We start from the raw sequence: 57,671 nt of genomic DNA, 5'->3' as shown, positions 1-57,671 counted from the left end.
GCCCTGCCGTTCATGGCGGAGACGAAGGACGCGGCGCTGGTCTGGGATGGCACGGTCATGGCCGGCTCCATTCTCCTCTCTCTGGTGGTGGGGATGCTCGCGAGCCTCTACCCCGCGCTCCATGCGAGCAGAATGGACCCGACCGAAGCGTTGAGAGCACTGTAAGGAGAGACCATGGCACTCATTACGATCGAGAATCTGAAGAAGCATTACCGCAGCGGCGACGACATCGTGGCGGCCCTGCGGGGAGTCTCCCTGACCATCGAGCAGGGAGAGTTCGTCACCATCATGGGACAGTCGGGATCGGGGAAGAGCACGCTTCTTTCGGTCCTCGGCGGGATGAACCATCCGACGGAAGGTGAGGTGGAGATGGCTGGAGTGAAGCTCTATCGGCTTCCCGGCGAACGGCTGGCGGACTTCCGGGCGGAAAAGCTCGGCTTCGTCTTCCAGTCGTTCCACCTGATTCCGTATCTCACCGCCCGGGAGAACGTCATGCTCCCCCTGGCGATCACGAAGATGAAAAAAGCGGAAAAGGTGAAGGCTGCCGACCAGGCGCTGGAACGGGTAGGTCTTGCCGGCAAGGCGGCCCGGTTGCCGAACCAGCTCTCCGGCGGCGAGCAGGAGCGGGTCGCCATCGCCCGTGCCATCGTCAACAATCCGCCGATACTTCTGGCCGACGAGCCCACCGGCAACCTCGATTCCGCAACGAGTGAAGAAGTGATGAACCTTTTCCGCCGCCTCAACGAAGAAGGCCAGACGGTGGTCATGGTCACCCACAACCCGGAAAACTGCGCCTACGCCGACCGGACCATCTCCCTGCGGGACGGGGTGATCGTAGAAGAGCGCCGTGGAGCGACCCCCGCGCGAAGTGCCGCCTGAAGGGAGCCGGACGAAAAAAGTGTTGACTCCCCCCGCGTCCCTTTGCTATATAACGGGAACCTGTTTCGCGGGAATAACTCAGTGGTAGAGTGCAACCTTGCCAAGGTTGAAGTCGCGGGTTCGAATCCCGTTTCCCGCTCCAAAGAAATTAAAGGGTTAGGCCGTTTGCCTAACCCTTTTTTCTTTTTCGTGTAACCTCTCGTGTAACCTCTTGTCGGACTGCGCTTTATAGGATGGGTTATGACAAAAAAGATCTGCAAAACTCTTTATTCAGCGGTTCAAATCCGCTCGCTCCTCCAACAAAAATAAGGGGTTAGCCAAAACAGGCTAACCCCTTTTGTTTTGCGTGGGAACATTTCTGGGACATCTTGTCTATAATCCAAAGCACTTATGCCATGATCTGAACAGGTTGTGAAACAACCTGTGCGGCCCAGCCGACGCGGGTCAAAGCGCGAACGCCATCTTCGTAGACTGGATCGGCTCCATCTAGCCCTCTCAAGGTGACGAGCACAACAGCGCGTTGCGGAATGTCGGGAGGTGCTTCCCCCGCTCGCCTAAGAACATTAAGCTTAAGCCTCCAGTCACTCCCGGCAACTCCTTTGGGAAAACGAGCGCGGTAAACTTTGACTGGCGACCACTTAAAGCCGTGCTCGATCAGTTTTGCTTCATATAACAACTTTTTCTCTCCCGGTTCCAGCGGTACGACTCCATGTTGATGGCGTTTTCCGTCAGCCTTAAGGTCGTAGGTGCCAAATGATAGGTCAATATTTGCGCGACAGTATTCAACGCCATGTTGTCCGTCAAGGGGAGGCGAATAGCAGAGGGTGACAATAATCTCACCACGAAATTTTCCATCTACGGTTCGTAGGCAATCAGGAATTGGATAAGGGAATTTCTCGAAATCCATTCCATCTTTAATGTCGGCTTCAAATAGCAGCGTGAAGGCATTTGGATCACAGTAGAGAGTTTCAACGACCTCTCCGGGCTGGCCAAAGCCGGCGACCTGGTAGAAGTGTTCGATGCTTGTGCCCTCCAGGGGCGCGTAGCTCCCCCCTCCCCAGTGGGAAAGGATCAGCACGGCGGTGTGAGGACGGTGAGCGCCCCGTAGAGCCGGTACGTGCCGGCAAAGCCGTTCTGCCGGTGCCAGGGGAGCAGCGACGCGGCAGCCATGACCGTCCCGGCGAGGATGAAGTTCTCCGGCCGCTCCCCGAAGGAGAGCCAGTAGACGCCGCACCAGGTTCCGATTGTGGCGGCGAGATAGCCGAGCAGGCAGGTCTGCCCTGCCACGAGGAGGAGGTGCAGGCGATAGCCGTACGCGAGAGGATCAGGGCAAAGGCCCCCAGACGAGGAAGGCGTTCTGGCTCGGCGTTATGGAAAAGATCTGGCCGATCATGGTGAGGTCGAGAACGAAGGCGGAAAAAGGCCACCTGGCCCATGAGCGAGGCGAAGTAGAGGGTCTTTTCCCGGCGGGCGGCAAACTCCACCCCGCCGAGAAGCATTAGGGGGGCGGTAATCAGGATGGCGACCTGGACCGGCGTGTCGAAGTATCCCCAGAAGTGGTAGAAAAAGAAGAAAACGGCGCTGGACAAGGCAAGGGCCCCGAGGAAGGAGACCACTCGCATCCCGAGCGACATCTGTTTTGCCGCCGGGGTTACGTCGATATCGAACTGCCGGGCCAGTCGCTTCAAGGTTTCAGCGTGGTACCCGCCGATCCGCTCCCGCTGTTCGGGGGTCAGGAGCAGGATCTTATCGCGTTCCAGTTCCTCGAGTTCGTGCCCGAAGGCCTTTATCTGGTCCGCCCGCCGCTGGGCCGTCTCCTTGGTCCCGGTGATGGCGGGGGTCATCTGCGATCCATGGAGAGGCGTTTTCATGGCACGTCTCCTTGAGAACATCCTGCCACGGGGAGGGGAAAGGAGGAGGGTGTACCGATCGCGGCGGCGAGGGCTGCATGGTTTCGGCCGACGATCCCTTCCTGGATGTTGTCGTAGCGGTAGGTCATGTTGAGCCGGAATGAGAGGAGGGCTATCTTCCTCCGCGGGACGGCCGGCTGGTCAGGGGTTACTCTCAGGGTTGCATTTGCAGGAAGCACGAAAAGTATCTTCATGGTTTCCTCCGATCCGGAGCAAGGATGGTTCAACGCAGCATGATCCCGGTGGAACAGGCGTAAAGCATACCCCTGCGGATTCGCCGTCCCCGGGATGTTGCAAGCAGCCGGTCGCGGCAGCGACGGTTGGCTGCAATGGCGCCGGTCAATGCGGTGAGAAGGAAGGTAGCTTCCGCCAGTGTGATGATGAACGCTTCCATGATGTGCCTCCTTGTCGGTACGATCTCTTTGATATGTGCATATCAGGGAGCGTGCCACGTTGTGCCGCTTTTGTAAGTGACTGGAATGTTTCGAGAATTGGCCTTCGCAGCGAAGGGGAAGCCCGCGTTCTTAATATTTAATGTACATTTTATGTATGCCTTGCTGGCATGATATACTTCACGAAAAATGCCCTGCCAGTAATCCGGCAGGGCGTCCCTTGGGCGAAATCCAAGGGATCGGGCTTCCTATCCGCAGGCAAGCTGCGCGATCTCCTTCAATCCTTTCAGGTCGAGCTTCCCGGTCCCGAGCATCGGCAGGCTTTCCACACCAATGTAGGACTCCTTGGCAGGTTTCCAGAGGTTCGGGAGCTCGCTCGCTGCCAGGAGCCCGTGGAGCGCTGCGGCATCGGTTGTGCCTTTGGTGTAGACAACAACCAGTCTTTCCCCTTTCTTCTCGTCCGGGAGTGCAGTGACCGCCAGGACCGCGGTCTGGCCGAGACGGGCATGCAGTTCATCCTCGACTACGCCGTGGGGCACCATCTCTCCGCCGATCTTGCTGAACCTGCTCAAACGGTCGGTGATCCGGATGAAGCCGTCATCGTCCATCACGCCGATGTCGCCGGTCACGTACCAGTCGTCACGGATCACCTCCGCCGTCTTGTCGGGCTGGCCGAGATACCCGAGCATCACGTTCGGCCCCTTGACCATGATCAGTCCCGCCTCGCCCGGCTTTCTCCTCTCGTGGGTGTCGGGATCCACCACCTTGATTGCCACGCCGGGGATCGGGTGGCCGACGCTCCCCTCCTTGGCGCCATACTGGCGCACGCCGTCGATCTCCACGTCCGGGAGGCTTAATGTTATGACGGGCGACAGTTCGGTGGCGCCGTACCCTTCCATCGGCCGGACGCCGAACTTTTCCTCGAAGGCGTCGGCGACCTTCGTCTTTAACTTTTCCGCTCCGGTGACCACCAGGCGCAGCGAGGCGAAGTCCTCCCGTTTGGCCCGCCTGAGATAGGCCAGCAGGAAGGTCGGGGTGGCAAGGAGAAGGGTGGATCGGTGTTCCCGCACCACCTGGGCGATCTTCTCGCCGTCCATTGGATTCGCGTGGTAGGCGGCGGAGAAACCGCTGACCAGCGGGAACCAGAGGGTGGCGGTGAAGCCGAGGGAGTGGAAGAAGGGGAGGGCCGAGCAGATGTTGTCGTTCAGGTTGACACGAAAGACCATCCGCAGCGCCTCGATGTTCGAGGCGATATTGTGGTGGGTCAGCATCACCCCTTTCGGTTCGCCGGTGCTGCCGGAGGAGAAGATGACCGTGGCGGGCCTGTCGGGGGCGAACCCGTTACGGCTGCAGATCATTCGGGCGGGGAGAAGCCTCCCCTTCAGCCAGGCGCACAGCTTGGCCGGCTTGCCGATCGTCGGGACCATCTCCTCCATCAGGAGCATCGCTGCGTCCGTCGTGGGGACGGCGACTTTATCCAGGAAGGCCCGGGAGGTGATGATGGTCCGGATACCGCACTGGCCGACCGCCGAGCGAAATGACGCTTCTGCCGCCGTGTAGTTCAGGTTCACGGGAATCTTCCCGAGAAACGAGAGGGCGAGATTGGTCAGCACTCCGCCAACCGATGGGGGGAGCAGGAGCCCCACGTGTTCTTCCTTTCCTACCAGCGGCTTCAGGGCGTTGGCGAGGGCGATGGCGCCGGTCAGCGCGTCACCGTACGAGAGCTCCTTGCCGGAGGTGTCGGCGATCGCCTTTCTGGACCGGTTCCGGCGGGCGGTCTCGATGAACCGTTCTGCGAGGGGCCTGCGCTGCGGTTTTCTCGATTCGTAGTAATCGCAGGAGAGCTCCATGACCGCCTGGCGGACCTCGCTGGCAGTGCTGGTGGCTGCCATCGGTTTGCCGAAAAGAATCGTGACCGGATACGGTGCAAGGGCGGGCGGTCGGGAGAGGAGCCTCCCGTGGGCATAGGAGAGGATCGACCCCCAGGCCCCGCCGATGTAGACCGGGATGACCGGATAGCCGCTGTTTCGGACGATTCGCTCGAAACCGCCGCGGAACTCGCGGAGCATCCCGGAGCGGGTGATCTCTCCCTCGGCGAAAATGCAGACCATGAACCCCTCGTCCATCGCCGCCCGGGCCGTCTTGATGAACTCCAGAATTTCCTTTCTCCCGTCCGCGGAGGAAACCGGGATGACCTTCATCAGCCGGAAGAGCCAGTTCAGGCCCGGCGTGTTGTAGATGCTGCGCTCCATAACGAAGCGGATCCGCCGCTGGTTGGTGGCGGTAAGGAGGAGAGCGTCAACCCAGGAGACATGGTTCGGGATGAGAAGGGCCGGTCCCTCTACCGGGACATGTTCGCCGCCGATGATGCGGATGCGGTAGAAGAGGCGGATGGTCACCAGGGCGATGAACCGGAGCAGGAAGTCGGGGAGCTTCCAGAGCGTGACGAGGGACAGGGCGAGGGTCAGCCCCCCGATGGCACTGAACCCTTGGGCGGCGGTCAGCCCGAGCCTGCTGAAGAGGAAGGTGAGTCCCGAGGCGATGAGGATGCCAACCCAGTTGATGAAGCTCGACGCGGCCAGCACCTCTCCCCTCGTGGCGGGGTCGGCCTTGAATTGGATGGAGGTCTGGAGGGGAAGCGAGAAGAGCCCCGCGCTTACCCCGAACAGGAGGATGATGCCGACACTCGACTGGAGGTTTGCCGGGGTCAGGTGAAGAAGGACCGGAGCGAGGGCGAGGCCGATGGCGCCGATCGGGACGATGCCGAACTCAACGTTTCGCCCGGAGAGCCTGGCAGCCAGCAGGGAGCCTCCGCCGATCCCGAACGCGGCGGCCAGGAAGAGGTAGCCGCTTTGCTCCTGCGAGAGGTGCAGACGCTCCATGCCATAGCCGATGAGGTTCAACTGGGCGAAGGCCCCGACGAGCATGAAATAGGCAAGGCCGATGATCGCCAGCATCAGGTCACTGTCGCTCCTGATCTGGCCGATGGTCTTGAAGATCTCGACCGGCAGGAAGGCGATCCTGCGGGATCCGTCGGCGGGGACGGTCTTTCCGATCCTGAGAGACGCAAGCAGACCGGCAACGGCAACAGCAAGACAGCAAAGGGCCGCCAGCCAGAACTTCCCGCCGACCGCCTGGGCCAGCACCGAGGCCAGGGCCGTGCCGACGATGATCGCCAGGAAGGTGAACGACTCCATGAGGCCGTTGGCCCTGGAAAGTTGTTCCTTGCCGGCCAGCTCGGGAATGCTCCCGTACTTGGCGGGTGCGAAGAAGGCGCTGTGGGTGGCCATGAGAAAGACCACCACATAGAGCCCGGCATGGAGCTCCAGGGCGAACGAGACGACTGCCAGGGCGGTAACCGCCACTTCGATCCCCTTGATGGCGACGATGGAGCGGGACTTGCTGAACCGGTCGGCCAGGCACCCGGCCGGGGCGGAGAAGAGCAGGAAGGGAAGAACGAAGGCTCCCCCGACCAGTGCCGTGATGATGCCCGCCTGTGCCGGCCCCTGGGCGCCGATCAGGCAGAAGACAATGAGGAGCTTGAGGATGTTGTCGTTCATCGCCCCGAGGAACTGGGTGATGTTCAGCCAGTGGAATCCGCCCGGCAGGCTGGTGCCGTTATCTTTGTTCATAATGCGCCTCTCTCGACCGTAGAAGTGGTGTTCGTAAGGATAGAAGCACGGAGCATGCCACATTGGTCAAATTTATTAAAGTCAAAAAAATTAGCATGATACGGGTGCGAGCGCAGGTGAAGTGAAAACTGTTTGACATGTCGTGTACATGCGGCATACATTTTATGTATGAATATTAACGACATTGCAAAATCCGACTGGGAGTTTTTCGGCGCGGTCGCCCGGGCCGCTTTCACCAACCCCTTCGGCGAGCGCCGCGACGAGCTCGATTTCCTGATCGCCGGTGTCCCGAAGCAGACCCCTTCCGAGAAGCTGCTCGAAGCGGTGATTCTCAAGGTAGGGGAGAAGGTGGAGGCCCTGCGCCAAACGGGGGGAAGCGACTTGCGAAAGTGGAGCGGCGAAGAGCGAGAGACCCTGCAGGCGGTCTTACTCTTCCACGTCTTTCACCGCTTCGTTGACGACTTCGACCGGCTGATCCGGGAGCAGGAAAAGCAGGGGGATTCACCATGCCCGGTCCAGTTCGCCAGGGAGTGCCTCCATGTCATGGAAGGGTTCGGGTTGAGCGGAAAGGAGGCGGAGCGGTTCTTCGCCGTCTTCTACCAGATGCGGCGGGCCTATTACTTCATTCGGAACGGCCTGGTCGGCGGCTCTGCTTTGATGAAGACGCTGCGCAAGCACCTCTGGAACTGCGTGTTCACCCACGACATCCGCTGGTTCGAAAGCCGCCTCTGGAACCGGATGGAAGACTTCTCGGTCCTCCTCCTGGGTGAAACCGGTACCGGCAAGGGAGCGGCCGCCGCGGCCATCGGCCGCTCGGGCTTCATCCCGTACGACGGCAGACGGAACTGCTTCTCCGAGAGCTTCACCCGCAACTTTCTCTCCATCAACCTTTCCCAGTACTCGGAGGGGGTCCTCGAGTCGGAACTCTTCGGCCACAAGAAAGGAGCCTTTACCGGGGCGGTGGAGAACCACGAGGGGGTCTTCAGCCGCTGCGCCCCCCACGGGGTTATTTTCCTCGATGAAGTGGGGGATGTGAGCGTCCCTGTGCAGATCAAGCTTCTCCAGGTGCTGCAGGAGAGGGTCTTTTACCCCGTCGGCAGTCACGAGGCCAGACGTTTCAGCGGCCGGGTTATCGCCGCCACCAACCGCCCGCTCAATCTCCTGCGCCGTGAGGGGAAGTTCCGGGACGATTTCTACTACCGCCTTTGTTCGGACGTGCTCGTGATGCCCACTTTGCGGCAGCGTCTATCCGAGAACGCGAAGGAACTGGACGGGCTGTTGGCCAGCATCCTTTCCCGGATTGCCGGCGATTTCTCTCCGAAAGAGCGGCAGGTGGTACGAAAGGTTCTTGAACGCGACCTCGGGACTGATTATCCTTGGCCTGGCAACGTGCGCGAGCTCGAGCAGGCGGTAAAGCGGGTGATCCTCACCGGCCATTATTACGGCGAGGCCCCAACTGCCGAGGGCAACGACGGGATGACAGCATTTGTCGAGAAGATACGGAGTGGGAATCTGGAGGCCGAGGAGATGCTGTCGACCTATTGCGCGCTCCTGTACAAGGAGGTCGGAACCTATGGGGAAGTGGCCCGGCGGACCAATCTCGATCGCCGGACGGTCAAGAAATACGTTGATCGTAGCTCCGGCTAAGTTGCCCACGAGTCCAAGCGCTTCTAGTCTCGTCAAGGATCAACAGGTGCTCGCTCTCTGGTCGCACGACTTCCTCCGAGATGTTGCGAGGCGAATTCAGGCTGAGGGTTAACAACTTGTGGAGGTTTCTGTAATGTTCTCACGGCCTGTTCTGGCCCTGAGCCTGGGAGCGGTTCGTCATGCTCCACGCCCTGCGTAACGCCGCCAACGTGCTCGCATGCATTCCTACGAAAGATTTTCCTTTCTTTTCCCATTGCGAAATGCTGGCAGCGGTGACACCGATTCGTGAGGCAAATACAGTCTGGGTTTCGCCGAGTGCCAGCCGCCATGAGCGGATGGCATTCCCGGTGAGTGGTTCGGGGAAGGGGGGCGATTCGTTCGCGGAATTCCCTTTCAAATCAGCCTTGACGGAACGGGTACTCTTTGCAGCGGGTTTCGTCTTCTCGGCTGTCGCCTCTGCTCTGATCTTGCGGGCGGCTGCAAGCCTTTTCTGTGTTCTTGTAAGGTGTTTGTCAGGTTTTTCCTCCTCGGGTTGTTTCGTCAGGTGATGAGGCATTTCGACAGGTGAATCAGCCGCCGTTTCGGCAATTTCGATCCCGAAGACATCGGCGATTCCGGACGCGGCGATCCTGCGGCGGGAGGTTCCTCCCTTCGCTGCATCGGGGATTGCGGCGGTCATATCGACCAGTTCCTCGTGGTTTACCCCGCGCAGCAGGAAGAGCATCTCGGGCGATTTGTCCAGCCGCGCGCCCACCCCGTAAAGTACCGCCGCAACATGCTTGCACATGCCAGCCCAGTCCGGGCAGTCACAGTCGAATTTCATCTCGCCGGGAAGCGGGAAAAGCCCCTCTTTGCGGTGCGTGACCACTTCCATGACCCCGTGGTCGAGTTTCCCCTTCAAAAGGTCGATCAGCGAACCGAGAATTGGCTTATGAACATGGCTACACTTCCGCTGTTTGATTTGGAGGCAAGGATAGGTGTCGCCATCGTTGAAACATCTCCATGTCACCTGCGCCATCATCGAGCGTGACGGCCTCGTCCTTGCCGCCCAGCGAAGCGCCGCCATGAGCCTGCCGCTCAAGTGGGAGTTTCCCGGCGGCAAGATCGATCCCGGCGAATCGCCCGAAGAATGTCTCCGACGGGAGCTGGTGGAAGAGATGGGTATTCACGTGCGCGTGGGGCAAAGCCTTCCCGCCAGCACACATCAGTATCCGACGTTCACGGTCACGCTCCATCCGTTTGTCTGCACCATCGAAACGGGCGAGATCGTCCTTCACGAACACGCTGCCATCGCGTGGCTACCCCCGAATGAACTCCACACCCTCGACTGGGCCGAGGCCGATGTGCCGGTGATTGAGTCGTATCGCGCCGAACGGGGCGAGGGCTTTTGATGAAATACCTACCTGAACGCGGCCATCGAAGGGGGGACCGGGAGGTTTTTCTTCTGGCCCTGCGCAACGTGGCCGAGGCCAATGCGGCGTCGGGTCATGGGGCGTCGGGCCCGATCTCAGGTATGCGGGGCAGGTGAGCTCCTGCGACTCTTCGGGAGACGGAGGTAGACAGGCGGCCTTAATCCCTGGCCATCCAGGATCTGCTTCCCACCGGCACTGACAGTTAACGCTTCTATGTCGAGCATTTACCTCCCTGCAGAGAGCTGTCCGCGCCCTTACTTTCCATCGAAAGGAATCTCCTACCCATCCTCGAACTTCGTCCCTTTCCTGCACCAGCGACCGCCGCTGATGATTGATGTCCACCTCGGTATCCGCGTCATCGGCGAGATAGTCGTAGATGTCCGGGGCGTCGATGTCGACGGCGTTGCCGTAGTTTGCCGCGCGGGAAACCCCCGTTCCCTTCTCCGCCAGCGCCTCGAGCAGGGTGACGAGGATCGCGCCGCTCTGGGAGACCACTGCCGACTTTCCTCAAGTCTTCATCTCCTTGAACTTTCGGGCAGTTGAAGGCACCGCTAAAGAATTCATGAATCTGCACGATGAGAAGAAGTATGGTGAACAACCACATGAATGCGGCCCGCTAAAATCCCCCAGAGGTATCTCAGAAATGAAAAAGCTTTCCAACTTCATTGTGGTTTGCACGTGCGGCATCACGGTACTCATGGTCCTGCTCATGTACCTGCTGGTTTCGCTGGGTTACGAGCAGATCGTGGAGCGGCGGGTGGAAAAAAATGCCAAGACCGTGGCGGACATGACCTTTAATGCTCTGTATCATGTCATGAGGAAGGGGTGGTCGCAGAAGGAGGTCTCTGAATTCCTCGACAGCAACAGGCGACTTTTCAGCGGTACCAACGTGAGTGTCGTCGTCTATCAGAACGAGGCTGCCGCTGCACGTCAGGGGCGCAGCTTCGACGTGATGCCCGACCAAAATGTCCGGGACGTGTTCAGAAACGGCATGCAGAGAAGCTTTCGGACCGGCTCCGTCATCAGGCATGTCTATCCCCTCATAGCCTCCGCCGAATGCCTTGGCTGCCATACAAAGGCCCGCAGCGGCGAGGTCCTCGGCGTAATAGACTCACGCATCGACATTGCCGAAGAACTGAACGACGCCCGTCGCAAGATCTTCGTGTTACTGGCGATAATTGCGCTCTTGCCCCTGTCAGCGGTCTTTCTTCTGGCAAATGCCTTCAGCCGAAGGGTTCGCAGCTCGGTGGCCGATCTTCACAGCCGGATCACGGGGGTTAACAGGATAAGCGACCTGAGAACGCTTGAGTTTCAGGATCTCAAGCTGGGCTTTACCGAATTCTCCGACCTGTTCGCCGAGATGAAGATGATCATCGGCAAACTCCGGGACGTGGCCATAGACAAGGATGTTCTGGAGTTCGAGGTCAAACTCCTCGAACGCTTCATCATCACGTCCGAGGTCGTCAGGGATTGGAAAGCCCATGTGAACCATATCCTCATCGAGATCAACGCGATCATGGAGACCTACTTCTTTTTCTCGCTCTTCATGGTAGACGAAGAGTCCTACGATCTGGAGGTATTCTGGCGCAACACCCCCAGCGAACATATAAAGGAGACCCTGGAGGCGCTCCTCCGGGACAGGCTTGCCAAGAGCCCCCGCTTCCAGCATATCGAACCGCAACAGCTGCACATTATCCACAACGTGGCACTTCCCCTGGCAACTCTCCCCGAACTCCGGGAGGAAGAGCTGGAATTGCAGACCAAGGCCCTGTTCCTCGAAGCTCCGCGCATAGGCGGGATCGTCGGGATCGGCGTCGTTTCGGAACTGGCGCAGTATCCGGCACGGGCGCTGGTGATCGAGAGCATACTCGCCACCCTGCTCAATGTGGTCGGTTCGGTGAAAGCCATTTACCGGTACACCAAAGAGCTTGAATTCTACGCGACGAGGGACCCTCTTACCAACCTCTGCAACCAGCGCGTCTTCTGGGAACTGCTCGGCCACGAGCTCGACAGGGCATCCAGATACGACTACAGCTTTGCGCTGCTTCTCATCGATATCGACAACTTCAAGATCGTCAACGACTCCTATGGCCACACCTTCGGCGACCGGATGCTGCAGGAGATCAGCGAAATCATGAGGTCTGCGCTCAGACGAGGGGATATCCCGGCCCGCTACGGCGGGGATGAATTTGCCGTGATCCTTCCCGAAACCGACGGGCAGCAGGCGTACCTTGTGGCGAAACGGATAATAGACAATTTGAATGAGCTCTCAATCCAGGCCCCCGACGGCGAGAGCCTGAAAGCCACTGTCTCCATCGGCATCTCCCTGTTCCCCACCCATGGGAAAACTTCGAAGGAACTCTTCATGATGGCCGACAACATGCGGTACAGGGCCAAGGCATCGGGGAAGAACCAGGTCTCTATTCCCACGGACGAGGATCTTGCCGAGGTCTACCGGATGATCGGCGAAAAAAACATCCTGATCATGAAAGCCATCGAGGGGCGGCGCATCGTCCCCCACTTCCAGCCGATCGTTAATGTACAAACCGGCGTGGTTGAGGCCCACGAGGTCCTCATGCGGATAAATCTCCCCGAAAAGGTCATGCGCGCCGATGAGTTCGTCCACATTGCCGAGGCAATGGGGGTCATCAGCAAGATGGACTACATCCTCATGGAGAAGGTATTCGAAAAGGTCAGTGAAACCGCATACAGCGGCTATATTTTCATCAACATCTCGCCCAAGGCCCTGATACTGAACGAATACATCCCGACATTGCGCAGACTGACGAAAGAATACGGGATCGATCCCTCCAGGATCGTCTTTGAAATCACCGAACGGGAAACGGTGAAGAATCTGACGCTTCTGGAGCGCTTTGTCCTTGACCTCAAATTCGAGAACTACAAGTTTGCCATAGACGACTTCGGCTCCGGCTTTTCGTCATACCAGTATCTGAAGCGCTTTCCAGTGGATTTCATCAAGGTCGAGGGTGACTTCGTCAGGGGGATGGCCGGCGGAGGCGTTATGGACATCTCCATTGTCAGGAGCATCGCGACCCTTGCCAATGGACTCGGCATTAAGACGGTGGGGGAGTACGTGGAGAGCGAGGAAATTCTTAACGCCGTCGGCGAGGTCGGCCTCTCCTACGCCCAGGGATTCCACGTCGGCGTGCCGTCTCCCGATCTTGTCATCGATGGACGGGTACCCAGCCGCGATTAAAGTAGCGGACAACCTCAGACGAACTGTTGAGAGCCCTGGCTCTCATCCCGACCTCCCCCCATTCTGTGAGCGCCACCATCGAGGTGGCCCATTCTCGATCATTCGCCTGTCAGCCCCCTCATCCGTTTTTCCTTCGCCCGACCTTCGGCCTCTCTCTCGCTCGGTGAGGGGAGAAAGGTGCCTCATGATCTGCCTGCCGAAAACCGGCCAGCGCGTTTGCGCGTGACGAGATCCGTTCCCTTCGATGGACAGCGGGAAATTTTGTGCGAGACTTCTCTTACGGGCCGGGGCGACGCTGCTGCGGCAGATTGGGAGGGATTTCTCATGGCGGGAACGACGATCTGGAAAGGAACTATCCGTTTCGGCGAGACGAGCGTGCCGGTGAAGCTGCATGCGGCGGTGAAGGAGGAGCGGATCCAGTTCCATCTCCTGCACCGGGGGGATCTGGTGCGGCTGCACCAGCTGATGATCTGTGCCTACGAAAAGAAGCCGGTGCCGGTGGAGGCGCAGACCAGGGGGTTCGAGGTGGAGGAGGGGAAATATCTCCTCGTCGACCCGGAGGAGCTGGAACAGACCGCCCCCGAAGGGAGCCGGCAGATCGAGGTCCACGAATTCGTCCCGACCGGCCAGCTTCTCCCCGTCTTCCTCGACCGCGTCTACTACCTGGAGCCGGACACGATCCTGGGCGGCTACAACGAGCTGGCGGAGGTGCTGACCGAGCTGGATGTGGCGGGGATCTGCAGCTGGACCATGAGAAAACGCTCCTACCTCGGGGCCCTGCAGGCGAGGGACAGGGTCCTGCGCCTCACCACCCTGCGTTATGCCGACGAACTGGTTTCGGTGACCGCGCTCGGGCTGCAGGAGATTCCGGTCACCGACCGGGAGCTGGAGATCGGCAGCGAGCTGATCAACCGGCTGACCGCCCCGTTTCAGCCGGAGAAATTCGTCAATGAGCATCAGCAGAAGCTGCAAGCGCTGATCGAGAAAAAGGCCCGCGGTGAAAAGATTGCGCTTCTGCGCCCCCGGCTCCTGGAGCCGACCGCGTCGGAGCAGCTGCTGGAGGCGCTGGAGGCGAGCCTGAAGAAGGTCGCCTGAAGGGGGACGTCACATGGCCCTGCAAGGCATCTGGAGTGGGACGATCAGTTTCAGTCTGGTGGCGATTCCGGTCCAGCTGGTCCGGGCCGTCTCTCCCGGCCGGATCTCGTTTCGCCTGCTCCACGAGACGGATTACTCGCCCTTGGCGCGGCGGATGTTCTGCCCGGCGCAGGAAGCGCTGGTGCCGCCGGAGGAGATCGTGCGGGGGTACGAGATCGCTCCCGACCGCTACATCCCGATAACCGACGAGGAGCTGGAGTCGGTGTCGCCCGAGCGGAGCCGGACCATCGAGATCGTCGAGTTCATCGACCGGAACGAAGTGGACCCGGTCTATTTCGAGCACCCCTATTACCTCGTCCCTTTGAAAGGGGGGGAGAAATCCTACCGGCTGCTGGCCGAGGTGCTGCGCCGGACCAACCGGGCCGGGCTCGCCAAATTCGTGCTGGCCGAGCGCGAGTATCTGGTGGCGGTCACCGGCACGGAAGGGGCGCTGACCGTGACCACCCTCCATTACCGCGAGGAGGTCCTCGCCGCCGAAGAGCTTGCGCCGAAGGAGGCGAAGAGCGCGGCCGCAGTGAAAAGCCGGCTGAAACAAAGCATCGCCCGGCTTACCGCCGACTTCGCCCCCGGAAAATATGCGGACGCGCGGCGGGAGAAGATCCTGGCGCTCCTGAAGCGGAAGGCGGAGGAAACTGCTCCGGTGGCAGCTCCAGTAGCGGAGGAGGAAGAGGGAGCGGGGCCGCCCGACCTGGTCGCCGCGCTGGAGGAGGCGATGCGCGACGTGAAGAAGAACCGGTGAGCCGGCAGTTTGTCGACATCGCCGGACGCCGGCTCTCGCTCTCCAACCTGGAGAAGGAGCTCTATCCCGCCGCCGGATTCACCAAGGCCCACGTCCTGGAATACTACCGCCGGATGGCGCCGTTCATCCTCCCCCACTTGAAAGAGCGGGCCTTGACCCTGAAGCGCTATCCGGACGGGGTGGAAAAGGGGTTCTTCTTCGAGAAGCGCTGTCCGCCTCACCATCCGGCCTGGGTCGAGACGGCCGAGGTTCGCGGCGATGACGGCGAGCTGCTGACGGCCTGTCTGGTCAACGACCGGCAGACACTGATCTGGGTGGCGAACCTGGCCTGCCTCGAGCTCCACGTGCCGCTGGCCCGGGTCGGGTCCCCCGCGACCCCCGATTCCATGGTCTTCGACCTGGACCCCGGCGAGGGGGCGGATATCCTGGCCTGCGCCCGGGTGGCGCTGATCCTCCGGGAGCTGCTCTCCCGGCTGGGGCTCGAAAGCTTTGTCAAGAGCTCGGGCCGGAAGGGGCTCCACGTTTTCGTCCCCCTGAACCGCCGGGAGACGACCTTCGAGGATACCCGGATATTTTCCAAAACGGTAGCGGTGATCCTGCAGAAACATTATCCGGAGTTGGTGACCGCCAAAATGGCCAGGGAGCAGCGGCAGGGGAGGGTGTTCATCAACTGGTCCCAGAACGATGCCTCGAAGACGATGATCTGCGTCTACTCCCTGCGGGCCCGGGAAGAACCGTTCGTTTCCGCTCCCCTGACCTGGGAGGAACTGGCAGAGCTGGAACGGCTTCACAACCCGGAAAGGTTCCAGCTCAGCCCGGCGGAGGTGGTGCGCCGGGCCGATACGATGGGGGACCTGTTTGGGGAGATGCTGGTGAAGGAGCAGAAACTGCCGCACTTGTGAAGAGATGCTGAACCCCCCTTGACGGGCAAAGGCAAATCCCCCTAAATCCCCCTTTGTCAAAGGGGGACTTGGCATGAAGCAGGACTTTCCACCATGGGCTTGAAGGAATACGCCGCCAAAAGGAAATTCGGGGAGACGCCGGAGCCGGCGCCGGGAGCGCGCCAGGAGGAGGACGCTCTCGTCTTCGTGGTGCACAAGCACGCCGCCCGCGCCCTCCATTACGATCTCCGGCTGGAGCTGGAGGGGGTACTGAAGAGCTGGGCCATCCCCAGGGGGCCGTCGCTGGATCCAGCGGTGAAGCGGCTGGCGGTGATGGTTGAGGACCATCCGTTCGCCTACCGGGATTTCGAGGGGGTGATCCCGGAGGGAAACTACGGCGCCGGCAGCGTCATCATCTGGGACCGGGGCCCTTACCGGCACCCCGCCGCGCGGGACCGGACGGAGAGCGAGCGGCTGCTTCGGGAGGGACTGGTCAGGGGAGAGCTGAAGTTCGTCCTGGAGGGGGAGAAGCTGCAGGGGGAATTCGCCCTGGTGAAGACGGGAAGGGACGGGAAGTCGTGGCTCCTCCTGAAGAAAAAGGACCGCCATGCGAGCGGCCGGGACGTGCTCGGCGAGAACCGTTCGGTGGTCTCCGGCAGGACCCTGGAGGAGGTGTTCGCCGCCGCACCGGAGGAACGTTCCGGCCGAAAGAAGGTCGAGCAGATCCGTTTCCGGGAGGCGCTGGAGAGTGAGGTGCTGCAGGCCGCGCCGCCCGGACCGATGCCACACGCCGTGAAACCGATGCTCGCCACCCCGGTGCGGGAACCGTTCGACGATCCTGAGTGGCTCTTCGAGGTGAAATGGGACGGCTACCGCGCCATCGCCGAGATCCGGGACGGGGAGGTGTCGCTCTATTCCCGGAAGCTGATCCCGCTGAACCGGAAGTATCCGCTGCTGGTGGAGGCGCTGCGGAAACTCGGTTTCGAGGTCGTGCTGGACGGCGAGATCGTCGTCGTGGACGAGGGGGGAAAGCCCGATTTCCAGCTGCTGCAGAACTACGGAAAATCCGGACGCGGCCATCTGCTCTACTACGTCTTCGACCTCCTCCACTTCCAGGGGCGCGACCTGACCGGCCTTTCCCTGCTCGACAGAAAGGAACTGCTGAAAAAGGTCCTCCCGCCGCTCCCGCACATCCGGTTCAGCGATCATGTCCGGAGCGAGGGGGTGCTGTTCTTTCGGGTCGCCAGGGAAAAGGGGCTGGAGGGGATCGTCGCCAAGCATGCCCGCAGCACCTACCGGATGGGGAGCCGGAGCCGGGAGTGGCTGAAGGTGAAGACCCGGCCGACCCAGGAGGGGGTGATCGCCGGATTCACCGCGCCGCGGGGTGGGAGAAGGCATTTCGGCACCCTGGTCCTGGGGGCCTTCGAAGGGGACGAGCTGGTCTACATAGGACATGCGGGAGGCGGATTCACGGCGAAAGAGCTGCAGGAAATCCGCCAGCGGCTGGAGCCCCTCATCCGGAAGGAGTGCCCTTTCAAGGTAGAGCCGAAGACCAATGCCCCGACCACCTGGGTAAGGCCGGAGCTGGTCTGCGAGGTGGCCCTGGCCGGCTGGACCGGGGACGGCATCATGCGGCAGCCGGTTTTCCTCCGGCTGCGCGAGGATAAGGACGCCGGCGAGGTGGTGCGCGACCGCGCCGGCGAAGGAGAGTGAAAGATGAAAATCCATGTCGGGACGAGCGGCTACGCCTACCAGGAGTGGAAGGGGATCTTCTACCCCGAGAAGATCTCCCCCAAGCAGATGCTCCGCTTCTACGGGGAACGCCTCAACGCGGTGGAGATCAACTACACCTTTCACCACATGCCCACCGAACGGGTCCTCGCCCCCTGGGGGGAGCAGGTCCCCGACGATTTCGCCTTCGCCCTCAAGGCGCCCCAGCTCATCACCCACCTGAAGCAGCTGCGCAATGTGGGGGAGGAGGCCGACTACTTCTTCAGGACCCTGAAGGTGCTGGGGAAGAAGCTCGGGCCGGCACTGTTCCAGTTTCCGAAGAGCTTCCACACCAAAAAGAACCGCCCGGCGCTGGAGGAGTTTCTCGCCCTGATCCCCGCCGACATCCTCTGTGCCTTCGACTTCCGCAGTCCGACCTGGCTCGATGCCGGGATTGCGGATCTCCTGCGCGAAAAGGGGTGCAGCCTGTGCATCGAGGATACCGACGAGAGCCCGGCATCCGCTATCGTCGCCACCGCGCCGTGGGGGTACCTGCGGCTGCGCCGTTCCGCCTACACGGATGCCGAGCTCTCCCAATGGCTGGAACGGATCCGGGTGCAGCGGTGGGAGAGGGTGTTCGTCTTCTTCAAGCACGAGGAAGAGGGGGGCGGGCCGGTGGTGGGGCCCGAAATCGCGCTCCGTTTCCGGGCGCTGGCCACGGCCGGAAACGGATGATTTTTCCCGGATCCGCATTATACTTTTCGAAAGGGATTTCGATGGCGACAGCCCGGCAAGGGCCTGCCGCAAAGGAGCACCTATGGGACGGACAGCGATCTGGATGCGCGCGGTGAGTCTCCTGGTCATCGTTCTGTTGACGATGCCGATGGCGACCATGGCGCAGAACGACGGGAATGAACGGGAGAATTTTTCCAAAGAGCAGCTCGCCCAGCTGCTGGCGCCGATCGCCCTCTATCCGGACGAATTGATCGCCCAGATCCTGATGGCCTCGACCTATCCCCTGGAGATCGTCATGGCGGACCGGTGGGCCCGGCAGCACAAGGAGCTCCAGGGGGAGGAACTGGCCCGGGCGCTGGAGGAGCAGACCTGGGACCCGAGCGTCAAGTCGCTGGTGAACTTCCCCTCCGTGCTGGCGATGCTCAGCGAAAAGCTCGATCTCACCACCAAGCTCGGCGACGCGTTCCTGCAGCAGAAACAGGACGTGATGGACACGATCCAGGAGTTGCGGCGCCGGGCCGCCGCGGCGGGAAACCTCAAGACCACCAGCGAGCAGAAGGTCGTCGTCGAGAAAGAAACGATCGTCATCGAGCCGGTGACCCCCGATGTCGTCTACGTCCCCATCTACGACCCCTTCGTCGTCTACGGCCCCTGGTGGTACCCGGCGTATCCGCCGTTCTATTTCTACCCCGCCCCTTCGGTGGTGTTCACCTTCGGCTTCGGCATCACCCTCGGCTGGCCGTGGGGGTATGCCTGGGGGGGGTGCGACTGGCGTCATCGCGACATCATCATCAACATCAACCGGAACCTCGCGTTTAACCGGTTCATCGACCGCGCCCGCTACATCAGGCGCTTCGAAGAGCGACGGATCGTCGGGCCGACCGGTCGAGGGGTCTGGGCGCACAACCCGGTCCACCGGCGAGGGGTCGCCTATGTCAATCGGGCGACCGCGCAGCGCTTCGGCCAAATGCCGGCCCGGGCCATCGAGAATCGCCGCGAGGTCCGCGGCTTCGGCAGCGCCGGCCGCTTTGCGCCGCTCCCGCGTGCCGTCTCTCCTCCCCCGCAACCCCGGGGCGGCGGCGCCAGGGAGGGGGTCTCCGTCCCGCGCACCGAACGCCGGGGCATCCGGGTCGAGCGCGGCGAGGTCAGCCGTCCAGCGACGCCGGGCCCGCGGCGGGAAAGCGTTTTCACCGGCAGGTTCGGCCAGGGCGAGCAGGTCCGGCGGTCGAGCGAACGGGGCCGGGCCAGCTTCGGCAGAGGCGGTTTTCCCCGCGGCTTCTCCCAGCCCCGGGGTGGCGGCGGCCGCGGTTTTGAACGGCGCAGATAACCGGCGGGGTCCGGCTGGATAGCCGGCGTCGTTGAGACAATGTTTTCGGAGGAACGATCATGACGGTCACAACATCCCGGATGCAGAGCATCTGCCGCTTCCTGTTCGCCCTGTTGCTGATCCTGTCGCTGGGGGGGACGGCCGTGGCTGCCTCCGCCAAGGCCCGGCAGAAGGGCTTCGCTACGCCGGAAGAGGCGGTGAAGGGGCTGGTGGAGGCGGTGAAGGCCAACAATAACAGGAAGCTGGCGGCGATCCTCGGCCCCGGCTCGGGAGAGCTGATATCGTCCGGCGATCCGGTGGAGGACCGGCAGGGGCGGGAGCGGTTCGTCAAGCGTTACGGGGAGAAGAATCTCATCGAACGGCAGGGTGACGCCCGGGCAATTCTCGTTATCGGCACGGCCGATTACCCGTTCCCGATTCCCCTGGTGAAAAGGGGGCGAGCCTGGTTCTTCGACACCGGGGCCGGCCGGCGGGAGATCCTGAACCGGCGGATCGGCCGCAACGAGCTGGAGGTGATGGACGTCCTGCACGCTTACGTCGATGCCCAGCGCGAGTTTGCGGCCAAGGATCACGACGGCAACGGCGTGCTCGAATTCGCCCAACGGCTGAACAGTACGCCGGGGAAGCACGACGGCCTTTACTGGGAAGCGCGGGAGGGGGAGGAGGAGAGCCCCTTCGGCCCCCTGGCGGCCCGGGCGGATTGCCAGGGGTATGGCCCCGGGTTCAAGTCGGCGACGCTCGAACCGTTTCACGGCTATTATTTCAAGGTGCTCAAGGCGCAGGGCAAAGACGCGGAGGGGAGAGCGTTCGACTACGTGGTCAACGGCAGGATGATTCTCGGTTTCGCCATGGTTGCCTATCCGGCGAAGTATCGGGCCTCCGGGGTCATGACCTTCATTGTCAACCAGAACGGGGTCATCTATCAGAAGGACCTCGGCAAAGAGACCGCCCGGCTCGCCACGGCAATGAAAATCTACAATCCCGACCCAAGCTGGAAAAAGGTCGAGCAGGGGCAGCCCGATAAAAAATGCCCCTGAATCCTCAGGGGCTTTTTTCAACTGAGAGGACGCTGAAACTTATACTTTTCTTACGTTGGTCGCCTGCAGCCCCTTCGGCCCCTTTGTCACCTCAAACGTTACCTTGTCGCCTTCGGCGAGGCTCTTGAAGCCTTCGCCCGCGATGGCGGAAAAATGCACGAAGATATCCTCGCCGTCTTCCCGAGTAATGAAACCGAACCCCTTGCTGTCATTGAACCATTTCACCGTGCCTTTTTCCATGATGTACGTTCTCCTGATGTTCGTTTTTTCTCCGGGGGAACCCGCGGCAGTTGGTAAACCGTAACAAAGATGCGTGCAATGTCAAACGCCTGAAATTCGGACTGTTGGTCAAGCGTATCAGGTTTTTTCCCGGTTGACCCGTAACGGGAATTGGCTTATTGACGATATTTACTTGTGTTACGATGATTCAAGCAATTAACCGCACACTGGAGCAGATAATGAAAGGGACTCTGATTACGACAACCAAAGATGACGCAACGGGTCTGCGTTACGGCATCTATTTGATAAAATTCAACAATAAATTCTGGATCGCCACCTTCGACATCGACCACAGCTTATTGGTCCAGGTGCAGGGAGTCGACCTGTCGGAAGATAAGGTCCCCGAGCCGGTTCAGAGGCAGGTGCAGGAGTGGTTGCTTTGAATGCGAACAACGCCCCGGAACGGCTCCGGACCCCGGAGGTGATGTGAGCGGTCGGGTCATCATGCACGTCGATCAGGACGCCTTCTTCGCCTCGGTGGAGCAGCAGCACGATCCCTCCCTGCGGGGGAAGCCGATCGCCGTCATCGGCTCCGCGGCCCGCACCGTCGTTACCACCGCCTCCTACGAAGCGCGGGCCTTCGGTGTGAGAACCGGGATGACCGTCTGGCAGGCACGGCAGAAATGCCCCCGGATCATCCTCGTCACCGGCAATAACCGCAGATACACCTCCATCTCCGCCCGCATCGTCGAGATGATGCGGCAGTTCACCCCCCAGGTGGAGGTGTTTTCCATCGACGAGGCGTTCCTCGACGTCACCGGCTCCCTGACCCTCTACTCCGGCGCCGAACGGATCGCCTCCCTCCTCAAGGCCGGGATTCGGCACCACTTAGGCCTCACCTGCTCCATCGGCATCGCCCCCAACAAGCTCCTCGCCAAGCTCGCCTCGGAGATGAAGAAGCCCGACGGCCTCACCGTCATCGGACCCGAAGAGGTGGAAAGCGTTCTCGAACCCCTTCCCATCAAGGCGCTCTGCGGCATCGGCGCCAAGATGGAACGGCAGTTGAACCTCCTCGGCATCCGGACCTGCGGCGAGCTCGGCCGCTACCCGGTGGAGCGGCTCAAGCGGAAATTCGGGGTGGTCGGCGAGAAGCTCCATCTCATGGGGCGGGGGATCGACGACTCGCCGGTGGTCCCCCAGGAAGAGGCGGAGGAGGTGAAGTCGGTGGGGCACTCCACGACGCTCGATCACGACATCGAGGACCGTCAGGAGATCCTGCGGTGGCTCCTCCAGCTCTCCGAGATGGTGGGGCGCCGGGCGAGGCGATACAACGTCTGGGGGAAGACTGTCACCCTCTCCATCCGCTACGCCGATTTCGACACCTGGGTGGGACGGCAGGAGACCCTCTCCTCGTACATCAACCAGAGCGCCGACATCTACCGGGCCGCGGTCGCCATCCTCGACACCATCGTCCTGGAGCAGCCGGTGCGGCTTCTGGGGGTGCGGCTAAGCGGCCTGCGCTATGAATCGAACCAGCTGCCGCTCTTCGAGGAGGAGCGGAAGCGGGTGCTCCTCGCCGGGGCCATGGACAGGGTCAACGACCGGTTCGGCGACTTCACCGTCACCTACGGCAGCCTCATGGACGGCGAGCAACGCCGGGAGAAGGGGGCCCACGTCATCTCCCCCGCCTGGCGGCCGGAGGGGATCCGGAACGTGGATGTGAAGTGAAGAGTGAATCCCTGAGCCCGGTTCGGCTGCGAAACAGGGCACATTCGCTCCGGCGGGCTTTCCGGATTCAGGTGATCTCCCGTCAGTGCCTGCGATAGCTCCCCTGCAGCTCGCCCCGCGCCAGGATGTGTCCCTCCATGGCCCGTTCCAGGGCGACCTTGGTGGTGGAGGGGGGAAGCGTCAGCGTGGTGTCGAGGGCGTAGAGCTTGAAGAAGTAGCGGTGGGTCCCCGACGGGGGGCAGGGGCCGCCGTAACGGTTGCGCTTCCAGTCGTTCACCCCCTGGACGGCGCCGGCCGGGACGCTGTTATCCCCGATTTCCCGCGTCTCGGGCGGAATGTTCCACATCACCCAATGGACCCACATCCCCACCGGGGCGTCCGGATCGTCGACGACAAGGGCGAGGGAGCGGGTGCCGGCCGGTACGGTGCCTAGCACCAGCGGCGGGTTCACATCGACTCCGTCGCACGTGAAGCGGGCCGGGATCGTTCCGTGGTGGGCAAATGCCGGACTCGAAATCTGCAGTTCGCTCATTCTGCGTGCCTCCTTTCCGATTGCCGGCAGCGGCGCCACGAACAATCCCGCCAGCAGCCACACCAGCATGATGCGCGTTCCCATCGTTTTTCCCCTTTCCTCCGAATGCAGCACTAACCGGCAGTGCAGAGCTCTTCACCCCTCTTGAGTCAAGGGGGGGTGGGGGAGTTATGTCAGGCCGTTGTCTGAGGAAAGTATAGCGCGGAGACGGAGGGTGGCAAAGGGGCGGGGAAGATTGGAGGATTTCCCGGCTGCAGAAACGACAAAAGGCCGCAGCGGAAGGAGCTGATCCGGCAGTACGCGGCGATCTTCACCAGCGGCCTCCTGGCCGTGAAGCCCTGATCACAGCCCGTGCCGCGCCATCTTGTAGCGGAGGGTGCCGCGGGGGATCCTGAGGAGTTGGGCCGCCTGGAGGACGTTGTAGCCGGTCGTGGCCAGGGCCGCTTCGATCAGTTGTCGCTCGTAGCGGTCGGTGGCGGCTTCGAGACCCAGCGACAGGTCGGCCTCGACCGTGGCGGGGACCGCACGCTCCGGTGCGCCGGCCGGGCTTATCTCGCGGGGGAGGTGTGCGGGGAGGAGCGTCGGGCCGTCGTACATGATGCAGGTCCGCTCGATGGTGTTCTTGAGCTCCCGGATGTTGCCGGGCCACGGATAGTGTTCGAGGATCGCCAGGGCCTCCGGCGAGATCTCCTGGAACGAGCGGGAGAAGCTCCGGCTGTAGCGGTCCAGGTAGTACTTCACCAGGACCGGGATATCCTCCCGTCGCTCGCGCAGCGGCGGGATATGGACCGGAAAGACGTTGAGGCGGTAGAAGAGGTCCTCACGGAAGCTCCCTTCCCTGATCCCGTCCCGGAGGTTGCGGTTGGTGGCGGCAACGACCCGGACGTCGATCTCGATGTTGCGCGTTCCCCCCACGCGGCGGATCCTGCGGTCCTCCAGGACCCGCAAGAGCTTCGCCTGGATGGAGATGTCCATCTCCCCGATTTCGTCGAGAAAGATGGTCCCCTTGTTGGCCTCCTCGAAGAGTCCCGGCTTCCGGTGGCCGGCATCGGTGAAGGCCCCCTTTTCGTGGCCGAAGAGCTCGCTCTCCAGAAGATTCACCGGCATGGAGGCGCAGTTGATCTCGATGAACGGCGCCTCGCGCCGGGCGGAGAGGTGGTGGATGGTGCGTGCGACCAGTTCCTTTCCGGTCCCCGACTCGCCGGTGATGAGGACGGTGGAGACGGGGGAGCGGGCCACCTCCCTCACCTGGCGGATGATCTCCTTCAGTCCCGCTCCGGCCCCTACCAGCGGTACGTTCTCGAACTCGGTCAGGTCCCCCTTGCGGAGGTTGCGCACCTCGCGCCGCAGCGTCTGGGTCTGGAGGGCCAGCTTCACGATGACCCGCAGGGCATCGGCCTTGAACGGCTTCTTCATGTAGTGGTAGGCCCCGAGCTTGAGGGCGTCGACGGCGCTCTCCACCGAGCCGAAGCCGGTGACGATGATCACCAGCAACTCCGGATCGATCCGTTTCAGCTCCTTGAGCACCTCCAGCCCGTCTTCCGTCCCGAGGTTCAGGTCGAGCAGCACCAGGTCCACGTCTTCCTCGGAGACGAGCTGGCGGGCCTGTGCCCCGGTTGCCGCCGCCAGGACCTGGTACCCCTCCTCCGTGAGGATCCGCTCCACGTTCTCGCGGATGAACGCCTCGTCGTCTATTATGAGAATCTTTTCCATGGGTTGCCCCTACCTGTACCTTTCCTGCATCAATTCGGCGAAGGCCCGTGCCGCGGGCGAAAGCTCCCGCCCCGCCCGTTCAGCCAGGCAGAAGGGGCGGGAGATATTCAGCTTTCTCACCGCAATCACCGCCAGTTCCCCCCGTGCCAGTTCCCTGCGGATCGAGATCTCGGAAAGAAACGCCACTCCCAGCCCGCCGGCAACGGCCCGCTTGACCGCCTCGGTGCTGCCGAGGCAGGCCCTGACCCGCAGACTCTCGGGGAGGATGCCGGCCGCTCTCAGGGCCTCGGCAACCGCACGTCCCGTACCAGACCCGGCCTCGCGCACGATGAACTCCAGCCCTCCGAGCTCGGCCGGGGCAACAGCGCCCCCCCCCGCCAGCGGGTGGTCCGGACGGGCCACCAGCCGTATCTCGTCGCGGCCGAAGGGGGTGAAGGTTATTCCCTCCTCCTCGAAGCGGCTCCCCACCACCCCGATCTCGATCTCTTCCCGAATGAGCCGGTTGACGGTCTCCCGGCTGTCACCCTGCAGCAGGGTGAGGGAGATGCCGGGGTAGCGGTCGAAGAAGTGGGGGAGCGACTCCGGGATCAGGTAGTCGCCCGGGATGGTGCTGCCGCCAACCCTGAGCGCCGCTTCTTCGACCCCCCGGAAGCGGCGCATGGTGCGCTCGATCTCCCGGGTGTCAGACACCACCCGCCGGGCGTGTTCGAGAAACAGCTTTCCCCCTTCGGTGAGGAGCGCTCCCCGGCTTGTCCGGTCCAGCAGTTTTACCCCGAGCTCGTTCTCCAGGGCGGCAATGTGCTGGCTCACGGTGGACTGGGTGATAAAGGTCGCCTCGGCGCCGCGGGAGAAACTGCCGCTGTCGGCCACCGCCAGAAAGACTTCCAGTTGTTTGAGATTCATGGTGGTATCGCTAGTTTCGATAGGAGCAATCTGTTTGATGAAAAATATCAATTTGACCGGTCTCTGTCAAATCATTAATAATTCACCTGTTTGTTTCAGATGACGAGGAGGTTTCATGAAGAAGTTGTTGTTTCTCACGGCGATGCTGATCGGCATCGTTCTGTCCACTGCCGCCTGGGCCAAGAGCCGGGGAGGCGTCGTAACAGTGGAGGTGGATCTGTCCGCCCGGGAGGGGGGGAAGGAGGCGAGGCTCTGGCTTCCCTATCCGGTCTCCGACACCGACCAGTCCATCACCGCCGTGAAGGTATCGGGCGATTACGCCGAATCCGCCGTCTACACCGACCGGGCCAATGGCACCCCCATCCTCTACGCCCGCTGGCCGGAGACCGCCAGGAGTCGCAAGCTGACCCTCTCCTTTGCCGCCGAACGGCAGGAGGTGATCCGCCGCGACTTTCCGCAGAAGGAAGGGGCGTGGGACCCCACGGATTACCGCCGGTACCTTACCGCCACGAGCCTTGGCCCCGTCGACGGTGAGGTGAAGAAGCTGGCCGACCGCATCACCGGGGGGAAGACGACGGTGCTGGAGAAGGCGAAGGCCATCTACGACTGGACCTGCGAGAACATGTACCGCGATCCGGAGACCATCGGGTGCGGCAGGGGGGATGTCTGTTTCCTCCTCCGGAAGCCGGGGGGGAAGTGCACCGACATCTCCTCGGTCTACGTGGCCCTCTGCCGCGCGGCCGGCGTGCCGGCGCGGGAGATCTTCGGCATTCGTCTCGGCAAGAAGGAGAGCGAGGATATCACCGGCTGGCAGCACTGCTGGGCGGAGTTCTTTCTCCCCGGCTACGGCTGGGTGCCGGTGGACCCCGCCGACGTGCGCAAGGCGATGCTGGTGGAGAAGCTGAAGCCGGAGGACCCCCGGACGAAGGAGCTGCGCGATTACTTCTGGGGGGGGATCGACCCGTACCGGATCAGGATCGCCGTGGGGCGCGACGTGATCCTCAACCCGCCCCAGGCGGGCCAGCCGCTCAACACCTTCGGCTATCCCTACGCCGAAGTGGGAGGGAAGGCGCTCGATTCCTACGATCCGGAGAGCTTTCGTTACACGATCACGTATCGGGAAAAATAGGAGGCGGCGGACCGCCTCCGCAAACGAAGGAGAGAAAGGAAAGGGGGCGCGCGGCCCCCCTTTCCCTTTGGGATGAAGGGATTACTTGAGAGCGTCCGCGATGGAGTTGATTTCTTCCGGGGAGAGGGTGACATGGAACCCCATTCCCCCCACGTTGTTGTCGATGGCGGACTGGATCATCTCGGCGGTCGCCCCCCTCATGTTGGCCATCTTGCCGTGGCAGCTGGCGCAGTTGCTGGTGTAATAGAGGGATGCACCGTCCACGTGTCCCGACCTCATGGCGACCGATCTGGCGCCCCGATTGCTTCGAGCCGGCTGGGGAAGCGAGGGGGTCGTAGAGATCGCATCGTTTGCCGTTGCTCCGGCGGTTGAGAGTCCTTCCCTCAGATTTGGGGCCTGCAGGCGCCCCGCGTCCTGGAGGGCCGTGCTGCCGCTGGCGCTGCCGTGGCCGCCTATCGTGCCGGCCGCCAGGGTCAGGGTGAGTATCCCGTTTGCTGCTATGGTTCTGAATTTCATGGTTTCCTCCTTGAATTCTTGAATTCAGTCGCTTGTTTTTGGAAATAGTCCTTCCGTGTCTTTTCCGTCCCGCAAGGGACGGTCTCCGGAGTCACCCCCTTTCCCCGTGTTATTCGCTTTCACCTCCTCCAGAAACGAAAAAACCGGGCTGCCGCGCTATCTGGTGGTTGATAGTTCGGCAACCCGGCTGTCTGCGTGAGACCCGTGGGCTTTCCGCCCCATCCTCGCGGATGGTTTAGTAGTATCGCTATCCCCCCGCCCTGAAGCCTCGTCGGCCGCGGGGCGGGAAATGCGCTCCTGGTGGCGTTGAAATGGAAAAAGCCGGGCCGCCGCGCTATCTGGTGGTGATAGTTCGGCAACCCGGCTGTCTGCGTGAGACCCTTTGGGCTTTCCGCCCCATCCTCGCGGATGGTTTAGTAGTATCGCTATCAGGAACGCAAGGTTCCTATGTAGAGATGCGTTTTTGTATCAGGAGTGTAATTAAATGTCAATTCATTTTTTCGCGCCACGAAACAATCAGGCCGAAAGTGTTACTTTTTCAGGCTGGTTACGTAGGCGACAAGGGTGTCGACCTCGATTTCCTGCAGTGTGGTTCCGAAGGCGGCATCCCTCCGGGCGAGTTTGCCTTGTATTACTGGTGATTGCACTGCTTAGTCGCTCCCTGTGTCGTATAAACATGTGCCGGAATTGTTAAGTTTGGCCTAATAGATGCATTCCCTCTCTTTGTTTGCACTTTTCGTAATTCCGCGCGCGGTAAATTCCTGACTTTATGGTCGGTGAATGATAAGAACGGCAGAACGAGCCGGCCATTTCGCGTAGCCAATATTGCTTCGATGACCCGGGATGATGAAATGCTGGCATGGAATGTTGTGAACGGAGGGCGTATGGAAAGCGTTGGGCGCCGGTGGCGGCGCATGGCTCCGTGGCTGGTTATGATTTTCATGCTGGTGCCGCAGGGCGCCAGTGAAGCAGCCATCCAGTGTTATGACTGTCACGGGTCTCGAAGTCCCGTCGACTACCGGCCGGTTGATGCTCCGTTCAGAAACGTTTCCAGCGGCGGTATGGTGGGGAGCCACCGCACCCACATGGAGGCCGCCGCCACCCCTTCCGCCTGCGCCAGGTGCCATCCCGGCAGTTCCTCTTACACCCCGTCCCACCGGGACGGGAAAATCAAGCTCTCCGCGAATATCAACACGTCTCCCCTTGCCGCCACCTACCGCAATCAGTCCTCCGCTTTTCTCCAGACCCCGAACTCTTCTCCCGGCACCTGCAGCAACGTAAACTGCCATTTCGAGGCGGAGACGCCGGCGTGGGGCACGGCTCCTCTTGCCGCCCCCGGCGGTTGCGCCACGTGTCACGGGGCTGCGCCCAATGACGGAAACCATCCGGCTGCCTCGGGGCCCGGCAAGAAGCACGGTGATTACCTCGGAACCGGCACCGGGAGCTGCGGATTCTGCCATACCGATCACACGACTGAGCCGGCACCCTTCGGCCATGCCACCACGGCCGGCAGGCGCTCCCTCACCGTCCGGTTCACGAAAGCGCCGAACAGCGGCGGCACTTACAGCGGAACAGTTACCTATCCCTCTTACCTGCCGAGCCAGAGCACGACCCGCAACGGAACCTGCAGCGACCTTTACTGCCACAGCGACGGCCGGGGCGGCGCACCGTTCATCACGGCGCTGTGGTCCGATTCGGGAACCATGAAGTGCTATTCGTGTCATCGCGGCCAGACCTCCGACAGCACCGAGGCGAACTGCACCAGCGTGGGAGGTGTGTGGGACAGCGGCAAATCGAAATGCACCCCCTATCTCAACATGAGCAGCAACGGCCACAACAAGCTGGTGGGGTCCCACTGGATCCGGAAGTACCCCTGCTATTACTGCCACAGCGCCACCACCGATGCGGCGGGGAACATCATCGACACCACGAAGCACGTGAACGGCACGAAGGACGTGAAGATGGCGCCCCAGTGGAACATCGTCGGCCGGGACGAGGCGTCCTACGATCCGGCGACCAAGGTCTGTTCCAACGTCTACTGCCACAGCGACGGCACCACCGATCCCGAAACCGTCCGCGCCTTCCCCTGGACCGCCTCCAAGGCCGGCTGCAACGACTGTCACGGCCACCCGCGGGGTGCCTGCTCGAACACCGGTTGTCATGACGGGCGGATGGAAAACGGGAAGGAGTGGACCCTTCCCGCCCGTTTCGGCACCCTCGGCTCCTACGCCTTCCCTCCGGGCCAGGAATGGATGGAGGCGATGCCGATGTTTGCCAACCAGGGGGCCGGCACTCCCCGCGCCAACTCCCATCCCCGCCATTCGGAAACCAATTTCACCTGCGACAATTGCCATGCCGCCACCGTCATCGGGGATTGCGCCTCCTGTCACAACAGCAGTATCCCAAGCGGGAGCATGGGGGAGTCGTCCCACCTGAACGGCGCCTACCACGTCAACAAGACCAAGGATGTGGTCTTCAGGGATGGCGGCACCTACAACCCGGTCTCCAAGACCTGCTCCAACACCAAGTGCCACACCGGGGGGACCGACCCGGTCTGGGGGGGCTCGGTCAGCAGCGCCGTCACCTGCCTGGGGTGCCACGGCACGTCCGGGGCAGACGTGGACGATTACGGCGGCTTCAACAACGGGGTGCGGGCCAAGATCAACATGACCCAGTGGTACACGGCGGGGCACGGCCGCTACTCGTCGTCCGGCCGCTACCCCGCGTCGGGGAACCCGGCCGCCAATTTTCCCGGCAATCCGTGCTGGTACTGCCACGACAACAACGTCCTGCACAACTACACGAGCAACCGCTTCCGCCTGCGCAGGCATCCCCAGTTCGAACGGCGCTTCGATAAGGAATGCGTCTATTGCCATATGGAAGGTAAGGATTACGAGTGCCGGGGGTGTCACAATGCCGCCGAATCCCTGGCGCCGCAGCTGGCCAATATCACCAGTGCCCAGCGCTTCACCCGGAATCACGGACCCTATGCCGGCGATTCCACGAGTTGCGTGGCTTCCTGCCACACAGACGACGCCACCATCCACAAGACCGGCAGCACCCGCTTCTGGACCCCGGCGGAGAAGGATGACGTCAAGAACCAGTACGTCATGATGGGGGTCTGTCTTCAGTGCCACGACGACGACAGCGGCGGCCAGTGCACGAGCTGCCACACCCCCCCGGCAGACAATCCCGACAAGTATTCGCTCGGCTTCGATCCGAAAATGGAGGGGACCCGCCTGATCAAGCCCAAGCAAGCGCGGGCCTCGGCCAGCCATTTCGGCTACAAGCATTTCCGGGCCTATGAGCAGAGCGGCGTCTGGAAAGGGGGCAAATTCTGCTGGAACTGCCACGACCCCCACGGCGACAGCAACATCTACATGATCCACGACAAGGTCGCCACCACCACCGATGGCCGTCAGGGGGTCCCACAGTCCCTTGCTCCCGTAGTCTTCACCCAGAAGGTGAGCGGCAGCGATTACGTCCGGATCAAAGACCCGCAGAACCCGGATCTCCCCATCAACGGCATCTGCAACGTCTGCCATTCGACCAACAGCAGGCACTACACAAAGGATGGCGGCGACTCCCACAACCTCGGACGGGTCTGCACCGGTTGCCACGAGCACCGCTTCGCCGACAGCCACGCCAACAAGCAGGCGTGCGACAGCTGCCACACCAACAAAAAACCGGTCCCCAAGCATACCGCCTTCGGCCTGCCGCGCGACTGCACCAAATGTCATTCCGGGTCGATCGGCAAGCGGATGGACGTCATGGGGCAGATGAAGGCCAACTCCCACCACGTCCAGGGGGTGGATGTCAACAACCGGCACTGCTATGCCTGCCACTGGGAGGCGACGCCTGAAGGGCTGATCAACCGCCAGTACCACGAAGGATACGACTACAAGAACTACACCTCGGTCAAGAACGCCAAGGTCGACCTGGTGGTCTGGAAGCCCGGCCTGAGACCTATGTTCTACAACACGACGACCGCCGTCCAGTTCCTCGCCGCCAACGTCGGCACGGGGGACGAGCGGGCCGAGGTGAACAAGGTGACCAACCACTGTCTCGGCTGCCACAGCGACCAGAACAACGACACCAGGCCGTTCGACGACTGCAAGACGCCGCGCCAGTACGCCTGGGACCGCCAGAGCATCGCGGCCCGCTATTCCCAGACCGGCACCACGAGCTGGGGCAAGTACAACTCCGCGACCTACCCCAACGCCAACAAGAAGGACACCGTGACCAAGGCCTTCTCCGCCCACGGCAACGCGGTCGCCAACAAGGGGGGATGGAGCGCCGCCACCGGTTACGACGCCGCCATCCCGATCACGCGCGGCAATGCGGGAACGCAGAACGTCCAGTGTTTCGACTGCCACAACTCCCACGGCTCCAAGGCGGTCGGCACCACGTCGGGCTACGTCACCTTCAACGGCACCAGAAACGGCGCCAACCTCAAGGAGACCCAGAAGGGGAAGGGGGGCTACAACGTAACCTACAAGGCCGTCGCCAACTCCACCGGGACCAATCCGTACAATACCGGCGCGGCCCAGTGTTTCGACTGTCACGAGACCGCCACCGGCGGCGTGACCACGCCATGGGGCTACAGCTCCACCTTCGGGGCGACGGCGCCGGTCATGGGCTATATGGACACGTCCCGTTTCGGCCAGACGACCAAGGGGGGGACGGCCCGCCATGCGGAGCGCGACGGCAGGAAAACCATCGTCGGCGGGCACCTGAAGGCCCAGAAGTTTCTCAACTACTCGGCCACGGGGACCATCGGCGGCCTCTGCACCCCGTGCCACGACCCCCACGGCGTTTCCCCGACCCTCGGCTCCAACCAGCCTTACGGCGTGCCGCTCCTGAAAGGTACCTGGCTCAGTTCTCCCTACCAGGACGATGGTGCGCAGCCGCGGCTCGGAACGAGCATTTATGCGACCCCCACATGGAAGTCCGACCGGAATACCCTGTCCACGGACGTCAACAATAACAGCAACCGGATCAGGGAGAACGACAGCCAGTTTGCCGGCCTCTGCCTCAACTGCCACCGGAAGGAGAAACTGACCGACGGCGTCAACAAGAATACCGCGTTCAAGACCCTTGACCGCGTTCATGAATCGGTTCAGGGGTGGGGAGCCAACAACGAGCACTCCTACCCATGTTCGAAGTGCCATCAGCCCCACGTCTCCGGCCTGCCGCGCCTGCTCCAGACCAACTGCATGGACGTGAACCACAGGGGCGGCCAGATGTCGGGGGGGATCGCGAACCGAAGCGGCTGGCGCTGCGGGAACTGGACAGGGTTCCCACGGGGTACCTGGACCGGCCTCTCATGCCACAACGGCAATTCGACCGATCAGAGGTGGAACGATGTGTCGCCCTGGTGATGTAATGTGCACTGACCGAGAAACATCCGGAGGAGTCTCCATGACCGCAAATGTCAGTAACCGGGGTGTGGTGGAGAATCCGTTTCTTCGCCGCCGGTCTCGTTATCTGTTTTTCTGCCTGGTTTCGGGGTTACTCCTGATCATGCTCCTTGCTGCATCGGCCTCCGTCGTCCTGGCCGCCGGCGGGGACCCGGTATCCCCCTTTCCGACCCGGGACGCCAGGGTCGGCCGGCAGGAAGCCACGGCCTCGGCGGTGGATGCCGCCGGCAACGTCATTGTTGCGGGATACCAGAACCTTACCGGCACCACCGACGACGACTTCTGGACGGTGAAGATCAACGCCGACGGCAGCGTCGCCTGGCGCGCCGCCTACAACATGGCGGGGGGGAGCGACCGGATCGCTGCGGTGGCGACCGACGCCGGCGGCGACGTCATCGTCGCGGGCTACGCCTGGAACGGGACAAACTACGACATCCACACCATCAAGTACAATGGCTCCTCGGGGGCGGTCGTCTGGGAAGACACCTTCGCCGGCGCGGCGGGGGGAAACGACATCGCCACCGCCATAGCCGTCGATAACGCCAACGGCCTCGTCTATGTGGCCGGCTACTCCCAGAACGGCAGCGGCAACGACGACTTCCTGGTCCTGAAGTACGCCAACAGCACCTCCGGGCCGGCCAACCCGCCGACTGCCACCGTCATCTACAACGGAACCGCCAACGGTCCGGACCGGATCAAGGCCATCGCCGCCAATGCCTCGGGCTTTGTCGCGACCGGCGAGTCGTGGAACGGAAGCGACTTCGACTCTCTGACGGTCCAGTACAACCTTTCGGCCGCGAAGGTGCACGAGTGGCGGTACTCATCCTCCGGCTCCCACCCCGATGCGGGGAGGGCGGTCGCCTTTGACCCCTCGGGGAATATCATCGTCGTCGCCGTCGTCACCACCGACATGGACAAGGATATCTACACCGCCAGGTACGATGCCTCAACCGGCGCGACCCTCTGGGCGAAAACCTTTAACGGCGGGTTCGACGACGAGCCGGCCGCTCTCTTCGCGGATGCGGACGGAGACGTCTATCTGACCGGCTACACCTGGACCCTGGCCGGCCACGAGGATTTCTACGTCGCCCGGCGCGTTGGGAGTACCGGCGAAATCGTCTGGGAGAAAAAAATCAACTCCGCCGGCGAGAATGCCGATATCGCCGTCGGCATCACGGCAGGCGCGGGGGCGACCGGCGGCGTCTTCGTGACCGGTTACAGCGTCACCACCGTGAGCGACGATATCCTTACCCTGAAGCTCAAGAAGGACAACGGCAATCTCCTCTGGGAAAAGCGTTACGACGGCGACGCCCACCGCAACGACCGGCCGGCGGGAATCGGTCTCGCTCCCTCGGGCAACGTCTGCGTTGCAGGGTGGTCCGATGCCTGGACCGGCGGTGCTGCTGACTACGACTATGTGGCCCTCGTGTATGATTTCGGCCCGCTGGACGCGCCGACCGATCTGGCGGCTTCGGCCACCTCCAACACCGCCATCCAGCTCACCTGGACCGACAACTCCGGCAACGAGGACGGATTCAAGATCGAGCGCAAGCTGGGCGATGACGGCGTCTGGTCCCAGATAAACACGGTGGGGGCCGGCGTCACAACGTACAACGATACGGGGCTCGTGGCGAACAACTACTATTACTACCGGGTCCGGGCCTACAACGCCGGCAACGGCAATTCGGCTTACAGCGACGAGGCCCACGCCCTGACCAAGGTGGTCAGCTACGATACCCCGGCCTGGTCGTACAGCTACAACGGCCCCAACAACAACGAGGATTACGCAACCGCCATCGCCGTCGGTCCCGATGACCACCCCGTCGTCACCGGCTACAGCAACCTGGAGGAGGAGGGGGTTCCGGGGAGCTATTCCAACGACTACTTTACGGTCAAACTGGACCGGGCGGACAAGTCCGTGAAGTGGACCGCCCGCTACGACAGTGGTTCCGGCGGCATGGACCGGGCCACGGCGGTGGCGGTGCTCCCCGACAACGACGTCGTCGTTTCCGGCAACGCCTACCTCTCCGGCGCCGGGGGGGTGGACAGCGACGAGATATATACGCTCAAGTATCCGGCAACTGCTCCCATTCCCGAACAGTGGAACGACCAGTTCGGCCGGGAGGGGTCCGACCGGGCCTCCACCATTGCAGTGGCGACGGACGCCTCCAAGAGCATCGTAGTTGCCGGGTACGGGATGAACAGCTCCGCCAACGACGACATCTACATCATCAAGTACAACGCCGACGGGAGCCGCCCCTGGGTCCCGGCGGTCTATGACAGCGGCCGCAACGAATACCCCACCGCCGTCGCCCTGGACGGGGCGGGGAACATCTTCGTCACCGGCTATACGGTGAGCGCCGCCGGCGACACTGACTGGTTCACCGCCAAGTACGGCGGCGCCACCGGCGCCCTGGTCTGGTCCGACACCGTCGACGGCGCCGGCCACGGCAACGACTATGCCCGCTCCCTTGCCGTCGACGCCGCCGGTAACGTCTACGTCACCGGTTACATCGTAAACGCCGGCGGAACGACCGACTTCTACACCATCAAGTATGACGGCGCCGATTCCTCCACCCAAAGGCGGATCTGGGAGAAGTCGTACAATGGTCCCAACAACGGCAACGACAAGGGGATGGCGCTGAAGATCGACTCCATCGACGGGGCGGTCGTCGTGGCCGGCACCAGTGAGACTGGGCCGGGCGACCACGATTTCCACCTGATCCGCTACAACCAGGCCGACGGCTCCGTCATCTGGGAGCGCAACTTCGACCGCCCCGGCAAGGAAGACTACGTCTCCGCCATGGCGGTCGACTCCTCCGGGTACATCTACGTCGCCGGCAACAGCCGCAACGGCCCCGACTACGACGTTAGCTACGACGCGAGCTCCGACATCCTCTCCCTCATCTACAACCACGAGGGGACCTTCCTCGGGGCGGTCCTCTACGACGCCACCGGCCTCCAGGACGAGGCGGAGGCGATCACCGTGAACTACCGGGGCGAGGCGTTCATCGCCGGCTTCTCCAAGAACGCCTCTGGCAACGCCGACTATCTGGTGCTGAAGCAGACCAATCCCTATATCCTGGTCCCGGCGCCGTTCACCGCCACTCCCCAGCCTGACTACACCAGGGTGAACCTGGAGTGGCGGGAAAATACGGCCGGTACCTCGTTTCGCATCTGGCGCGCGCCGGGGCCGTCCACACCCACCACCGACTGGGGCTCCCCCATCTACACCGGAGCATCCGGCACCACCACGTTCCAGGACAGCGGCCTCGGCGCCGACACCAACTACTGCTACCGGATCGAGGCCTACGTGGGGAGCATCAACTCCCGGCGGATCGAAACGTGCGTGACTACCACCATTCCGGCACCCACCCTGGCGGCACCCCATGTGGTATCGACAAGCCGGATCGACCTATCGTGGAACAACGTCGCCGACAACACCGGCTACCGGATCGAGCGGAAGGTGGAGGCCGGTTCATGGAGCACCCTCGCCACCACCGCTGGGGGGGTAGCCGCCTATTCCGACACCGGCCTGACCGCCGGCACCCTCTATACCTACCGGATCAGCTCGCAGAACGCCTCGGGCTATTCCAGCGCCAGCAATGAAGCGTCCGCCACCACCATCCCGGCAACCCCCACCCTGAACGCCCCCACCGGCATAACCGACTCCCAGGTGACGCTCACCTGGAGCAACGTCAGTGGCGAGACCGGCTACAAGATCGACCGGAAGGAGGGTGCCGGCGGGGTTTGGTCCCAGATCGGCACCGCCGGGCAGGATGTGCTGACCTACAACGATTCCGGTCTGATGCTGAACACCCAGTACTACTACCGGCTGCGGGCATCCAACGCGGCGGGCGATTCGGCATACGGCAACGAGCAGGGGGCCTTGACCCTTTTTACCTCGCCGACGCTGTCGAGCGCCGCCGGCGCCGCCACGACCGAGATCGACCTTTCCTGGAGCGCCGTGGCGGGGGCGACGGGATACACCATCCAGGAATCGGGCTGCAACTACGACGGCGGCAGCTCCGACACCTCCTACTGCACCGCCGCCAACACGGCATGGGCGTGGGGGGGCTGGTACACGCTTACCACCGTCGGGGCCGGCGTCACCACCTACCAGCGGACCGGGCTTCCCGCCGGCTATGCCTATCGCTATCGCGTCATCGCCAACGTCACGGGGAACAGCTCCGCGCCGAGCAACGAGATCATCGCCTGGAGCTGGCTGACTGCGCCGACCGTCAGCATCGCGCCGGCGTCGGAGACATCCCTTGCCGTTTCCTGGAACGACATCCTGGGCGAGACCAACTACACCCTGGATCGGAAGCTTGGGACCGGCGGCACCTGGGGGGAGGTGACGGGGGCCATCGGCATGGCCGCCAATTCGACCGCCTTCACCGACACGGGGCTGGCGCTCCAGAGCCAGTACTGCTACCGCGTCAAGGCTTACAGCACGCTGCCGGGGAATCCACCGCCGGCGTACAGTGGCGAACAGTGCATGTACACGCCGCTCCCCGCTCCGGTCCTGAATGCCCCGACGTCCCCGTCGACGAGCCAGATCGATCTCTCCTGGAATAACGTAACGGGGAATACCGGGTACGAAGTCCAGATGCGCACCCTGCAAAGTTATCCCGACAACCCGGAATACGCGGTCTACGACTGGGCATGGGGGGGATGGACCACCGTAGCGACCCTTCCGGCCGATACGACCACCTACTCCGGGACGGGGCTCGCCACGGGCTACACGTATCAGTTCGTGGTCCGCGACCTCTATTCGGGAGGAAATTCGGCCTGGAGCAACGCCCAGACCCTCACCACCCTCCCCGCCGCACCGTCGATCTCCGGCGTGAGCGCCGCCTCCACCACCCAGCTGAACATCTCCTGGAACAACGTCTATGGCGAGACGAGCTACAAGCTCGACTGGAAGGCGGGTGCCGGCGGTAGCTGGAGCACCATCACGGTCGGAGAGAACGCCACCAGCTATGCCCACGGCGGTCTCACCCCCGATACGGTCTACTACTACCGGATCCGGGCGACCAGCTCCGGCGGCGACTCCGACTACAGCGCCGAAACGTCCCAGGTCACGTCGCTGCCGGTGCTCGACCCCCTTGCCGGGATCACCGCCTCGAAGATCGATCTGTCGTGGAGCAACATCTCCGGCAATACCTCCTACATCATCGAGCGCCAGGTGGAGGGAGGCGCCTGGGCGCAGCTCACCACGGTCGGTCAGGACGTTACGACCTATTCCGACACCGGCCTCACCGCGGGTACCCTCTACGGCTACCGGGTCAGGGTCGTCAACGCCTCGGGGACTTCGGCGCCGAGCAACGAGCGTTCGGCGACGACCGCCCCTCCCGCCACCACGGCCACGGCCGCGGTCATCTCCTCCGCCGAGATCGCGGTCAGCTGGCCCGTGGTTACCGGCGCCACCCACTACAAGGTCGAGCAGAAGCCGGGGAGCGGCGGGTCGTGGAGCGAGATCGCCGACGTTGCGGCGACCTACGGCACCTCATACTGCGGCTATGCCGTACCGCGGATCGACTGCACGTCACCGACGCCGAACATCGCCGGCACCACCAGCAGCGGGCTGACCGAAAATACGCAGTACTGCTTCCAGGTCAAGGCCGTGAACAGCGGCGGGGAATCGGCCCCGAGCCCCCAGGTCTGCGTCACCACCTCGGCGCTGGCCAACCAGAACCTGACCCTGACCCCCCTCAATGCCTTCAAGGTCCGCCTTGACTGGTCGGCCCTCGAATGCGCGCCAAACCCCTGCGACACACCCCAGGGGTACGAAATCGAGGTGCTGGTCAGGAATGGGATCTGGGCCCCGGTGGCGACGGTTCCGGCCACTCCGCTTACCTACACCGACACGGTCGGCCTTGAGCCGCAGAAGATCTACCGCTACCGGATCAGGGCGTTCAACGGCACGGACAGCTCTCCCTACAGCGAAGGGACGGTGACCACTCCCGCCTATGTCCAGGGTGACGGCACATGTCCGTGAGGCTCCTGATCGCCGCACTCCTGCTTTCCGCCATCCCGGCAGCCGCAACGGCTGCGGTGGTGGAGGGGGTCGTGCTCACGGAGAACGGTCCCCTCCGGGGTGCCACGGTCCGGGCTTACGACCGGCTCGACGACGTGGGCGGAGCGAACACCCGCGCCGTTTCCGCGGCGGGGGGAAAGCCGGGCTTCTACCGGCTGGAACTCCCCCCCGGCGAGTATTACCTGGTGGCGGAGGGAAAGAACGATCAGGGGAGCTTCTTTGCATTTCACGGCGCCAACCCGGTGCGGATCGGCGAGGAAGGGATCTGGCTCCCCTTCACCGCCACCCCGAAGACGGCGCTTTCCGCACGGGAGGCGGAGGCTCCGGCCGTTGCCGGGAGGGTGACCTTCAAGGGGGCGCCGGTCTCCGGCGCCCGGGTCTCTCTCTATCCGCTGCGGGACGGAACGTTTCGGGGGATGGGACTCGCCACCCGGACCACCGGCGCCGACGGCCGCTTCCTCTTTACCCCGGAGAGCGGCGAGTACCTGGTGGTGGCCCGCAAACGGATGGACGGCAGGGCGGGAATGCCGCTCAAGACGGGCGACCTCTTCTGCTACGCCCCCGGAAATCCCGTCGTGGTGAGTGAGAACGCCGAGGTTTCTTTCGAGCTCCCCTGCTATCCGCGCGACGACCTGCAGGGATTCCTGGAGCCGGGGGCGGTGGTAAGGCGCACCAACGCCCAACTGGTCCGGTTTCGGGAGAAAAGGAACGAACCCGCGGCCCTCTCCCTCTCCATTGCCGGCCGGGTGACCGATCTTGACGGGAAACCGGTGGCGGGCCTCACCGTTTCCGCTTACCGGGCCGACCCGGGCCAGCCCTTCCAGATGCACTTCGTGCGGCTCATGGCCGAGGCCATGGCGGTGACCGACCCCCGGGGAGAGTACGTCCTGAAGCTGCGGGAGAAGGGGAGCTACTACCTCGTCGCCCGGGAACTTGCCGGCGGGGCGCCCCGCAAGGGAGAGCGCTACGGCCTCTATGCGGGGAACGTCGACCACATGGTCCTCCTCGACGGGCAAGTGGCCGGGGCCGACATGGCGGTAGGGCGGGTCATGGCCGAGGACCGCGGCCCCGCCGATGCCGGGACGGCCGGAGCCGTGCGGCATCGCTTCGCCGAAACGGTTCTGGAACGGGACACGGTCTGGGAAGGGGATATCCTCGTGGAGGGGCGGGTCGTCGTGAAACAGGGAGCGACCCTCACCATCCGGCCGGGGACCACGGTCCGGTTCGCCCGCATCGACCGTAACGGCGACGGCATCGGCGACGGCGAGCTCCGGGTGCTGGGGCGGCTTGTGGCGCGGGGAACACCGGGGAGGATCATCCGCTTTACCTCCGCGGAGCAGAACCCGCGGTCGGCCGACTGGTCCTATCTCCTCATCTTCGCCTCGGGAGAAGAGAGCGTGGTCGAGCACTGCCGCTTCGAGCACGCCTTCACTGGCCTCCAGGTCCATTTCGGGCGCGCCGTGGTCCGGGATTCGATCTTCACCGGCAACGTGGAGGGGATCCGCTTCGGTAGGGCGGAGATGCGCATCGAGCACAACGAGATAACCGGCAACACCATCGGCATCCGGCATCACCGGCTCGAAGGGCCGGTGGTGATAACCGCCAACGTGATCCGTGACAACGACGTGGGGATCTTTCTCGTACCTTCGGGGCAGAACAGCGTGGACTTCTCCTCCGCACGTTACTCGGTCGAGCCCACCCTGCAGATGCTCCCGATCGTGACCGGGAACGACCTGAGCGGCAACAGGAGTTACAGTTACAAGCTCGGCGAACGCCAGGCCTACGACGTCGTTCTGCGGGACAACTGGTGGGGGCGAACAGACGAGGCCGCGATCCGGGAACTGATCTTCGACCGGCGAAGCGATCCCGCCCTGGGAGAAGTGGTAAACCTTACCCGCCTGTCCGCCCCTCCGAAAGAGGCCGGGGTGAGGAAAGGTGAGTGACATGAGATGGTTGCATGTAGTCGTGGTCGTGCTGGTCCTGGCCGGCGCTTGCACCGCATCCTTCGCCGAGCTGCGGAAAGGGAAACTGGCAGGGCGGATACTCGACGGCAAACTGGCGCCGCTGGGGGGAGGGACGGTCTTTCTCTTCAGTTCGACCGTCGGTCCTCCACCGGCTCCGGAGCATTACTGGCGCATTCCGGACGAGCTCGTTTCCCTCGACGGGGAAGGCCGCTTCAGCATCGAGCTGATGCCGGGGAGCTATTATATCGGGGCGATCAGGCGGGCCACGGGACAGGACCTGGGCCCACCGCGCGGGGGAGACCTCTTCATCGTCGGGAGGGATTCGTTCGGGGCGCCGAGCAGCTACACCGTCCGCGCCGGAGAAACCACCGACATCGGCATCCTTGCCGGCGCCAAACCGTTCGACAGGGCTATGGCCGAACCCCGGCCCGGCACCTCGGGGATCGAGGGGGTGATCCTCGATCCCGACGGCAAGCCGGTGCCCGGCGTGTACGTCTTCGCCTTCACGACTTCGGCGATGCTCGGCAGGCCTCTTTTCGTTTCGGAGAAGAGCGGCCCGGACGGCCGGTACCTGTTACGGGTTGCCGCTGGGGGGACCTACTACCTGAAGGCGCGTGATACCTGCGGTGGAGGGGCGCCACTACCGGGCGCCATTCTCGGGGGCCATGGCGAGGAAGATCCCTATCCGGTCATCGTTAATGGAGGGATAGTCACGCGGGGGGTCACGGTAAAGAGCTTCACCGCCCCCCAGCGGGGTCGCAAGAAGGATCAGAAGATGGCGGAGAAAGGTTTGAAGAACGCGCCGGGAGTCACCGGGCCGCTTTCGGAGAAATGGAAAATATTGCCGAAAGGGAATTAACGGCAACAGGGATGAAACGGGAGGAACAATGAAGAAACTGATCGTCGCCGCAGCGGCGTGCACCCTGCTGGCCGGGGTTCACGGGACGGGACATGCCGCCGGCAATGGCGAGGGGCGCGGGAGGGGAACGGAACCGCCGGTCGCTGCGCAGGACAGGCGCCCCCACATCCCGAAGATGCTCGAACTGATGGCTCCAACGCTCGACACCCTTGCCGGGCGTCTTGAGAAGGACCGGTCCGCGGCGACTGCTGCCGCGGTTTCCCGGACGTTGAAGGAGATGGCCGAAGAGATCAGGGAAATGTACCGGCTTTCCATGGCCTCATCCGACGTGCGCCGGGAAGCGGATGATCTTTACCGGCGGGTCGCGGAGACCGGAAAGAAAGCCGGCGGGGCGGGGGAGAAGTAGCGGGCTCCCCATCGCTGTGCCGGCTGCCGATCCTGGGCGCCAGTGAGACTTCAACGGGCCGGAAACGCCGAAGAGAGCGGGACGTCGAAGGTCTCTCCACCACGGGAGAACCGGACGCGGCGCTCGGCGATCTCGACGATGCGCGCTCCGGCGACGGTGGCCCCTTCTCCCGCGAGGGTGCCGTTCACCACCGCGCGCCGCAAGCCCCGCTCCTCCTGCCAGGCGATGCCGGAGACCGTGAGGGGGGTGCCCGACGGTTCGGCCGGCGCCGGCTCTGTGCTGGCTGAGGGCTGGACGGTCCGTGCCGGGGCGGGTGATGCCGGTGGCGGCGCGACGGCGGTCGGTGCGAGCCTCGGCGCTGCCGCCGCCCGGAGCGGTGCCGGCGGCTGGAGGGGGAGGGGAGCCGGCGCGGCGGGAGCCGGGGCCACGATGACCGGCGCCTCGGCAGGGGGGGCGGGAGCCGGGGAGTCGGGCGTGGCGGCCGGGATTCGCCCGTGGAGGAGGGAGCCGGCGCCTATCCCTGCCGCCAGGATTGCGATTCCGGCCATGACGAGGAGCGGCGCGGCGGTTTTCCGGCGGGGTGCGGGGGGGCGATGGGCGAGGAGGTCGGGGCGGATGTCGATGGTACCGCCGCTGCGGGCCCGCCGCTCCTGCTCCATCTTTCGCAGGGCATCGAGAATCAGACTCATTTGCGCTCCTTTCCCGCCGTATTTATGCCGGTCTCATTCGTATCCGCGGGAAGCCCCGTCGGAAAGACCCCCACCGCCTGCCGGTAGAGGAGGAACAGGGTCTTCTCCCCCGCCCGCCCGTCCACATCTAGCCCCTCCGCCCGCTGAAACTTGCGGACCGCCTCGCGGGTCTTCGCGTCGTAGGTGCCGGTGGCTTCCCCGTCGTAGCATCCCGCCCCTTTCAGCAGTTCCTGAAGCGACATGATCTCCCGGGCGCCCCTTCCCGGTTTCATCCGCAGCGGAATCCCGGCCATGGCCCCGTCGCGGGGAAGGGGCGGGACGTCTTGCGCCGGGGTGCGGGCCGTCTCCCCCGTGGCCGCCGGCGTCGGCCGGTTCCCCGCTTCCCTTTCCGCCAGCAGCGCCGTCGCGGCGGCCCCTGCTCCAATAGCCAGAAGGAGGGCGGCCGCGGCCGCGAACCGTGCCGCGGAGCGCGGCCGGCGCGTCTCGCCGGCGACGTCGGCGATGGCGGCGGCGGCCATCGCTGCGGATACCTCCCGCGCCTCCCGCGTGTAGGCGAGAAGAAGCGCCCGGTCGCAGGCGGCGTTGATGAGACGGGGGAGCCCCCCGGAGAAGCGGAAGATCCTCTTCTCGGCAGCGGCGGCGAAGACGACCGGCTCCCGCCCGCCGGCGGCGACCCGGATCCGGTGGCGGATATACTCCCGGGTGTCGTCCGGGTTCATCGGCTCCAGATGGTAGCGGACCGTGATCCGCTGGTCCAGCTGGCGAAGCTCCTCCCGTCCCAGGAGCCGCTTCAGTTCGGGCTGCCCCACGAGGACGATCTGGATCAGCTTGGCCCGTTCGGTCTCCAGGTTGGAGATGAGGCGGATCTGTTCCAGGACCTCCGCCGCCAGGTTCTGGGCCTCGTCGATGACCAGCACCACCGTGCGGCCGGCGCGGTTTTCGTCGAGGAGGAACCGGTCGAGCCCGTCGATCAGCTCCCCCTTTTCGGTGGCGGCGCAGGGGAGGCCGAACTCCCGGTTGATCCCCTGCAGCAGCCCCAGGGGGGAGAGGGTCGGGTTGAAGATGAGGGCGGTCCGGTGGGTCCGGGGGTCGAGCTGGTTCAGGAAGGTCCGGATGACGGTCGTCTTGCCGGTCCCCACCTCTCCCGAGAGCTCGATGAAGCCGGCACGGCTTTCGATGCCGTAGAGAAGGTGGGCCAGGGCCTCCTGATGCTGGCGGCTCAGAAACAGAAAGGCCGGGTTCGGGGTCAGGGCGAAGGGGTGTTCGCCGAAGCCGAAGTATTCACGGTACATGGTTTCCTCGTCTCATCCCTGCACCGGCAGGCTGATGATGAAGGTGGTCCCGCGGCCGGCGGCGCTGTCCACGACGATTCTGCCGCGGTGCTCTTCCACGATCCGCTGGACGATGGAGAGGCCGAGCCCCGTTCCCGCCCCCTTGCGGGTGAAGAACGGCTCGAAGATCAGCGGCAGGTCGGCCGGGGCGATGCCGGGACCGCTGTCGCTGACGGCAATGGTGGCGGACCTGTCGCCGGCGCCGGTCGTCACGGAGATCGTCCCGCCGTCGGGCATTACCTCAAGGGCGTTCTTGACCAGGTTCAGAAGCGCCTGCTTGATCTTCTCGATGTCGAAGGCGAACGGGGCCACCTCCCCCGGCGCGAAGGCGAGGGTGATCCCCTGCCGCTCGCACTCGCGCCGCAGCAGCAGGAGCGTGTCCTGCAGCACCCGGTTCAGGTCCCCCTCGCGGAAGGTCGTGCGGGGCGGTGAGGAGAAATTGAGGAGCCCCGCGATGAGCCGCTCCACCCGCTCGATCTCCTGGAGCGCCTTTTCCATCATCGCCTGGTTCTCCGGATCGAGCCCCGCCCGGTCGTGGAGGTCGTCGAGCAGCAGCGAGACCCCGGTCAGGGGGTTGCGCACCTCATGGGCGATGCCGGCGGCAAGCTTGCCGAGGGAGGCGAGGCGGTCGAGGCGGGTCATCTCCTCGCGGAGCCGTTCCTTCTCCGTCTCGTCCCGCATGGTGATGGTGATGCCGCCGTCGCGCCCCGGGTGGATCGGGAAGAAACCGACCTCGAAGTGGCGCTCCCGGCCATCCCGCTCGACGATGAGCGGCTCGCGGCCGTACCCCTTGGCGCCGGTCAGGACGGCCGCCACCCGCTCCGGCATGTCGCCCCAGCCGCGCAGGATCTTGCCGCAGGGGGCGCCGAGCCGGGCGCTCCCGCCGAGAAACTCCCGGCCGGTGCCGTTGATCGAGGTGAGGAGCCCGTCGGGGGAGAGGGTCATGATGGCGCTCGATATGCTCTCCAGAACGTTCTCCTTGAAGTTTCGCTCCTCCAGGATCGTCCGGCGCGACGCCTTGAGCTCGTCGAGGGTTCTGAGGAGACTGCTCTTGCGCTCCTCCAGTTCTTCGGCCATCCGGTTGAAGGTCTCTGCCAGCTCCCCCACCTCGTCCCGGGCGGCGATCTCCACCCGTTCCGCCGTGTCCCCGGCGGCAAGGCGGCGGGCCCTTTCGGTGAGCAGTGCCAGGGGACGGGTCACGCCGCGGGAGAGGAGCCAAGCGCAGAGGGCGACCATGATGCTCGTGGCGGCGACGATGATGGCGGAGAGCCGCAGATGCTCCCGGAGCTGCCGGTTGATGAGGGCAGCCCCGGCCCGGGCGGTCTCGTGGAACTGGTCCACCTGGAAGCCGATGGTCACCCCGCCGAAGATGCCGTGGGCCCGGTAATCCCCCGTGTCGTACAGGATCGGGGCAAAGGCCATGATCTTCTTCGCCCCGCCGACGTTGGTGATGTCCACGTGCCCCGACCGCTGTTCCCGGATCATCCGGGCCACCCGGGGGTAGTTGGGGTGGATGAAGCCGGCATGGTCGAGGTTGTAGGGGGTGCGCCCCCGCTCCACGTCCGCCGCGGGAGTCCGGGCCGTGTACGGCGGGACCGGACGCCCCCGACGATCCACGCCCCGGATGTCCCAGTACTTCGGATGGGTGATGATCCACCCTTCGTCGTCGAAGATGAAGGCGTAGTTGCCGCTCTTGTAAGAGGGGAAGACCACCGAGGAGTTGCTCCCGGGGTTGATGTGCTGGGTGAATTCCATCAGGTGGCGGTGGTCGAGGGAGAGTACCATGATCCCGTCGAATTTTCCCCGGCGGTCGAACAGGGGGGTGGCGAAGCGGATCACGCCGCGGTATTCCTTTCCACCGTAGGCCGATTCCGGGTCGGGGGCGCCGGCCAGTTGCTCGTCCTTCGAGACGTGGAAGCCGGTCAGGTGGGAAACGTAGATCTCCCCCCTCTTCAGGGCGCGGGTCCGGCGGAAGTACTCCTCGCTCCGGAATTCGGTGCCGACGGGGTCCGAGACGTCCCGCAGCGCATCCTTCGGCACCACCTTTCCGTCCTGGATGACGAAGGTCTCCCTTCCCCGGCGGTCGACCACCGCCAGGGAGCGGTAGCGGGGGATCAGCTCGTGGACCTCCCGGGGCGCGGCGGTGGTGCCGTCCCGCCGCCAGATCTCCCCCCGGCGGCTTTCGTAAAAGGCGCCGAGGATGGTGGCCGTGCGGGGGAGGGTGGCCGCCAGCCGGAGGTCCGCCTCGCATTCCCGGAGAAAGTCGGCGGTGCTCTCCGCCACCTGCTCGGCCCGAAGCCGCAGGCTTTCCGACGCCTGCCGGTCGGCGGAGTCGGCGATCCGGCCGGCAAGCTCCTCCCGCACCCGCCCCAGGTTGGTGGCCAGGATGAGGGACGAGGTGAGCAGCGGCACCAGCGACAGCAGGAGCATCGCCACGAGGGTCTTCCGGAAGAGGGAGAGGCGCCTCATTTCCGTCCTCCCGCCATTTTCGCCGCCTCGGGACAGCGCCGCAGACAAGCCATGAAGACGGGACCGGCAACGGCGCCGAGACCTGCGGTGGCGAAGCCGACCCCCCATTCGCCGCTGAAGCCGGGAAACGGCTCCCACCCCCGGCAGAGGTCCAGGGCCCAGCCGAAGACCGTGGGGGAGATCATTGCCAGGGAGTAGCCGACCAGGGACTGGAGCCCCATGGCGGCACCGAGGTAGGCGGGAGTCACCAGCTCGGTGAGCCCGGTGGAGAAGACCGGCGACTCGGCCACGATCAGGTAGCCGTAGACGAGCCCCACCGCCACGGCCACGGCAGGGGTGGCGTTCACGAGCCAGCCGAAGGCGAAGGAGATCAGGCCGCTGGCGGTCATGACCAGGCTGATGGTCCTGGTCCGGCCGAGGCGGTCGGAGAGGGTCCCGGTGAGGGGGGAGGCGACGGCGCCGACGCCGATGATGACGGCGGCGGCGGTGGAGGCCCAGCCCGTTGCCGCTCCCCGGGTGGTCCCGTGCCCCAGGAGGAGCGCAACGAAGAACGGGGCGAGCCAGCTCCGCATCCCGTACATCTCCCACATGTGGGCGCCGTAGCCGAGGATCATCAGCAGCGCCGGCCTGTTCCGCACGATCTCCTTTTGGAAGCTCTGCTCCGGAAGCCGGTGGACCGGGGGGCGGTAGCCGCGGAAGACGGCGAGGGAGAGGAGCGTTCCGACGTACACCCCCACGCTGCAGGCGACGAACGCCGTCCGCCAGGGGGCGACGGAGGCGATGGCGCCGGTTACCGCCAGTGAGAGGGAGGCGCCGAGGACGAGGGAGCCGACGTAGATGCCGACGGCGCGCCCCCGCCTGGAAGGCTCGAACCGCTCCGCCACCAGCTTGAGCCCCGGCATGTACGTCCCCCCCATCCCGACGCCGGTCAGGGCCCGCAGCACCAGGGCCGAGACGTAGTCGTGGGCGAAGAGGGCGAAGAGGAGATTGGCGGTCCCCGACCAGAGGGCCGAGGCGATGAAGATGTTGCGGGTGTTGAGGCGGTCGGTGAGGGCTGAGAGGATGACCCCCGAGGCGATGTAGCCGAGCTGGTAGATCGAGAAGACCGAACCGGCCATGGTGTTGTTCATCCCCCATTCGGCCTTGAGCAGCGGCAGCACGGCCGAGTAGTTGATGAAAACGAGCATGATGAAGAGTTGGGCCGTGCAGAGAAGCAGCAGCCAGCGGGTCTTCTCGGTCATGGAGCTCCTGTGTTGGGGTGCAGGGGGGAGTTACGGGTTCATTAGCGGTGAAAGTATAGCGATTATCGCGCCGGGGGACAACGGATTTGCTCCGGAAAGTTTTGCAATCTTGCGTTTGACTTTCACTCGAAAGGTGTTAGAAATTTGTTACACGTGTTTCCCCGCCAAAGGCGCCGTGTGCCAACCCATTGATACAACTTGTCATAACATGAGGAGAGTTGCTTGAAGGCTATTGCAATCAGGTTGGTCGTCGCAGCATGTCTTTTTCCCCTCCTGCTTACTGCCGTGCACGCCGAAGAGATCACCTCTCCTTCGTCGCCGCAGGCCGTTACCCCGACGGGGAGTGCCGGTTTTGGCGCCCCGTACTACGGCGGAGCCGGCGCCGCTCCGGCGACCGGGCCCCAGGCAAGGCCGTACGGTCAGCCCCCTTTCGGGAGTACCGGCCTGCCGGCGGGGGCATCCGCCGCCGTAACGGGGGTAGCTATCCAGACGGCGCCGGGCCAGCCGCTTCCCCCGCCGCCGACCACCCAGCAGCTTCCTGCCGGCAAGAACCTTCCCGATGAATCGCCCGAAGCGACCCGCAAGTCCCGCAAGGAGGGGGTAACCGAGGAGAAACCGCCGCTCCCGTCTCCCCGGGGCAAGGGGGTCGTCGAGACCGAGCGTTCCCTGGTCGAAAAGGCCCTCAATGCGCAGGAAGTTACCAAAGGAACTACCGTCCCCACCCCTTCCCTCGATACCATCGAGCAGTTCGGCTACAGCTTCTTCAGGCCCGACGCTTCAGACTTCGCTCCCCTCACCGACATCCCGGTGGGTCCCGACTACGTGGTCGGCCCCGGCGACACCATCGTCGTCAACGCCTGGGGGAGCCTCGAAGGGACCTTTCCCCTGGAAGTCAACCGGAGCGGCGAAGTGGTCCTCCCCCGGGTGGGTCCGGTCAAGGTCTGGGGGCTCCCCTTCGGCAAGCTCCAGGAAAACATCAGGGGGCACCTCGCTAGGGTCTACAAAGATTTCCAGATCAACGTCAACATGGGTAAGCTCAAGCTGATGAAGATCTACGTCGTCGGTGAGGTCCATTCCCCGGGCGACTACAACGTAAGTTCCCTCTCCACGGTCATCAACGCCCTCTCCGCCGCCGGCGGCCCGACGAAAACCGGGAGCCTGCGCACCATCCAGGTCAAGCGGGGGGGGAAGGTCGTCGAAACCGTCGACCTCTACGACTTCTTCCTCTACGGCGACAAGAGCCGCGATATCCGGCTCCTGCCGGGAGACGCGGTGTTCGTCCCCGTCATCGGGCCGGTGGCCGGGGTGGCGGGGAATGTGAAGAGGCCTGCCATCTACGAGCTGAAAGGGGAAAAGACCCTCAAGGACCTCCTCGCCCTCGCCGACGGGCTTCTCCCCACCGGCTATCTCCAGCGGGTGCAGATCTCCCGGGTCGACGCCCACGAGAAGAAGATCGTGACCGACTTCAGCATCGATCCCGGCAAGGGCGGGTCGTCCATCGACGAGATGACCGCCGGGGTCCCGATCCAGAACATGGACGTCGTGAGGATCTTCACCATCGACACGACGCTGCGCGGCTACGTCCGCCTCGAAGGACACGTCCTGCGCCCCGGCGATTACGCCCTGAAACCGGGAATGCGCGTCAGCCAGCTCCTCGGCGAAGCCAGTCTCCTCCCAGAATATTACGACGGAGCGGCGGGGATCACCCGGCTCCTCCCCCCCGATTACCAGCCGGAGAAACTCGTCTTCAACCCCGCCAGGGCCCTGGCCGGTGACCCCCAAAACGACATCGAGCTCAAGGAGTTCGACGTCGTCCACATCTTCTCCCGCTGGGATATGGAAGAGATGCCCCGCGTGAAGATCTACGGCGAGGTGCAGCGCCCCGGCGAATACCGCCTCTTCAAAAACATGACCGTCCGCGACCTGGTCATCATGGCGGGGAATCCCAAGCTCACCGCCTACCTGAAACGGGCCGACATCAACCGCATCACCCGGAGCGGCGAATCGGTCAGCTCCTCCGCCATCACGGTCAACCTCGGGGAGGCGCTCCACAACGCCCCGAAAGACAACTTACTGCTGCAGCCGTTCGACGAGCTCTACGTCAGGAGGATACCGAACTGGGCCGAAGAGACGGAGCGCCACATCACCCTGAAGGGGGAATTCCGGTTCCCCGGCGAATACCCGATCTACAAGGGGGAGAAGCTCAGCACCGTCATCGAACGGGCAGGGGGCTTCACCGACAGGGCATATCTCAAGGCAGCCAAGTTCACCCGGGTGGCGATCCAGGAGCTTCAGCAAAAGCGGATGAACGAGGTGATCGCCAAGACGGAGCAGGAGATCCTGAAAAAAGAGGCGGAGATCGCCTCCGTTGCGGCCTCCAAGGAAGAGCTTGAAGCGACCAGGGCGGCGCTGGAGAGCCTGAAACACAGTGTCGAGCTGCTGAAGAGCGCCAAGGCGGAGGGGAGGCTCGTCATCCATCTTGCCGACCTGGCAGATTTCCGGAACGGCCCCTACGACGTCGAGGTGCAGGGGGGCGACGTGCTCGAAGTCCCCCAGATCCCCAACGCCGTCAACGTCCTGGGCCAGGTCTACAACCCCACGAGCCTCATTCCGGTCGAACGGGAAGATGTGGCCTACTATCTCGACAAGGCCGGCGGCCCCACCCGGGACGCCGAGAAAGGCGACATCTACGTGGTCAGGGCCGACGGCACGGTCCTCAGCCGGCAGCAGGTATCGATGTTCAGGAGCCTCTTTTTCAACGGCTTCATGTCCACCAAGCTCGACCCCGGCGACACGGTCGTCGTGCCGCAGCGGTTCGAGAAGGTCGCATGGGTGCGGGACATCAAGGATATCGCCACCATTCTCGGGCAGCTGGCCCTTGCCGCAGGGGTGATTGTGGCGGCGGGGCTTTGACACTGATCATCGGACCGACGAACTGAAATCATAAACAGGGCACTTTTGACATGACAAACGTTTCTCCAGCATCCCCTCCGCCTTCTCTCTACGACTACGTTGCTGTGATAGTCAAGCACAGACGGCTGATTGCCGGCGTAACCCTGGCCAGTACTGTGATCAGCATAATTGTTGTTCTGCTGCTTCCCAGTATTTATACGGCTAAGGCTATGATTATCCCATCCGAGGATGACAAGGGAGTCATGGGGGCAATGATGGCGCAACTGGGTGGTATAAACGGCATCGCCGGCATTACCGGTGCGGGTCTGAGACCGACAAAAAGCGATTTGTACGTGACAATGCTTAAGAGTGAAACGCTCATGGATCCGATAATTGACCGCTTCAAGTTAATGAACTTGTACGAGACAAAGTTTCGGACTGACGTTTATAAATTACTTGATAAGAATGTCACTATCAAAGCGGGCAAAAAGGACGGTGTTATCACCATTGCCGTGGATGACAAGAATCCCAAGCGGTCGGCGGATATCGCCAACGCTTATGTGGAGGAACTGGGAAAGCTTGCCGCCAGGCTGAGCATGAATTCAGCAGGAAGTAACCGTGAATATCTGGAGGAGCGACTTTCTGCAGCCCGTAGCGATTTGGGTAGGGCAGAGGACGCACTTAAAGCGTTCCAATCAAGAAACAAGGCCGTATCTATCACCGATCAAGCAAAGGCTTCCATCGAGGGGATTGCCGGTCTTCGGGCACAGCTTGCTGCCCAAGAGGTGTCGTTGAATACGCTCCGAGCGCAGTTTACCGATACAAGCCAAGAGGTAAAGACGGCCAAAGCAGCAGTTTCGAATCTAAAAGCCCAGATTAGCAAGATGGAGGCAGGCGGCGGTGCCAGCAGCTCGATTCCTTCCATTGGAAATGTTCCCGAGATTGGCCAGGAGTACCTGCGATTGGTGCGGGAATTCAAGACCCAGGAAACGTTGGTCGGACTCCTTACCAGTCAATATGAGGTGGCCAAGCTTTCCGAGTCCAGGGATGTCGCTCCTTTCCAAGTGTTGCAGAAGGCAAAGGTGCCTGAGAGGAGGAGTAAGCCAGTAAGAAGTAAATTCGTAGCAATTGCGTTCACTCTGGCGTTGGTAAGTTCCTGTGCGTTTGTGCTGGTTAGAGATAGTGTTCGGGAATAGCTACGGCAGGAATAGTGACGGTGGCTTATGAAGCTTTCAATTCAGCTTGGAGTTCTTTCTGCTGTCAATATCGGTCTCGCTTTTGCTTTTCAATGGTACGTTCTGACTCAATTAGGTCCAGGAGGTGAAACAGACGCACTTTTTGCGGGGATGACAATCCCTCAACTTGTACTGGCCGTCATAAGCGGCTCCCTCATGCACGTCCTCGTGCCGCTTCTGTCTGGCGAGAACGAAGATTGTCTCCGGCATGATGCCTGGGGATTTTTTGTTTTAGTTGGGGGCTTTTTTACACTGTTGGCAGGTCTCTTTTATGCGACTGCGCAGTGGTGGGTTCCGCTTACGGTGCCAGGTTTCAAAGAATCAAGCCAGGCTCTCACGATAACCCTTACCCGCATTCAACTTGTTGGCATGGTATTTACGGCAATCAATGGAGTGCAGTGGGCCACCTACCACGCCAGGCAACAGTTTTTGTGGGCGGAATTCACTCCGATCCTGGCCAGCGCTTTTGCCTTGTTCATGTTGGTGTGGGCGCTTCCCCGTTATGGAGTTATCGCGGCTGCCTGGATCAGCACCATGCGCATGGGCCTGCAAACCTTGTTGCTTGCTCCCGGCATGGGGCGCCCGGTTCGCCCCGACCTTGGATCCTCTTCTGTCCGGCAAGCCTGGCAGCGCATCAAACCCTTGCTGCTGGGTACAGCCTATTACAAGACCGACCCGCTGGTGGACCGTTTTCTGCTCTCCACCGCAAGCAGCGGCAGCCTGTCATTATATTACCTTGCTCAGCAGATTTATGGGGCGGTCAGCCAGGTGCTCAACAAGGCTTTCGCCGCCCCATTGGTACCGGCGCTGAGTCGGCTCCACAAGGCGGGGAACAAGGCGGGTCACCAATCCTGCTATCATCGAAAATTGCTGCAAGTGGGCGCGATCAGTCTTGCAGGTCTTGTAGTTTTTGGTCTGTTTGGTCATCCCTTGCTTAATTTATTGATTGGTCATGGGAACATCACCGCCGGCAATGTCAGGCAATTATGGTGGATCATGATCTGGTTGGGAGGTATGTTTGTCGGTGGTGTTACGGGGCAGATTGCATCCTCGACATTCTATTCAATTGGAGACACTTCAACACCAACGCGCATGTCAATGTTCACTTATACGGTATATATTCCAAGTAAGGCGTTATTCTTTTATCTCTGGGGCGTGGCCGGCTTAGCTATAGCAACTAGTATTTACTACGTAGCAAATCAGACCTTACTGGTTTATTTGCTCAAGAAAAAGACGGCTTGTGAATATACTTATGAATATACCCAATAAAGTCATGCTCGAAAATGTCTCCTGCCCCCTCGGTTGTCCGAAGAGCGAAGAAGCAATTCTCAGCGGGCGCGACCTGCTCCACGACCTGCCCGGTACTTTCACCATCATCAAATGCCGCACCTGCGGCCTGATGCGCACCAATCCCCGTCCGACACCGGAAACCATCGGCTTCTATTACCCGGACGATTACGGCCCCTACCTGGGCACCCGTGTGCAGCAGACTGAGACCAGACAAACTTACGGCATCAAAAAACTGCTTAAGCCCGTGCTCAAACGGCTGTTCAACTTCAACACCGACACATTGCCGCCGCTTTCTCCGGGACGGTTGCTGGAAGTGGGTTGTGCCTCCGGGGCCTTCCTGCATCGGATGGCCGGGCAAGGGTGGCAGGTGGAGGGGATCGAGTTTTCCGGGACGGCTGCACTTGCCGCAACCCGGCTTGGCTATCGTGTTCATGCAGGACCCCTGGAAACGGCTCCGGAACCCAGCCAGCCTTTTGATCTCATCGTCGGCTGGATGGTGCTGGAACACCTGCACGACCCGATAGCCGGTCTTCAGAAGCTTTGCGAATGGGCCAGACCCGGCGCCTGGCTGGTGCTGTCCGTGCCCAATGCCGGTTCACTGGAGTTTCGTCTTTTCAAAGAGAAATTATACGCACTGCACTTGCCTAATCATCTTTACCATTTTACCCCCGAAACCATTGGGCGAGTTCTGCAGACTGGCGGTTGGACGCTGGAGAAGGTCCATCACCAGCGGGTGTTGAATAACCTGATCGCAAGCACTGGCTACCTATTACGGGAGAGGGGCTTTACCGGCCTGGGTCAGAAACTCGTTGATTTTCCGAAGCAGGCCGGCAAATGGCACTATGCGCTTTATCCGCTGGCCCGGGTGCTCAGTGCGTTCGGTCAGACCGGCCGGATGACAATCTGGGCGAGAAAACGAGCATGCTGATGAATCCACTTCCCAAGGTGTCGATATTGATCCCGACTTATGGGCAGCAGGATTTCATATCCAGTGCGGTTTCAAGCGCGTTGGCTCAAAGCTATCCAAACCTGGAAGTGATCGTAGTTGATGACGCTTCTCCGGATCAGACTGCCGAGAAAGTTGCCGCATTCCGCGACCACCGGTTGCGCTATGTGCGTAATGCACAGAATCTCGGTCGCGTGAAGAATTACCGCCGTGCTTTATATGAGTTGGCTACGGGAGAGTGGGTCGTCAATCTTGACGGAGACGATTTTTATATTGATCCCGATTTCATCAGCAAGGCGATTGAACTTGCGTACAGCGAACCCGGAATCGTAATCGTATCGGCTCGAAGAAATGTGGTAACGGCAACGGGTACGCGCGAACCTCTACTCCTGGATACGACCGTACTATCCGGCAAAGAGGCCTTATTGCGATACAATGATCAACGCTATCATTTTTCACATCTGGCTACCTTGTACCATCGGCCCAGTGCCTTAGCCTGTGACTTTTATAGAATGGATGTCATCAGTTCCGACTGGGAATCCCTGTTGCGTCTGGCGCTTAAAGGCAAAGTCGCATATCTCGGTCGTGTCGTCGGGTGTTGGAATTTACATGGAGACAATGCCAGCCTTAATAACTGCTGGCGGGATTTGGTCGACAATCTGAAGATTTGGGAGTCAATTTACCAAACTGCCAGTGTAATGGAAGTACCACGGAAAACGCTTGGGCGTGCGCGAAATGCCACTCTTCTCCCCATAACTTTCCGTGATCTTTCCCTGATATTTAAAGGTGGAGCTGTTTTAGATGCTTTTAGATATCTGCACTATGGATTCCCGATACTGCAGACATCCGTTGTGTTGAGAATACTTGTCCATCCATACCTTTGGCTAAAATGTGGAATCAATATTTTCAGACGCATAGTGCGTTAATGCGAGGATTGCTTTCGGACAGAGCCGGCTTGTTATGGCAACTGAACGATCAGGATCAGCACTGTGGACATATCGTCGTATAAAATTGCAGTCTATACGTGTATTACGCAAGGCTACGATTCGCTGAAAATCCCGCTTTCAGTAGACAAGCGTCTTGCATATTTTTGTTTTACGGATACTCCAGATAGCGTGATGTCGCCATGGGAGTACCGTCCCATTGACTTGAAGGGGCTTTCGCCAAAGGACCAGAACCGTTACATCAAGATGCATCCCCATGAATTTTTGCCGGATTATGATGTTACTGTATATGTTGATGGCAACATCCAAATCGTTGGCGACTTATACGTCTTAATTCACACGGCTCTTGATTCTCCAGAAGGTATTTTTACTTATAAGCATATGTTAAGAAGCTGTGTTTTTGCCGAAGCAGCGGCATGTGCACACTATTCACACGACTGGCTATGGACCATCGCATCACAGATGCGCAGATACAGTATGGAAGGTTATCCTGTTGACAATGGGTTGTTTGAGGCCAATGTGATAATCAGAAAAAATACTGTCAATATATGTCGCCTCATGGATACATGGTGGTGTGAATACCGGTCGGGTGCAAAACGTGACCAGTTATCGCTACCCTATGTTGCGTGGCGGTTGGGTATTCCTCTGGGAGCTTTGGGAAAAAGCGACCCTCGTTTCGTGCATCATTATTTTCGGCTCGTCGATCATCCGACAAGACGAAGCCTGAAATTGATCATACGGAAGCACATAAATAGATTCATCGCGTCATTGGTCTCGTATGAAAAGCTCTTTGGTCTCACTGTCCCTCTACTTTGGAAATAATGGCCACGTGAACGATACGACAGAAAAAAATGTTGCTGCGCCCAGGGAATTACCTCTTTGGACTAACTACGTCGATTGGCTGTTATTGTCATTGATTGTATTCGTTTTTGCTTTTTATCAAATTCTGGGTGAGAGCCGCGATTGGCAGAGTTATGATGATTTTTTTGAATTATTACGTGTTGAAGGGACGGACTCGCTTGGCATAAGCAGATTTGAACCCGGCTTTGTAATCGTAGGTCTCATTTTGACAAAGCTGCTTTCGGCAAATTTGGCGGTGTATGGCATGATTGCTGCCTCTGTTATGTTTTGTAAGTGCTGGGTTATCAACCAGTTCTCAGCCAATAGGATCATTTTCTTCATTGTAACACTTTTCTATTTTATCCATTTCGTTCCGCTACACGAATTAACCCAATTACGAGTAGCTTGTTCGGCTACGTTTCTGTTACTGGCTTTCGTATTATTAGGGCGCAACAATCGTCTTGTCGGCCTTGCAGCGTGTGCAGTGGCATTGGCATTTCATTTGTCCGCAATAGTGGTTTCTCCCTTCCTTTTCATAAAATCAAGTAGTCGAAGAACGGTTATCCTGGTCAGTGTTATAGTATTTATAGCGACATTATTTGGAGTCGGTCAGGTTACAAGTTATTTTCAGGATAGTATTGGTGTTGTTAAAATGTACCAGGAAGCAGGGTTTGGTGATCAAATCCCTAATCCACTTTCCTCTGCCATGCTATTAGACTGGGGTATGATTGTTGCGGGGTTATTTATTTGGGATCGCCTATCCTTGTCTATGAAACATGTGATACTGCTTGAACTGGTCGGAATGGCCATTTTTTATGCATCCATGGATTTTGCTGTAATCTCACACCGAATCAGAGAGCTTTTGTCCGTATTTTGGATATTTTTTGTCGCTGAAGGCTTGCAGCAAGAGCTGCTTGTTAAACAGATTTCTATTTTGTTTGTAATAACGAGTCTTATATTATATTCCTATCTCTTTGTTTTTAGTGGACAGTTTTTTATCTGAATTGTCCATAAATTAGCTATGGCAGTACTGCCATGTCTCGAGATATATCATGAAAAAAATAAACTTTATATTTTTTTTATTGATGGGTATAGCATCTCTTTACACGATCAACGCTTATTGCATCGACTCAAGTCAGAATAACATTACGAATTTGCCTAAAAAGGATGAGCTTGCTAGTTATGATGTAAAACAATTTGGATCATTAGCCAAGGCCTTGGGTGTCATAGGGAATAAAGAAGTTATCCTGGTTATTCAAGATGAACAGATCATTAAAGGACACATTATCATTCCATCTAATATTATTTTGCAGGTTCAGGGGAAAGGAATCATAAATATTGGCTCAACTGCGAAGCTCTTAATAACGGGGCCACTATATGCTGAACGAAACCAGATATTTTTTGGTTCGGGTGTCGTAAGTTTTTCTGGCGGTATTTTACGACAAATACGTCCTGAATGGTGGGGAGCTAAACGGGACGGAATATCTGATGACACCAGAGCAGTTCAGGCGACGATTAACTCCTTATCAATAGGGAGAGGGGAGGTTTTATTTGAAGACGGAACATACGTTGTTAATTCAATTTCGTTGTCTTCCAACGTTTCCATTGTTGGCAACGGCCGAGAATGCGTGCTAGAGCAGAAAAAAAATAGCAAATATTGTTGCTCAATCAATCCTGACAATGGTGGTACTC

The 57,671-nt window shown here is 61.7% G+C and carries 45 protein-coding genes, 1 tRNA gene and 2 riboswitches (1 of these 48 running past the window's edge); of the genes, 30 read left to right on the top strand and 16 right to left on the bottom strand.

From position 1 onward, the window contains the following. The 3 genes from M6689_RS12785 to M6689_RS12775 form a co-directional block, all read left to right on the top strand. Positions 1-165, top strand: partial view of an FtsX-like permease family protein gene (locus M6689_RS12785; protein ID WP_298272371.1) — the 3' portion only. Its footprint begins 996 nt before the window's first position; 165 of the gene's 1,161 nt are visible here — the last part of the coding sequence; its start codon lies beyond the left edge, outside the window; the stop codon is at positions 163-165. 9 nt (positions 166-174) lie between these two features. Beyond that, the gene (locus M6689_RS12780; RefSeq protein WP_298272368.1) at positions 175-879 is read left to right on the top strand and encodes an ABC transporter ATP-binding protein; all 705 of its coding nucleotides are present in this window, start codon (positions 175-177) and stop codon (positions 877-879) included. Positions 880-946: 67 nt separating this feature from the next. Further along, positions 947-1,021: transfer RNA gene (locus M6689_RS12775), tRNA-Gly, on the top strand. 246 nt (positions 1,022-1,267) lie between these two features. Here M6689_RS12775 and M6689_RS12770 read toward each other — a convergent pair. Both M6689_RS12770 and M6689_RS12765 read right to left on the bottom strand, forming a co-directional pair. Beyond that, entirely contained in the window at positions 1,268-1,957 is a 690-nt protein-coding gene (locus tag M6689_RS12770) for a hypothetical protein (RefSeq protein WP_298272366.1), read from the bottom strand. Continuing rightward, on the bottom strand, positions 1,951-2,166 hold the full coding sequence (locus M6689_RS12765; protein ID WP_298272364.1) for a hypothetical protein: 216 nt from the start codon (positions 2,164-2,166) through the stop codon (positions 1,951-1,953). The genes M6689_RS12770 and M6689_RS12765 overlap by 7 nt, the downstream gene beginning before the upstream one ends. Before the next feature lie 269 nt (positions 2,167-2,435). On the opposite strand from M6689_RS12765, the gene M6689_RS12760 reads away from it, so the two are divergent. Further along, positions 2,436-2,765, top strand: coding sequence for a hypothetical protein (locus M6689_RS12760; RefSeq protein WP_298272363.1), 330 nt, complete (start codon positions 2,436-2,438; stop codon positions 2,763-2,765). On the opposite strand, the gene M6689_RS12755 is transcribed toward M6689_RS12760, so the two are convergent. The 3 genes from M6689_RS12755 to M6689_RS12745 all read right to left on the bottom strand — a co-directional run bounded on the left by M6689_RS12755 (position 2,747) and on the right by M6689_RS12745 (position 6,813). Further along, complete coding sequence (locus M6689_RS12755) at positions 2,747-2,983, bottom strand: hypothetical protein (RefSeq protein WP_298272361.1); 237 nt, start codon at positions 2,981-2,983, stop codon at positions 2,747-2,749. The two genes, M6689_RS12760 and M6689_RS12755, sit on opposite strands and share 19 nt — an antisense overlap. A gap of 29 nt (positions 2,984-3,012) precedes the next feature. Further along, complete coding sequence (locus tag M6689_RS12750) at positions 3,013-3,183, bottom strand: hypothetical protein (RefSeq protein ID WP_298272359.1); 171 nt, start codon at positions 3,181-3,183, stop codon at positions 3,013-3,015. Positions 3,184-3,429: 246 nt separating this feature from the next. Further along, on the bottom strand, positions 3,430-6,813 hold the full coding sequence (locus M6689_RS12745; protein WP_298272357.1) for an acyl-[ACP]--phospholipid O-acyltransferase: 3,384 nt from the start codon (positions 6,811-6,813) through the stop codon (positions 3,430-3,432). 168 nt (positions 6,814-6,981) lie between these two features. On the opposite strand from M6689_RS12745, the gene M6689_RS12740 reads away from it, so the two are divergent. Next, the gene (locus tag M6689_RS12740) at positions 6,982-8,460 is read left to right on the top strand and encodes a sigma 54-interacting transcriptional regulator (protein WP_298272354.1); all 1,479 of its coding nucleotides are present in this window, start codon (positions 6,982-6,984) and stop codon (positions 8,458-8,460) included. Positions 8,461-8,599: 139 nt separating this feature from the next. On the opposite strand, the gene M6689_RS12735 is transcribed toward M6689_RS12740, so the two are convergent. Continuing rightward, positions 8,600-9,481, bottom strand: coding sequence for a hypothetical protein (locus M6689_RS12735; protein ID WP_298272351.1), 882 nt, complete (start codon positions 9,479-9,481; stop codon positions 8,600-8,602). On the opposite strand from M6689_RS12735, the gene M6689_RS12730 reads away from it, so the two are divergent. After that, a complete protein-coding gene (locus M6689_RS12730; RefSeq protein ID WP_298272348.1) occupies positions 9,450-9,851 on the top strand; it encodes a (deoxy)nucleoside triphosphate pyrophosphohydrolase in 402 nt (133 codons plus the stop codon). The two genes, M6689_RS12735 and M6689_RS12730, sit on opposite strands and share 32 nt — an antisense overlap. Here M6689_RS12730 and M6689_RS12725 read toward each other — a convergent pair. After that, positions 9,759-10,367, bottom strand: coding sequence for a hypothetical protein (locus M6689_RS12725; protein ID WP_298272346.1), 609 nt, complete (start codon positions 10,365-10,367; stop codon positions 9,759-9,761). The two genes, M6689_RS12730 and M6689_RS12725, sit on opposite strands and share 93 nt — an antisense overlap. Positions 10,368-10,515: 148 nt before the next feature. Between M6689_RS12725 and M6689_RS12720 the strand changes: the two genes are divergently transcribed. The 8 genes from M6689_RS12720 to M6689_RS12685 all read left to right on the top strand — a co-directional run bounded on the left by M6689_RS12720 (position 10,516) and on the right by M6689_RS12685 (position 20,673). Then, positions 10,516-13,089 carry a bifunctional diguanylate cyclase/phosphodiesterase gene (locus M6689_RS12720; RefSeq protein ID WP_298272343.1) on the top strand — a complete coding sequence of 858 codons (2,574 nt, stop codon included), beginning with the start codon at positions 10,516-10,518 and terminating at the stop codon, positions 13,087-13,089. A gap of 324 nt (positions 13,090-13,413) precedes the next feature. Continuing rightward, entirely contained in the window at positions 13,414-14,184 is a 771-nt protein-coding gene (locus M6689_RS12715; protein ID WP_298272340.1) for a Ku protein, read from the top strand. 13 nt (positions 14,185-14,197) lie between these two features. Then, positions 14,198-14,983, top strand: coding sequence for a Ku protein (locus M6689_RS12710; protein ID WP_298272339.1), 786 nt, complete (start codon positions 14,198-14,200; stop codon positions 14,981-14,983). Next, positions 14,980-15,885 carry a non-homologous end-joining DNA ligase gene (gene ligD / locus M6689_RS12705; protein ID WP_298272337.1) on the top strand — a complete coding sequence of 302 codons (906 nt, stop codon included), beginning with the start codon at positions 14,980-14,982 and terminating at the stop codon, positions 15,883-15,885. The genes M6689_RS12710 and ligD (M6689_RS12705) overlap by 4 nt, the downstream gene beginning before the upstream one ends. A gap of 93 nt (positions 15,886-15,978) precedes the next feature. Beyond that, the gene (ligD, locus tag M6689_RS12700; RefSeq protein ID WP_298272335.1) at positions 15,979-17,577 is read left to right on the top strand and encodes a non-homologous end-joining DNA ligase; all 1,599 of its coding nucleotides are present in this window, start codon (positions 15,979-15,981) and stop codon (positions 17,575-17,577) included. 3 nt (positions 17,578-17,580) lie between these two features. Further along, positions 17,581-18,309, top strand: coding sequence for a DUF72 domain-containing protein (locus M6689_RS12695; protein ID WP_298272334.1), 729 nt, complete (start codon positions 17,581-17,583; stop codon positions 18,307-18,309). Positions 18,310-18,391: 82 nt separating this feature from the next. Further along, complete coding sequence (locus M6689_RS12690) at positions 18,392-19,636, top strand: DUF3300 domain-containing protein (protein ID WP_298272332.1); 1,245 nt, start codon at positions 18,392-18,394, stop codon at positions 19,634-19,636. A 59-nt stretch (positions 19,637-19,695) separates the two neighbouring features. Beyond that, the gene (locus M6689_RS12685; protein ID WP_298272330.1) at positions 19,696-20,673 is read left to right on the top strand and encodes a DUF2950 domain-containing protein; all 978 of its coding nucleotides are present in this window, start codon (positions 19,696-19,698) and stop codon (positions 20,671-20,673) included. A 39-nt stretch (positions 20,674-20,712) separates the two neighbouring features. Here the strand turns inward: M6689_RS12685 and M6689_RS12680 are convergent, their stop codons facing one another. After that, positions 20,713-20,913: a cold-shock protein gene (locus tag M6689_RS12680; RefSeq protein WP_298272328.1), complete on the bottom strand. Its 201-nt coding sequence runs from the start codon at positions 20,911-20,913 to the stop codon at positions 20,713-20,715. Between the two features lie 218 nt (positions 20,914-21,131). Here M6689_RS12680 and M6689_RS12675 point away from each other — a divergent pair, with 218 nt between their 5' ends. Together M6689_RS12675 and dinB are read left to right on the top strand one after the other, a co-directional pair. Continuing rightward, positions 21,132-21,335, top strand: a complete 204-nt coding sequence (locus M6689_RS12675) for a hypothetical protein (protein ID WP_298272326.1) — start codon at positions 21,132-21,134, stop codon at positions 21,333-21,335. Between the two features lie 43 nt (positions 21,336-21,378). Continuing rightward, positions 21,379-22,620, top strand: coding sequence for a DNA polymerase IV (gene dinB / locus M6689_RS12670; protein ID WP_298272324.1), 1,242 nt, complete (start codon positions 21,379-21,381; stop codon positions 22,618-22,620). Between the two features lie 82 nt (positions 22,621-22,702). On the opposite strand, the gene M6689_RS12665 is transcribed toward dinB, so the two are convergent. The 3 genes from M6689_RS12665 to M6689_RS12655 all read right to left on the bottom strand — a co-directional run bounded on the left by M6689_RS12665 (position 22,703) and on the right by M6689_RS12655 (position 25,768). Further along, the gene (locus M6689_RS12665) at positions 22,703-23,236 is read right to left on the bottom strand and encodes a YbhB/YbcL family Raf kinase inhibitor-like protein (RefSeq protein ID WP_298272322.1); all 534 of its coding nucleotides are present in this window, start codon (positions 23,234-23,236) and stop codon (positions 22,703-22,705) included. Between the two features lie 258 nt (positions 23,237-23,494). Further along, positions 23,495-24,865: a sigma-54 dependent transcriptional regulator gene (locus tag M6689_RS12660; protein ID WP_298272319.1), complete on the bottom strand. Its 1,371-nt coding sequence runs from the start codon at positions 24,863-24,865 to the stop codon at positions 23,495-23,497. Between the two features lie 9 nt (positions 24,866-24,874). Next, on the bottom strand, positions 24,875-25,768 hold the full coding sequence (locus M6689_RS12655) for a selenium metabolism-associated LysR family transcriptional regulator (protein ID WP_298272317.1): 894 nt from the start codon (positions 25,766-25,768) through the stop codon (positions 24,875-24,877). Positions 25,769-25,883: 115 nt separating this feature from the next. Between M6689_RS12655 and M6689_RS12650 the strand changes: the two genes are divergently transcribed. Further along, positions 25,884-26,897 carry a transglutaminase-like domain-containing protein gene (locus M6689_RS12650; RefSeq protein WP_298272315.1) on the top strand — a complete coding sequence of 338 codons (1,014 nt, stop codon included), beginning with the start codon at positions 25,884-25,886 and terminating at the stop codon, positions 26,895-26,897. An 81-nt stretch (positions 26,898-26,978) separates the two neighbouring features. Here the strand turns inward: M6689_RS12650 and M6689_RS12645 are convergent, their stop codons facing one another. After that, a complete protein-coding gene (locus M6689_RS12645) occupies positions 26,979-27,413 on the bottom strand; it encodes a cytochrome c (RefSeq protein ID WP_298272312.1) in 435 nt (144 codons plus the stop codon). A 174-nt stretch (positions 27,414-27,587) separates the two neighbouring features. Beyond that, a riboswitch (cyclic di-GMP riboswitch) is annotated at positions 27,588-27,663 on the bottom strand. Positions 27,664-27,764: 101 nt separating this feature from the next. Beyond that, positions 27,765-27,841, bottom strand: a riboswitch (cyclic di-GMP riboswitch). Between the two features lie 456 nt (positions 27,842-28,297). Here M6689_RS12645 and M6689_RS12640 point away from each other — a divergent pair. The 5 genes from M6689_RS12640 to M6689_RS12620 are packed head-to-tail and all read left to right on the top strand — an operon-like array spanning position 28,298 to position 42,102. After that, a complete protein-coding gene (locus M6689_RS12640) occupies positions 28,298-32,794 on the top strand; it encodes a CxxxxCH/CxxCH domain-containing protein (RefSeq protein WP_298272310.1) in 4,497 nt (1,498 codons plus the stop codon). Between the two features lie 40 nt (positions 32,795-32,834). After that, positions 32,835-38,834 carry a fibronectin type III domain-containing protein gene (locus tag M6689_RS12635; RefSeq protein ID WP_298272308.1) on the top strand — a complete coding sequence of 2,000 codons (6,000 nt, stop codon included), beginning with the start codon at positions 32,835-32,837 and terminating at the stop codon, positions 38,832-38,834. Continuing rightward, entirely contained in the window at positions 38,825-40,816 is a 1,992-nt protein-coding gene (locus tag M6689_RS12630) for a right-handed parallel beta-helix repeat-containing protein (RefSeq protein WP_298272305.1), read from the top strand. Before M6689_RS12635 ends, M6689_RS12630 begins: the two co-directional genes overlap by 10 nt. Position 40,817: 1 nt before the next feature. After that, positions 40,818-41,696, top strand: a complete 879-nt coding sequence (locus M6689_RS12625; protein WP_298272303.1) for a carboxypeptidase-like regulatory domain-containing protein — start codon at positions 40,818-40,820, stop codon at positions 41,694-41,696. A gap of 28 nt (positions 41,697-41,724) precedes the next feature. Then, the gene (locus tag M6689_RS12620; protein ID WP_298272302.1) at positions 41,725-42,102 is read left to right on the top strand and encodes a hypothetical protein; all 378 of its coding nucleotides are present in this window, start codon (positions 41,725-41,727) and stop codon (positions 42,100-42,102) included. Positions 42,103-42,152: 50 nt separating this feature from the next. Here M6689_RS12620 and M6689_RS12615 read toward each other — a convergent pair whose 3' ends face one another. From M6689_RS12615 to M6689_RS12600, 4 genes are read right to left on the bottom strand one after another with little or no spacing between them, the layout of a single operon-like run. Next, positions 42,153-42,791 (bottom strand): hypothetical protein, encoded by a 639-nt coding sequence (locus tag M6689_RS12615; protein WP_298272299.1) that lies wholly within the window; start codon positions 42,789-42,791, stop codon positions 42,153-42,155. Next, a complete protein-coding gene (locus tag M6689_RS12610) occupies positions 42,788-44,083 on the bottom strand; it encodes an AAA family ATPase (protein ID WP_298272297.1) in 1,296 nt (431 codons plus the stop codon). Before M6689_RS12610 ends, M6689_RS12615 begins: the two co-directional genes overlap by 4 nt. 12 nt (positions 44,084-44,095) lie before the next feature. Continuing rightward, complete coding sequence (locus M6689_RS12605) at positions 44,096-46,591, bottom strand: PAS domain-containing sensor histidine kinase (RefSeq protein WP_298272294.1); 2,496 nt, start codon at positions 46,589-46,591, stop codon at positions 44,096-44,098. Beyond that, on the bottom strand, positions 46,588-47,832 hold the full coding sequence (locus tag M6689_RS12600) for an MFS transporter (protein ID WP_298272291.1): 1,245 nt from the start codon (positions 47,830-47,832) through the stop codon (positions 46,588-46,590). The genes M6689_RS12605 and M6689_RS12600 overlap by 4 nt, the downstream gene beginning before the upstream one ends. Before the next feature lie 222 nt (positions 47,833-48,054). Here M6689_RS12600 and M6689_RS12595 point away from each other — a divergent pair, with 222 nt between their 5' ends. The 8 genes from M6689_RS12595 to M6689_RS12560 form a co-directional block, all read left to right on the top strand. After that, positions 48,055-50,745, top strand: a complete 2,691-nt coding sequence (locus M6689_RS12595; RefSeq protein WP_298272288.1) for an SLBB domain-containing protein — start codon at positions 48,055-48,057, stop codon at positions 50,743-50,745. Between the two features lie 50 nt (positions 50,746-50,795). After that, positions 50,796-51,920: a Wzz/FepE/Etk N-terminal domain-containing protein gene (locus tag M6689_RS12590; RefSeq protein WP_298272285.1), complete on the top strand. Its 1,125-nt coding sequence runs from the start codon at positions 50,796-50,798 to the stop codon at positions 51,918-51,920. A gap of 27 nt (positions 51,921-51,947) precedes the next feature. Then, on the top strand, positions 51,948-53,228 hold the full coding sequence (locus M6689_RS12585; RefSeq protein WP_298272283.1) for a lipid II flippase MurJ: 1,281 nt from the start codon (positions 51,948-51,950) through the stop codon (positions 53,226-53,228). Beyond that, the gene (locus M6689_RS12580) at positions 53,212-54,177 is read left to right on the top strand and encodes a class I SAM-dependent methyltransferase (protein WP_298272281.1); all 966 of its coding nucleotides are present in this window, start codon (positions 53,212-53,214) and stop codon (positions 54,175-54,177) included. The genes M6689_RS12585 and M6689_RS12580 overlap by 17 nt, the downstream gene beginning before the upstream one ends. Further along, positions 54,177-55,121, top strand: coding sequence for a glycosyltransferase (locus M6689_RS12575; protein ID WP_298272278.1), 945 nt, complete (start codon positions 54,177-54,179; stop codon positions 55,119-55,121). Before M6689_RS12580 ends, M6689_RS12575 begins: the two co-directional genes overlap by 1 nt. A gap of 63 nt (positions 55,122-55,184) precedes the next feature. Continuing rightward, complete coding sequence (locus M6689_RS12570) at positions 55,185-55,961, top strand: glycosyltransferase domain-containing protein (protein ID WP_298272275.1); 777 nt, start codon at positions 55,185-55,187, stop codon at positions 55,959-55,961. A gap of 7 nt (positions 55,962-55,968) precedes the next feature. Then, positions 55,969-56,982, top strand: coding sequence for an EpsG family protein (locus M6689_RS12565; RefSeq protein ID WP_298272272.1), 1,014 nt, complete (start codon positions 55,969-55,971; stop codon positions 56,980-56,982). Positions 56,983-57,031: 49 nt separating this feature from the next. Continuing rightward, a partial coding sequence (locus M6689_RS12560) for a glycosyl hydrolase family 28-related protein (RefSeq protein ID WP_298272270.1) occupies positions 57,032-57,671 on the top strand: 640 nt, incomplete at its 3' end.

The sequence above is a fragment of the Geobacter sp. genome (assembly GCF_027327745.1).
Classification (GTDB): domain Bacteria; phylum Desulfobacterota; class Desulfuromonadia; order Geobacterales; family Geobacteraceae; genus Geobacter.
Note: the sequence above shows the minus strand (reverse complement) of the source record. Positions and strands in the feature narration are given on the sequence as shown.

Coding starts and splice junctions, on each gene's coding strand:
- M6689_RS12780 (WP_298272368.1), top strand. CDS start 175: ATGGCACTCATTACGATCGAGAATCTGAAGAAGCATTACCGCAGCGGC.
- M6689_RS12755 (WP_298272361.1), bottom strand. CDS start 2,983: ATGAAGATACTTTTCGTGCTTCCTGCAAATGCAACCCTGAGAGTAACC.
- M6689_RS12750 (WP_298272359.1), bottom strand. CDS start 3,183: ATGGAAGCGTTCATCATCACACTGGCGGAAGCTACCTTCCTTCTCACC.
- M6689_RS12745 (WP_298272357.1), bottom strand. CDS start 6,813: ATGAACAAAGATAACGGCACCAGCCTGCCGGGCGGATTCCACTGGCTG.
- M6689_RS12740 (WP_298272354.1), top strand. CDS start 6,982: ATGAATATTAACGACATTGCAAAATCCGACTGGGAGTTTTTCGGCGCG.
- M6689_RS12735 (WP_298272351.1), bottom strand. CDS start 9,481: ATGATGGCGCAGGTGACATGGAGATGTTTCAACGATGGCGACACCTAT.
- M6689_RS12720 (WP_298272343.1), top strand. CDS start 10,516: ATGAAAAAGCTTTCCAACTTCATTGTGGTTTGCACGTGCGGCATCACG.
- M6689_RS12715 (WP_298272340.1), top strand. CDS start 13,414: ATGGCGGGAACGACGATCTGGAAAGGAACTATCCGTTTCGGCGAGACG.
- M6689_RS12710 (WP_298272339.1), top strand. CDS start 14,198: ATGGCCCTGCAAGGCATCTGGAGTGGGACGATCAGTTTCAGTCTGGTG.
- ligD (WP_298272335.1), top strand. CDS start 15,979: ATGGGCTTGAAGGAATACGCCGCCAAAAGGAAATTCGGGGAGACGCCG.
- M6689_RS12695 (WP_298272334.1), top strand. CDS start 17,581: ATGAAAATCCATGTCGGGACGAGCGGCTACGCCTACCAGGAGTGGAAG.
- M6689_RS12690 (WP_298272332.1), top strand. CDS start 18,392: ATGGGACGGACAGCGATCTGGATGCGCGCGGTGAGTCTCCTGGTCATC.
- M6689_RS12685 (WP_298272330.1), top strand. CDS start 19,696: ATGACGGTCACAACATCCCGGATGCAGAGCATCTGCCGCTTCCTGTTC.
- M6689_RS12680 (WP_298272328.1), bottom strand. CDS start 20,913: ATGGAAAAAGGCACGGTGAAATGGTTCAATGACAGCAAGGGGTTCGGT.
- M6689_RS12675 (WP_298272326.1), top strand. CDS start 21,132: ATGAAAGGGACTCTGATTACGACAACCAAAGATGACGCAACGGGTCTG.
- M6689_RS12665 (WP_298272322.1), bottom strand. CDS start 23,236: ATGGGAACGCGCATCATGCTGGTGTGGCTGCTGGCGGGATTGTTCGTG.
- M6689_RS12660 (WP_298272319.1), bottom strand. CDS start 24,865: ATGGAAAAGATTCTCATAATAGACGACGAGGCGTTCATCCGCGAGAAC.
- M6689_RS12655 (WP_298272317.1), bottom strand. CDS start 25,768: ATGAATCTCAAACAACTGGAAGTCTTTCTGGCGGTGGCCGACAGCGGC.
- M6689_RS12650 (WP_298272315.1), top strand. CDS start 25,884: ATGAAGAAGTTGTTGTTTCTCACGGCGATGCTGATCGGCATCGTTCTG.
- M6689_RS12645 (WP_298272312.1), bottom strand. CDS start 27,413: ATGAAATTCAGAACCATAGCAGCAAACGGGATACTCACCCTGACCCTG.
- M6689_RS12640 (WP_298272310.1), top strand. CDS start 28,298: ATGGAAAGCGTTGGGCGCCGGTGGCGGCGCATGGCTCCGTGGCTGGTT.
- M6689_RS12635 (WP_298272308.1), top strand. CDS start 32,835: ATGACCGCAAATGTCAGTAACCGGGGTGTGGTGGAGAATCCGTTTCTT.
- M6689_RS12630 (WP_298272305.1), top strand. CDS start 38,825: ATGTCCGTGAGGCTCCTGATCGCCGCACTCCTGCTTTCCGCCATCCCG.
- M6689_RS12625 (WP_298272303.1), top strand. CDS start 40,818: ATGAGATGGTTGCATGTAGTCGTGGTCGTGCTGGTCCTGGCCGGCGCT.
- M6689_RS12620 (WP_298272302.1), top strand. CDS start 41,725: ATGAAGAAACTGATCGTCGCCGCAGCGGCGTGCACCCTGCTGGCCGGG.
- M6689_RS12615 (WP_298272299.1), bottom strand. CDS start 42,791: ATGAGTCTGATTCTCGATGCCCTGCGAAAGATGGAGCAGGAGCGGCGG.
- M6689_RS12610 (WP_298272297.1), bottom strand. CDS start 44,083: ATGTACCGTGAATACTTCGGCTTCGGCGAACACCCCTTCGCCCTGACC.
- M6689_RS12605 (WP_298272294.1), bottom strand. CDS start 46,591: ATGAGGCGCCTCTCCCTCTTCCGGAAGACCCTCGTGGCGATGCTCCTG.
- M6689_RS12600 (WP_298272291.1), bottom strand. CDS start 47,832: ATGACCGAGAAGACCCGCTGGCTGCTGCTTCTCTGCACGGCCCAACTC.
- M6689_RS12590 (WP_298272285.1), top strand. CDS start 50,796: ATGACAAACGTTTCTCCAGCATCCCCTCCGCCTTCTCTCTACGACTAC.
- M6689_RS12585 (WP_298272283.1), top strand. CDS start 51,948: ATGAAGCTTTCAATTCAGCTTGGAGTTCTTTCTGCTGTCAATATCGGT.
- M6689_RS12580 (WP_298272281.1), top strand. CDS start 53,212: ATGAATATACCCAATAAAGTCATGCTCGAAAATGTCTCCTGCCCCCTC.
- M6689_RS12575 (WP_298272278.1), top strand. CDS start 54,177: ATGAATCCACTTCCCAAGGTGTCGATATTGATCCCGACTTATGGGCAG.